Here is a 57,671-nt window from a genome sequence, read left to right on the forward strand (position 1 = left end):
GGATGCCTTCCCTTGACATTTCATTGGGATAAGTAACACTTTCACCGGTTGGCGCCTGGCAGCCATGAAAGACCACCATCATTTTGCGCTCCGCTGCGGCTTTCAACAATCCAATTTCAAAATCGATAAATGATCTGGCTTCACTGTTCATAAAATCGGTCTTGAGGCCAACTGCTCCCGCCCTACGAATACTATCGAGGAAGCGGTCGCGCTGTTGAACATCAAGCAGCTCTTTGGAATGTTTCCAAACCCATACGCCTACCTGCTTTTCTTTGGCATAATGACACAGGGCCTGCAATTCCTGCCATTTATTCTTCCATTTATGCTCCCATCCATCATCTATTAATGTATATTCAAAGTGCAGCGCACTGGCAGCGTCAATGAACTTTCGTTCTTCGGCGGGCTCCAGGTAATGTTCATTCCGGCTTATCCAGCTCCATACGGCTTTGCCGGGTTTAATATAACGTTGATCGGCAAATAGCTTTTTATCGGGCCTGGGGTTTAGGTTCTCTATCACCGTATTGTTGACCAATTCCTGCAAATTAGCGGCATACAGGATCACCCGCCAGGGTGTACGGCCATTTGATGAAATTGGAAAACCTGCAGTGTCTTCGGTGAAATTCACCTGTACTGTATTATTGCCAACCGCTTTCAACCGCATGCCGCTGTATTCATTCAACGCCGCTTCCGACAACACCATGTATTTCTTTGAAGGCAATTCAACAACAAGCGGTTTTCCCTGAATGGGTCCCTGGCTGGAAACAGTTGGCAACTGGCTCACATGCGTTCGCATCCACCATCCGGCATAGGATTTCAGTTTCCAATCGCTGTTCCTTTCGAAATACCACACGGAAGAATTTGCAGGCAGCGTAAAACTGGTAAGTTCCTTTTTAACGATTCTCGCACCATGTGTTTCCGGCAAATACCGGAAACCACAACCCTGGTCAAATAACCGGAACTCGAGCGTATCGGTAAAGTCATTTTGTTGTACAGTGATCAAATAGCCGTTGCAGTGATTCAGGGCCCTGTTATTGTTGATGCGGGAACTGCGGGTTTCCTGAACGGTATACCTGCGCACAATGCGGAGCTGCTTGCTGTTTATGCCGATTGTCCTGTTATCGAACGTTATTCCCAATTGCGCAGGGGTCAACAGGATCTGCCCGGCGGCTTTTACCGCATACATCAGCTTTCCATCGTTCAGGAATACCGTAGCTACCAGTTTTCTGTTAGGACTTTGCAGCAATAAAGTATCCGTCGCCAGAAGTACGGAACAATAGTTCAAAAAGCATATGGTAAGCAATAAACGCATGTATCAATCGTCAAATTTACCTTTGCAGGCAGCTTACCTGCAAAGGTTTTGTTACAAATAATTAGCGGGAATGTTCCCAATTGATGGGAATGTTCCCAACACAGCGCCTCTTTACTGACTCACTACATTCGTACTGTTGGTAACATGAATGTTCGAAGTCAGGGGTCTGATCTCTCCCGAGAACTGGTTGTTCAAAATGGTGCAGGCATTGGTCCGGTCGAGGTAAATGCCGTAATGCGCCCCAGTCAATGGGAACGTTGTTATATCGCTGACAAAATTGTTGTTCAATACCTTGCTCGATGATGCATTGAACAAGGTAATACCATGCTGCGAAAGGTTCCTGATCGTATTGCCGGTAATAAACAGGTTGGCGTGCTGCCGGTTCAACGCTATTGAATCCTGGTAACTGCTGCCCAGTTTTACGATCTTATGAAACACTACCTGTATGGATCCGGCTTTCATTCCAAGATTATCAAAACCGCAGTTCTGAATATCGTTGTTCTGGATCCACGCATCGCGGCTGTACAATCCATTCGTCCAGGAAGCCGCTTCATTATAAAAAGCCACGGCTGGTGATGAACAGCGGTAATAACGGTTATTGCTCACCATGCCTTTTGCAGAACGGATAATAGATCCCCTGCCCCGGATGGTGAACAGATTGTTATGGATCATAAATTTTTCATTGCGCAGCGACACATTGAACAATTGCACATTCTGTTGCAGATCAGCCAGGCCAAGATCGGTCATGGCGGCATAGTCGTCGGCCGGTATAGCCGGAGAGAAATTGATGCGGTAATTACCGCCGCTGACAATCACGGTATCTACTACAAAGGCCGGCTCGGCTACAAAACCGGTTTTTGGAATATACAGCTTGAACGTATGTCCTTTGGCCAGGTTCATGAAATCAGGCTTTACGGTCACACTGGTGGTGCTGTTCTTTGCCATCACAAACATGCCTTTGTTATACAGCGCCACCCCATCATCGGCATTGCCTACAAATGAGCAATTCTCTATCCAGGGCCCCACCAGGTTAGCGCGGCAATGCACGCCATCGGCATTGGCCGATACATAACGCGTGGTATCTTTCAGGGCCGCATGGCAGTTCAGTACTTTCATTTCACTGCCTTCATAGGAATAATAGCAACCGATCGGACTGGCGTAATTGATAATACTGTCGCAGGTGATATCAACACAATTGTAGGTACTGATAAAGGAACCTACGTTATCACGGGCTACAATGGCCAGGATATCACCCTTTGAAAAATATTGTCCGGAACTTGATCCCGGATGCACAATATGATACTGGTAGGGATCAATGTCGAATAAAGGGGTTACATCATCCGCGCTCAACCCAAACACATTACGCGGCACTTTTTTCAGACTGCCCCGGTTTGCCGGATCGAGTAAAAAAGCCCATGACCAGTGATTGGTAAAAGATGGATTGTTAAAGATAGCTGGATAATATGCATCGCTTTGTCCTGCTACCTGCCGCAAGCGCACCCGCACATCCAATGTATTGGGGTTTGTTTTATTTACGTCAATAACGTCGAGCAAAGCATGAGGCAAGGGATCCCAGTCGACTGTCAACTGCCGTATGGCTACCCGGTTCGAGTTCCGCAGTTTCATAAAACCCGTTTGCGGGTGATTGCGAATGATGATATTGGCATTATTCCCTTCAATGATCAGGTCATTCACGTTGGCCGTATCGATGGCAAACAGGCCGGTAATACCGGCATCGAAGGTATAGGTAGCGCTGGCCAGCTTCAATACAGCCGGTGTATTGCTGATGGCCTTGCGAAGGGTATCCTTAAATGCTTTCAACGAAGCCCCCGCCGGGATGGTATATACCCGGGCCGGAGCAGCCACGATATACGTAAAACGGGATGACCAGGCGCTGCTGTCAGTTGCAGTGGTATCGCGGGCGCGCACACGCCAGTATACTTTGCCTGCCGGCAAGGCGTTCACCGGTACAAAGCGGGTAATGTAGAGATTTTGCCTGCTGGTGAGCATTTGGGTGAATCCGGTATCCGTGGCTACCTCGATATCATAACTGTAAGCGCCGGTAACGGTTGACCAGGAAAAACCGGGGTTGCGTACATAACCGGTGCTGCCATTACCGGGGGCTAACAATACCGGTTTATTCAATGCCTGTGTTTGCCAGACGGCACCCAGCTGCAGCAGGCAGAGGATGATCAGGAATGGTTTGTTCTTTTTCATATGAAGCAATAGTTGATGGCTAATGGCAGGTAGCGGGAATTGGCTGGCCTTACTCAAAACTGACAGTTACAGTTTTCGTTTGTTCGCCCGCTTTTGCCTGAATGATACATGGCAGCGGCTTACCGGTATCGAGCTTGTAAAACGACCACTCATACGGATATTCTTTTTGGGTAACCGTTTTATCGCCACAGGAAACGGTGACAGCAGCATCCGGCAAAGGGGATGTTTCCAGGTAACCATAAATGGAATCCCAGCCGAAGGGCGAACGAATTCTAAACACATAACATTTACCCCAGGGTTCACCCAGGTCAATCACTTTCATCCCATTCTCTACGGGCGGAATAGTCGTTTCAACCGGTCTTTTAATCAGAGGAAATGAAATTGCCGCAAAACCTTTCCCCCCGAGCGCAACAGCGATGTTGCGGTTATTCAGGGTAGCGGATCTTTTCCTGCCGTTGCTGCTATAGAATCCGGCCGGTACCTTGTCATTGACCGGCACTTCCTTACCCAGGTCTATATTCGCCTGAAGGGCCGTAGCAGATTCGTTCATTAACATGATCCAAAAGCGGTTGCCGGAAATGGCGGTTACATAGTTCACCTGCGGCGTGTTAATGGTTACCAGGCCTTTTCTCATCCATAAGCATACGGCGGTATCGTCGTACACTCTCCCCTCGCCACCGCCGAAAATGCGATTATTGAACCATACAAAACCATCCTGTTTGCCATAGGGAAAATCTACGTTTCCATTGGATCGTTGTATGGCTTCGCTCACCACATAATCCAGGGTAAATGCCAAATGGGGTGGAATATGATGATAGTAGATCGAGCTTACATCGGGTCCTTTATAAGGGAAATCCGGTTGCATGGTGATATCGGTAAAACCCGACGCATAATACCCGGGGTAATTGGTAAAACGGCCGATAACAGCATTGCGCGCATAGGTATGGAAAATAGTACGCTTTGTGTGATTGAACAATCGCAGTAAATGCGGCGCCCAGCTGCTCATGAATACGGGCCGTACTGTTTTACCGGCATCAAAATAAGTAAAGGGTTGTTCGAATCCCAAACCAACCGGCGACACGAGACTTTGCGGCACCTGCTTTTCAGGTGCATCGCCAGGGGTTCGCGGAAAACCCAGGCGGTATTTCTTATTGCCTTTCCACCACAAGGTGGTATTGCCTTCAAACTCTCCGCCGGGATGGATCGCTTGCAAAGAATCTTTTACCAATGGAAAAGACCGGATGCCCGCCAGGGTGTGAAAAGCAGAGATCTCGGCCGCTTTCAGCCAGAACGGTTCTTTAGTTTCTTCGTACAGATCGAGCAGGTCCCACCAATACGCATAAAACGCCGCATTATAAAACGGCATCCGCGACAGGGGTTTGGTAAGTTTACCGTAGACCTGTGTTTTGATATACGTTTCGGCGCTTGTCCTGGCGGTATTCAACCATTTTTCTTCTTTTGTCAATCGCCAGGCAGCCAGTTGCTGGGTATACTCAGGCACTTCTACCGAATAACCTTTTGCATTCCGGATGCCGCCATTGGGCAGGGCAATCTCTTCCAGCCAGGGATTCGCTTCGCCCAACAACCGGTACAATCCTTCAAAATAATTGGTAGTGAACTGCGAATTAAACGGACTTAACCGCAAGGATTTACTATCACTGTTAAATGTAGTGCCTGATACTGCTTTCGCCCAGCGGAAACCACTGCGCGATAAAGTGTATTCAATGGTTGGTAAAGCCCGTTTGATATAGAAGTCTTCGTCGCGGCTCAGCACGGCAGCCGATACCAATGTTAACGGGGATGATTGCACTACCGTTGGCACAACGGCCGGATTGGCTTCGATGTCGTAGAAACCTTTTAACGATGCATTCCAGCCGGCGGCAGAATCATTCTTGATGAGATCGATCATATTGAATGCCGCCTCGGTCAATGAAGCCGTATGTTGGGAGCGGTAATCCTTTACCACATAAATACTGTCTGAAATATATTGAAGCGCATCGTTCCAGTTACCGGTCATAGCGCCAATAACAAAGTCGCGTTGAAGCGTAGCGCCTGCTTTTAGCTGCGAACCAGCCAGCCCCAGCACCGGTGCAAAAGCAATGGGTTGCACCTGGTTCAATTCATTCTTAACGGCAAAACCCATCGGACTGCTGTAAGCACTTCCCCATTCCAGCGGAAATGTATGAGCTGTTCCGGTGGCAAAACTAGTCCATAAGCCCTGCGGGGTCTTTGTTTCCACAATAGCGACCGGTTGCGGCATCATAGCGGAAGGCAGCAGCACCGGCTGCGGCGATAAACGCTGGTACTGGAACATGGGAGGGAGCTGTATATTGCTAACGCTATCCCGTACACTGCTTTGAAAAGCGGCGACACCCAGGCTGTAATACCCGTTGTGCGCGGGTGTGAGTTCAAGCGTTATTCCCAGATGCCTGTTGTTTGGTGCCAACCGCCAAAATCCTTTTACGATCCGTTCTCCATCAACGGCGTATTCCACTTCAATGGTACTGTTGTTTACCTGTTTGGCAGCTACCGGCATCGCTTGCTTCAAAACACCTGCCATAAAGGGGTTCATGGCATTATCCGCTTCCAGTAACCGGTATTCTTTGCCCTGGTGGGTGAAATGGGTAAACCCATTGGATCCGTTCCAGGAAAGAAAGAAATTACCAAAACCGGGTTGGGGATTGCTCGATTGTAACACATACACTTTATGATCTTCCTGCAAGGGATCCATACTGAGCCAACGGCCCTTTTGTTTGATCTCCGTTTTCACGGCCAGTCGCTTTTCAGCGCTTTTTACGGGCAGGAACCGCAGCCGGATGTAGTTATTTGATAAGGCGGCAACTGCCGCTGCTGCGGGGTCGATCGTTGCCGGCGGAGCCAGTACCGGGTACTGTAGCTCCGCTGCTTTTTGCGGAACGGGTTTTATTCTGTTTGTTACCAGGGCATTTAATGCCTGCGTATTTGGATCAGTATCGGTGGCCGTTAGCAAGATGGCATCACAACGGGCAAAATTGCCCCTGCTATCCACCAGCCTGATCACTGCTTCACCTGCCGGTAAGTGAAGCTGCCCTACTTTTTCCCAATAATAACCATCCTTACCATGTTTGCCGGACTCCTCCATTATATGTTCATTCACCTGCAAACGGCATAAACGGGTAGCCGGCCGGTCACCGGGATAATCAGCCGACCGCGTGTACACAAAATAGTTACCCGCCTGCTTAATTTGAATAACCGTAAGCGCATCCGCCGCTTTGCTTTTGCCACCTGCCATTACACGCATTATTCTTTCACCAGAAACGGCTTTGCCAACATGCTCTGTTACCCAACCGCCCTTGAATTGAAAATCTTCCGCCTCCAGCAGGTAGGATGGCTGGGCATAACCAGGAATACTGATCATCAGCATGATTACGATGTATAGTCTGTGCATAAACAACGTACCAGGATTTTATTTGTGTAGGGCTGTCTGAAATTGAGTTATTCAGTTCTTGAGTTATTCAGTTATCCAGTAATGCAGTTCGTAAGTGTATTAACTATAAACCACAAACGACAACGATAAACCACAAACCACAAACTATAAACTATAAACTATTTATAATGGATCGCTATCACATATACCCCATACGCCGGGATATTAACCGAATAGCTATTACCAGATTTTAACGGCTGTTTTTTACCGCTGGCACCGATGCCGGTTACGCGCTGCGCAGCGATCGTTCTATTGTTAAACACTTTATTGAGATCTACAGCAACGGAACTTTGCAATGTTTCATCATCATTATTCAACAAGAGCAGCCAGATCTTTTTTCCGGTGGTATCGATGGCGGCAAAATGATCGAGGTAAGGGCTTGCTGCGGTCAAGAGCCCCTGTTTCAGCAATAAGCTGGCCGGGGCGCCAAATACGGTACCAGGCGAAAATGCATAGGTTTGATGAGGCCCCACTTTGGGCGTGATAAATCCACGCGGGAAGCTGATCTTTCCTTCGCTCCGCAGCGCCAGTTCTGATAAGAGGTAATCGGTGATCCAGCCGATCTGCCACCAGGCATGATGTGGGTACGGACCAGCACCGCTGTCCATTGCATCCCAGTAATAGGAGGCCACACTGGTTTTCTTATCGACGAATGCATCGCGGCCCAATGCAGCCGCTCTTGCCATCGTTAAAAAAAGCGAATCGCGGGTGAGCGCATACATTCTGATGAACATCCCCGCATGACTGGCCAGCAGGATCGGCCCCCGATGATTGGCAGAACCAATGCTGCCGCCATGTTCAAAGCTCAATCCCACTTCACTGATCTCCCAATCCTGTTTTGTTTGCCCCTTCACTATTTTTTCTTTCCGGTCAGGAATGGGATGTGTATAAACAGAGGTGGTATATAAGCGCGCTGTCTGAATAGCCGCCTGCAAATATTTTTTCTCTTTTGTAAGATCATACAGATCGAGCAAAGCCTGGGCGCTTTGGCCTGTAGCAAAATCAGGCGCAAAACGGGTATCGCCGCAGACGCCGGTAAAATGGCCTTTGTTAACGGCATTGGTAATGTACCAGTCGGCGCCCTTACGGGCTGCGTCCAGATATTTTTTATCGCCCAGGATCTTATAAGCGATCACCAAACCATAAAAGGTAGGCCGCAGATCATCGATGTCTGTAAATAAAGGCTGCCGGGTGTTGGGGTCATAGGCCACTGCCCACTGGCCATTAAGCTTCATCCAGGATAAGAGTTTGTCAGCCGCCGCCTGCAATTCTTTTTTCAATGCAAGGTCACCCGGTTCAAACAACAATACATTGCCGATATCCATCAGCATGTAATAGGTGGTGCCAATGGGTTCCACGTAAGGGCCCCACTCCTCGGTAAACCGCTTGCTTTGTGTAAGATAATATTGTCCCGCTGCGGCGCCGTGAAAGAAACCTGCAGCCGTATCCTGTTGCGCCAATTTAAAATTGCGCACATAGGGCAGGCGGGTTTGCATCAATACACTGTCCTGCGTTATATTGGCGAGCATCCACATGGCGCCATAGTCGGCATTTTTGACGGCATCTTTTTGCGAGCCATATACACCACCCAGGTATTGTTGAGCGCCAATGGGCATACCACGATATTGTTCCACTTTCCATTTGGAAGTACTATCGTCAACCACATATCGCTGCATCGATAAAATGCGATCGGTAAGCGACTGCCTGGTTTCTTTCAAGGCCATAAAACCGGGCAGCCGGTAAATATCATTGGCTGCATGTTTGTATACGGTGTACCAGTCGGCCGCCTGTACTGAATACCTGAATTCGAACTGAACACTATCACCGCTTTTCAGCAATGACTTTTTCTGGCCCAGCACCGGATACCAGGCAACCGGTGTCAATTGCGCCCGGCGGTTCATGAGCGAGAGCCCTAAATGCCAGTCCGCATGCGTTTTTCTATCTTTTTCCCAGGGATCGCGGCTTGTTCCGGGGGCTGGTATAACAGCCATGGTTATTCCCTGGCGGTTAGAAATAAGGGGCGATAAAGTGGAAGCCGTTCGGTCATGGGTTATAACCGGTTTACCGGGAATACCCTGTCCGTATGCATAGGCTTTGATAAAGTCCTTTTGAATACTATTACCCTGGAAATGCCCAGGCACCATTCCCCAGGCCAGTTCCTTATTCGATACGATCGCCAATGATGGCGAGGCTATGGAAAAATAACCATCCTGTTTAGCTGTCAGCGTAATTTTTACCAGCACATCCGTTGCGTAGCGGGCATCCAGCTGCCATACGGCTTTTATGCTTGCCTGCTTTTCCTCTTGTGTAAACACTAATACTTTATTCCCGGCCCTCATTTGCGCAGGATAAAAATGAATGGCTTCGCCCGCTGTGTTCATGGCTACGGGTTGAACCGCTTCCTTCCATACAGGAATGATGTAGCGGTATTGCGGCTCCGGGAAAACACGCGGCAGCTGGTTCTCATCGAAAATGGTCACCGGTGTTGTATCGGGCTTTTGTGCGGAATACAGTACGGTGTATTCGCCGCTTGTTCCGGCCACCGGCATCCATTGATCGTTCTTGCGTACGGATAATTGTTTCAACTGCCAGCCACCGGCGCCTTTCTGCCACGACAATTGTAAGCGGTCCGATGACAGGTTTATCGTATTGGGCACAGGTTGTTCAGCCTGCATTCCACAAGACAATAACAGGGCGCTGCACAGAAAAAGCACCCATTGACTAATTGTATGTTTATTATGAGTTCGCATGCGTTTACATTGTTCAGCTTTCTTCCACTATTGCTGGCGTTTTTGCCGCTTTTGTTTCCGGCATCAGCTTCAGTTTATTGGATGCCCGCAAGGGTATCAGGGCAGCAAGCAAAATAACAGCCGCGATCCCTGTTACGATCTTGCCGCCCGCCATTGTAAGAGCACTTAGGATAAATAGCAAAAGGGCAATAAAGGCCAGTGAGAAAGCGATCACCCGCAGCCCGAAGCGATTCTGCCGTTTGATCTCCCGGGCTTCTTCAGCGCTTGCCTGCTGCGCTTCCTGTTTACGCTGCGCGCGTTGTTGTTTGAACCGGAGGTATTGATCAGATGTGATGCCCCGGTTATGTGCATACCATTCGTATAGCGCCAGCATTAAAAAAGGCAGTCCCACCCCTACCAGCATTTCTGTCCCGCGGCTCAATTTAAAACCTGCGGTAAGCGGCAGCAGCATCTTACATACCAGGTTCACCCCTAATGACAGCAGCGTCACAAACATGGTGGCTTTGCCTGAGAGCCTTTTTGAGAACAGGGCCCAGATCGGTGGCGCCAAAAGCGGACCGCCGGTGATGGCGCCAATGCTCAGGGTAAATTCCACGATGCCGCCGATATAGGGAACGATCAATGCAATAGCGATCATGCCCAGCCCAAAAAACCAGGATGAGATCCGCGCTACCCGGATCAGTTTTCGATCCGATGCATTGGGATTGATATTGGACTTATAAATATCGTTGGTAAATACTGCCGACACTACGTTCAACGCGGTATTGGCAGAGGCAGAGGTAGAGAAATACATACCGGTAAGGATCAGCCCCATTAATCCCGCCGGTAATACATGCCGGCAGATCATGAGATAAGCATTTTCTGTATCTAAGCCGGTTAAGGATGGATTGATGGTCTTATAAACCATCGGTGGCAGCATCCATAAGATCGGACTGATAATATATAACCCGGCAAAAAGATAAGCCACTTTGGAAGCCGATTTGGGGGTATCAACGCTTGTATAGCGTTGCACGAAGGTCCAGTTGCCCCCAATATAAAAAATATGATAGAGTGCGAAGGCGAGCATGAATCCCCAGGTAAAATCTCCATTTACCACATTGAAAAAATCAGCAGGCGCCTGTTGCAGGAAATTCTCTACTCCATTGGTCGCCTGAAATGCCAGGGGAATAATGATAAGAATGGCAGCAGTGAGAATAACGAATTGCAGGATATCTGTAACCATCACGGCCCAGAGCCCCCCAACTGCCGTATATGCTATCATAAATAAACCAAGTACAATGGTTGCCGGTATCAGGGGAAATCCCAATGATGATGCTACCAGCTTGGATACGGAATACAATACCGAACCTTTGATGAACAGGGAAACCAGCATGAAGATGTAGATATAGGTCTTTTGCACCTTCTCCCCTAACCTTTCGCGAATAAATTCCGCCGCTGTGAGATTCCCGGTAGCTTTCCATTTGGGCGCCAGGTACAGGCCGGTGATCAAACCACCGATACACATGGTCCATTGAATGGTGATGGCCACCCAGCCATGCTGATAGGCAATGGAGCCCCAGGCCACAAAAGTGCCGGCAGAGAAAAAGCTCATGAAAAGCGAAAGCCCGCCAATGAACCAGGGCACGGCCTCCCCTCCCGCAAAAAAGGATCGCAGGTTCCTGCCTGTTCGGGCAAACAGGAAGCCGATCAGCATGATGAAGACCGAGAACACAATAATGACAGCGGTATCGATGGTTGGATTCATTAATCGCTAATTTGCTGATGTGCTAATGTGCTAATTTGCTAATGAAATACAGTTCCAATGATCAATGAGACTGTGACCTGTAAGGTGTCTTCTTTTATGCTTGCACTGATAGGAAGTTTAAAGGCACCTGACAGGTCAGCACCATTGTCTAAGGAACTATTGTAAGTGTAATCTCTTTCACTACCCGTTCCACATTCTCATAAGAGGCATTGGTGGCTTCAAATACTGCCTTGTATGTGCCCGGTTTGGTATACACGCCGGTAGCTGCATATTTATCCAGGTTCACCGTAATATTTTTTATGGCTATTCCTCTATCGGGTGTAACGGCGGTCGGGTTGAAACTCTTGGTCAGGATCCAATCATCGTCCAGGGCATTGTTGCTGCCCTGCATCAACAGCTGGGCGCTGGTAATTGACCATACAGCGGCCGGATTCTTAAAATCCACCGCTTTCCAACCGGCAGTAGCCATAGTGGCCATGGAAGTAATGCTTCCATCTTCTGCCTGGTTATCGGCATTGAAGGTGCGCACCACCCAGCGGTTCTGGCTCATAATGCTGGTGGTCACATAGCGGAACGCAAGGGTTACCGCTTTGTTACCGGCCGTAAATTCCGACATATCCAAAGTACCCGATTGGGTCTGGTCTGCCCCCGACGACAAAACCGCCCGGCTTGTTATGTCGGTCCAGCTAGCTTGTTTCACGTTCGTTGTATCGTAGATGCCATTGAAATCATTTGATACCAGTACCGTTAAATTGTTCCGGATCCCAAACTGCTGATAGGTATTGAATTTCATCAGCAATTTATTACCCACCGTGAACAGGCGGTCTTTATATTCATACTGCCGCCCGGGTGTACCGGGCCAAAAGACGATATTCTGCGGATTACCGGTAAATTCGAACACGATCGTATCCCCTACTTTAAAGGTGGTTGAAGCCAGATGCACGTCAAAATCGGGTGCATCTACGCGGTCTCTTTTTGTGCAGGCGAAGATCACGAGGCTTAACGTAAGCGGCATAATATATTTGGTGCTGCGCATGGTGTCCATTTAAAAGTGATTACCAACCGGGGTTTTGTGAGATGTATGGGTTCACAGAGATTTCGCTGTTCGGGATGGGGAACAATACACTTCGGGAAGTGACCCGGCTTGCCTGGGCAATGGCCGGAGCCGATAAGGCAGATGGCATGGTGGCCCTGTAATCGGCCACTAGTTGCTCCATCGTGGTAACGTACATCCCCCATCGAACAAGATCGTGTTTCCTTATGCCTTCAAAAGCCAGCTCACAAAATCTTTCTTTTTTTATCGCTTCCAGAAAATCAATGGTTGACAAACCCGCCGGCAGATCGGCCGTTGCATCGGGTGCACCAGGAGGTTTCTGATAAGCCCGCCGGCGTACCATATTCACTGCATCATAAGCAGCGCTTGTGGGGCCGTTCAAATGATTTTCCGCTTCTGCAAACATCAGCAGTACATCTGAATACCGGATCATGGGAAAATTTATCGGGGTAAAATCCTGGCTTTTCGGTTTGAACAGTTCGTATTCCCTTCTCCATTTACCGGCGCTTCTCTCATAGATCTGGGTCGCGGTCCAGTTTGTTCGGGTAACCGGTGCCGAGGTGCCCGAGCCATTGGGCACAAAGCGGTAAGGAGCAATGGTCCAGTCTCGGCGTTGATCGCCCGCGCCATAAGCATTGTATAATTTAGCAGTTGTATGCACATAATCGTATGCATAGCCGGTATCAATATTCGGGCAATACACACCCATCCAGGACCCCAGGTAACTGCTTTCGCGGATCTGCTCCTGGTTATTGCCATAATACTCTACTTCCCACAAGCATTCCTTGATATCATATTTATCCTGGGCATGATTGATGAAGATCTGCTGAAAACTGTTGTTCAATGCATGTTCATTCGATTGCATCACTTTCACTGCATAACTGCGGGCATCTGCATAGCGGGCTTCATCATACAACGGATAACCGGCCATGGTAAGATAAACCCGGGCCAGCATGGCCTGTACCGCGGTTTTACTGATCCGGCCATTGTAGCCATAATCAGAGATCTTCCGCACCAGGCCTTCCGCTTCCTGCATATCCTGCACGATCCGGGCATATACTTCGGTGATGGATGATCGCGGCAATGGGGGTTCGGTAGGTGACTCCATAGGCACCGTGCGCAAGGGAACGGCCCCGAAATTGTCTACCAATACAAAGTAGTAAAAGCCGCGCAGGAACAGGGCCTGCCCTTTTACTTCATTCTTTGCAGAATCACTTACCTGCGCTTTATCAAGATTGGCCAGCAGCATATTGGCGCGCTCGATCCCGGTGTACAGGGCTTCCCAGCAACGGTTCAGCTCCAGCATGGAGGCGTCGATGGTATTTGACATATACCCTGTCGTTTGTCCTTTCAGAAAGAATTCATCGCTGAACGAGAGGTAGCCATATAACGCCGAACCGTAGGTGCGGCGATCGCCCAGGCGGTCGTATACGGCGCTCAGGGCCCTGTCGAGATCGGTTTGGGTGCGGTAATAGTTGTCGGGGGTAACCGAATCTGTAGGCTTTGTATCCAGGAATTTTTTACAACTGATCAGGCATACCATTACCAAAACCGGTACAACAAGCAGGCTATATTTAATATTCACTTTACCGTTTTTCATTTCCAGGCAATTTATCGTTAGAAGGTTACATTTAAGCCCAGGGTGAGCGTTCTGGCCTTTGGATAGGCCGACCAATCGAAGCCGGGTGTAAGCGCGCTGTTCCTTACAGACACTTCCGGGTCAACACCGGAGTAGTTGGTCCAGGTAACCAGGTTTTGGGCAGCGGCATAGAGCCGGATATTTTTGATCTTTATTTTTTTCAGGGTGGCGGCAGGCAGGTTATAACCCAGGGCCACTGTTTTTAATCTAAGGAACGAGCCGTCCTCAATGATCCGCGTAGAATACACGTTCGGGCTCGACACGCCGGCTGCTGGCATATTGGTATTGGTATTCTCCGGCGTCCAGCGGTTCTCGAAAGATTTGAACATGTTCAGGAAAGGCCTGGCTTCTGCGCCTTCGAATACAATGCGGTTGGCGTTTAAAATATCATTTCCATAAGACCACTGGAAGAAAACGTTCAGGTCGAAATTGTTATAACGGAAATTGTTCGAAAAGCCGCCGATATGAATAGGGATGGGATTTCCAATATAGGTCTGGTCATTGGCATCCACTACGCCATCATTATTGATGTCTCGGTACTTTATATACCCTGGTTTTATCAGCGAACGGTCGAGCCCGTTATTCGGCACATCTTCCCGCAGTACATAGGTACCGTTCGGCATCAGGTTGAAATCTTCATACTGGTAAAGCCCGTCGAACAGGTAACCCATGAACAAGGCTACCGGCATACCAGGCCGGGCCAGGTAGGGCAATGAGTTATTGAAGTTGTCGTTCCATACTACGCGTGTGGTAAGGCTGGGCTGATCATAATTCAGCTCCATTATTTTATTCCGGTTGAAGGCGATGTTAAAGTTCGTGCTCCAGGTGAATTTCCTGTTATCGATATTTACGGTATTCAACGTGAATTCGAGCCCCTGGTTACTTACTTTACCAATGTTCTTATACCCGGTCAAATAACCGGTTGAAGAAGGTAGGGACGCATTCAGCAGCAGGTCTTTGGTCACTTTGTAGTAATAATCGGCGGTAAAACTGATGCGGTTATTCAACAAACCCACATCCAGCCCCAGGTTTGTTTGCGCGGTGGGTTCCCATTTCAATTCCTTATTACCTACTTCTACCGGCGCCGAACCGGGGATGTGGGTGTTATTGAAATAATAACCCGGCGTTGTATTGGCGCTTCCATTGGTAAAACCGGTTTGCCGCAATACACTCAGGTAAGCAAAATCAGCTACCCGGTTATTGCCGGTCACTCCATAGCCTACCCGTAGTTTGGCTTCGGAGATCTGGGGAATGCCTTTCATAAATCGCTCTTCATGAATGCGCCAGGCAAAACTCCCGGAAGGGAAATAAGCCCATTTGTTACCGGCTGCAAATTTCGAGGATCCATCGGCCCGGAAGGAAGCAGTGAAGAGGTATTTCGAAAACAAGGTATACATGGCGCGGCCGAGGAAAGAAGCCACGGCTGCTTCAGATTCCGACGATACATTCAAAATGGGGATACCTTCATCGAGGCCGCTGATGCCTAGGAACTCATTGGGTACCTTGTTGGCTGTAAAGCCATCTGTTATGGTAGTTATCTTCTGCAGGGTGAAACCACCTACCAGGTTCAGGTAATGGTTCTTATTAAAACGGCGGTTCCAGGTAAGCGTATTTTCATTCAGCCAGCTGTTGACGGTATTGTTGTTCACAGAGCCGTTTATGCCATTGGTTTGGCCATATACCGTAAGCGGATTACCGGCCGAGGTCTTTGAATTGTTGAAGATCTCCCGGCGCACGGCGTTCCGGGTGATACCGCCGGTTACCCGCAGGGTGAAATTTTTCAGGAACTTGTATTCCAGGTAAGCATTTGAAAACAGCGCGCTGGTAAAGGCGACATTATAGGCATTTTGCGCCTGTACCACGGGATTTACCCGCAGGTCGACCGTACTGGTAATATTCGGATCAAAAGGATCATCGGCAAATGACAGATCAGCTATGGAGTCACCGGTAAGCGGGCGGTAACCCCAGGCGCTGTAAAAAGCATAGGAAGATGCATTGATGCCATTGTCGCCGCCATTGGTTGCTATCTGACCGTTTGTGCGAAGCGATGAATAATTTACCGTAACACCTACTTTCAGCTTTGTGCTCACCGTTTGATCAAGCGCTACACGGCCCTGTGCCCGGCGGAAACCACTGTTCAGCAAAAGACCCTCCTGGTCGAGCAGAGAACCGGAGATAACATATTTCGTTTTATCGGTACCGCCGCTGATCGATAGCGTATGATTGGTCATTGGGGCGGTGCGCAACATTTTATCCTGCCAGTTAACCCCGGCAGCATCTTTGTAGAAGTCGAGCGTTTTTCCATTTTTCAGGTAAGTGGTCGTGGCCGAGGTGGGATTCAACTCGAACTGGTATTTTACAAATTCATAAGGACTCATCACCTCCTGCCGTTTTATCTCCTGTTGCCAGCCATACCAGCCATTGTAGGTAACCACTGGCGCTCCCACTTTTCCTTTTTTCGTGGTAATGATGACAACGCCATTGGCGCCACGCGCACCATAAATGGCGGTGGCCGATGCGTCTTTCAAAACTTCGATAGATTCAATCTCATCGGGGTTGAAAACATTATTGGCCGGATTCTCTATGGGAAAGCCATCGATCACATATAATGGGGAATTGCTTTGCGTGATAGAATTGCCGCCGCGGATAACGATCAGGTTGGCATTGCCAGGCTGCCCGTCTACAGCCGATACCTGAACGCCGGCCACCCGGCCGCCCAGGGCGTCTTCAATGGAAGCCACCGGCGCTTTCTTCACATCCGGCATCCGCACCTGGCCAACAGAACCGGTCAGGTCTTTTTTCCGCACACTGCCATAGCCGATAACGATCACATCGTCGAGGTCTTTCAGGCTGGTTTCCAGTTTCACATTATAAATTGTACTGGTGGCATTTAATCGCAGCTGTTTCGGCGTAAACCCTACAGATGAAAAATTAAGTACAAGCCCTGTAGTGCTGTTAAGTGGAATACTGTAGTAACCCTCTTCATTGGTGGTAGCAGTGATGGATTTCCCTTTCACGGAGACCGTGACGCCTTCCAGCGGTTCATTGTTCAGATCGGTCACTTTACCGGTAATTATTTTGGATGGCGCAACGCTATTGGTATCAGATGGCGCTTTTTGCGCCTTTGCGGCAGTGGTCAAGAGCAGAAAAGCAGTTAGAATCGCTGGTACAATCGCAGGCAATGTTTTTTTCATACGGCAATGTTCTATAACAAAAATGCCAAATACATTCAGCAGAACAAAATAAGTAACAATTAATTTATCGTGGGAACATTCCCATTTTACGGGAACATTCCCAATGTAACTTTAATTTGTTTTCTTTGCCTGTACCAATTTTCGTAATCAACCATATGAAGCGTCACCAGGTAACGATTGTAGACATTGCGCAGCAATTGAATCTATCCAAATCAACGGTTTCCCGCGTACTCACCGGACATCCCAGCGTAAGCGAAAAAACGCGCAAGGCCGTGATGGAACTGGCCGAGAAGATGGACTACCAGCGCAATATGCTTTCCATCAGTCTGCTCAATAAAAAAAGCAATACCATCGGCATTATTGTGCCCGAATTCATGAGCTCCTATTTCCCGCAGGTGATCATTGGCGCACAGGAAATCGCCGCCCAGGAAGGTTATAACACGATCATTTGCCATAGTAACGAGCATTATGAAACCGAAGTGGCCAATACCAAACTCATGCTGGCCAACCAGGTTGATGGCGTGCTGGTTTCCCTTACCAAGGAAACCAGAAATTTCGATCACCTGAAAGTATTTGAACGTAAAGGCATTCCCATCGTGTTCTTCAACCGGGTTTGTGAAGACATGAGCGTGCCGAAAGTAGTGGTAGATGATTATGAAGGCGCTTTCCGCGCCGTGGAGCACCTGATCAAAAGAAACAAAAAGCGGATCGCGCATCTTGCCGGCCCCGACTCGCTGCCCATCAGTGTGAAACGATTGCGGGGATATCGCGACGCCCTCAAAAAATACGAGATCCCCGTCGATGAGGAGCTCATCATTCCCTATGATCTTACGCTCACCAAAGTAAAAATCTATGTGAACCATTTGCTGCAGCTCGACAATCCGCCCGATGCCATTTTCGCCATCAATGATCCCACCGCCATTGAAGCGCTGCGCATCATTCGCAAAAAAGGATTGCGCGTACCGGAGGATATCGCGGTGGTGGGTTTCAGCAATGATTATGTGTCTGAACTGATCGATCCGCCGTTGACCACCGTATCGCAACCGGTGAAGGAGATCGGCAGTACCGCCGCCCGCCTGCTGATCGATCAGATCAACCGGGATATCTCGGAATGGAAATCGATCATCCGCGTGCTGAAAACGGAACTGATCATTCGCAAATCGAGCTAGTATGCGCTGCATGGCGCTCAAAAAAAAGAGCCTGCAAATTTTCATCTACAGACTCTGGAGTTGGGAATTTTAAGGGTTGAACTATTTTCCCCAGATAATTTTAGTTGTGATATTTTCGCTTTTCACAGTACTGATTCTCATTATGGCGCAACATTGTGGGTGTGGCCGGATAATTTTTCCACTTTAACCCCGCCCTTGGCATCGGGTGTTATTTTAACCCAGCCTTTCTCACTATAGCGCTTAGGCGTAGTACCATCGCCCAGGCCGTGAAAACTGGTTCTTCCCCTGGCGGCGGTAACTTCCTTACCCGTTGCCTTAGCCACCTCGGCCGCGAAGGTTTCCGTTTCTTTCAGTTTTTCATCGTCGGCAGATCTGCACCCGCCTAAAATGATGGTAGCATCCTTTGAAAATTTGATCTGCCCCTTGTCTACTTTCTCTTTTAACTCGGCCACGGTGGTGCCGCCCTTGCCAACCGGCGCATTTCCATCCTTACCGGCCCTGTTCTCACCTACATAGATACCCGAGTTGGGATCTTCACCGCCTAACCCGGTAGGCACGCCATGGTGAAGGATAGTGAGTTTTTTGATCTCCCCTACTTTGGTTAGTTTATCCAGCAACTCTTTACCGTTTTTTACCTTAATGATCGTGTAACCGGCTTTTTTCGCCGCCTCTATATTCTGGTTGTATTCATTCTGCGATACCGGTTTTTTTTCGTTGTGAATAACAATGGCTATTTTTCCGTTACCAGCAGGTTTTTGAGCGGTTTTTTTCGGTTTAGTATCCGCCTTCTTTTTGGCCGACCCGGTTTTCTTCTCTGCCCTAGGAGGGGCCTTTTTTTTCTTTGGTTCCGTTTGGGTGCCTTCAGGATCCCGGTAGCCGATGGGGTTGATGCCCAGATATGCATACATATTTATTCCATCACCAATGCCTATGGGGTCTGCTGAGAGCCAGCAGGCCAGCCACGGCACATAATATCTTGCCTGGTGATAATTAAAGCCGCTTTCTTCATCCCTTTCCATGCCGGTATAGCGGTATCGTTTGGCCGGCACCTGGCGCGATGCATCGGTAGCCTGGTAAGCCGTGGTGCCAAAGGGATGGTATTCTTCATAGGAAATAATATTTCCCAGCTCATCCAGTTCCAGGCAGGCCGACTGAAGGTGATCGTTATATTGAAATCTTATTAACTGCTGCGGCGAACCATCATTGCCGGCGGTACGGGTATCAACCATTGCAATGCGCCGTTTGTCATCGGTAATGTGCAGGGTTTCCCGCTCCAGCTCTTTGTTATTGGTGTTGATATCATACACGCGGAAGATCTCCAGGCCATTCAGGTAGATCCGATCTTCGCGGCGCTGCCCTTTCTCAACCGTTTTGCGGATGCGCTGACCCGTACCATCGTATTGTACCAGGCCTGCCCGCCCCCACCCAGTTCAATATGCTGCATCTCTTCTCTCGCATTCCAGCCGATTTCGGTTCCCGGTTGCAAATGCGGCATGGTGCGTATGCTGCCATGTTCATTATAAACATAGTTATAATCCTGGCCCCCGGTGGCTGTTCTTATTAACTGGTTGTTGAAAACATTGTAGTAATAGTTACGGGTATAACTGGCCACACCGGCGATATGCCGCATCTCGAGGATATTGCCTGCTTCGTCATAGGCATATTTCTGCGTGTAGTTGCGCAACTGCACAGGCGATGCCGGCTGCAGGGAAATGCGGCACCAGCTGTCATTCCAGTTATCCTGGCTACCAAGCCCTTGCTGGCCGATATGTTCGCGTCCATTCGCTTCTACCAGCTGGTACAAAGCATCGTAGATATAATTGTTTTCGGCAGCTATTTTCTGGCCGCCGTAAAAGACCGTTTTTTGCGCATTATTAAACTGGCTGGTGATATTGCCCCCGGGGTCATAGGTATAGTTCAGGTCCTGCAATACCGTATTGTCGCTGTTCTTTGTAGTAAGCAGCTGTATCAACCGGTCAGTTTCCGCTTCATACTTATAGAGGGTAGTGGTTACTGTATTTCCGCTATTGTTCCCGTATTCAATTTTCTCACGCTGGCCTTTTGCATTGTAATCCATATTTGTGATAAAGTGGGTGGCGGTACCGGCGCCTTTGATCTTCACCTGGAGCTTGTTCAGCAATCCTGCTTCATTATACAAGGGGGTAAGAATGCTGGCATCGGGGTATTTGAATAATACAGGCCGGTTCAAGGCATCAAAAGCGGTTTCATAGGCAAAGGCTTCCGGCTCCACCGGGTCGCTTTGCCAATCGGGCATGCCCTTGCAATTCACCGGCAATTGCCTGGTCCTGCGCAGTTCATTCCCTTTAAAATCGAATTGTTCATATACGAGCAAGCCACCGGTATCAAAATGGCGGAAAAGTTTGCCCCGCAGGTTCTTCGTTTTCGCATCGGCAGGTTTTTCGCCATATCTGTAGCGCCGGGCCGGTCATTCAGCGATGACTCCATCGTTGCCGGTTCCATCCAGTCGCCCTGGAATTCATTTTCCTTAGCCATGGAAAATGTACCCGTCACCAAACCCAGTTCGTCGTAGCGCACCCCGCTCCTATTATCATTCTCATCACGCAGGCGGTAAGGAAGGCAGGTGCGGTAATGAAAAGCATCTACACGAATGTCATTGTCCACGGCATCGATCCTGCGCAGAACGGCATAGCGGTACGGGTCATAAAACAGTTTGGTAAGATGGCCGGAATTGTCTTCATATACTACCGGCTGATAGAAATTGTTTTTGGCAAATAAAAGATCGGCCGCGGCGGCCGGGTGGATCGTTTTTACAAAAGGGGTAGCGCTCAGGTCAGGATGGAAGTGAATTTTTCCCGAGCCGATCCAGTAATTGCCATCGCCGCCGAATTCAACATAGCTGGCCTTATTGCGCAGCTCGTTCACCGTTACCCAGTTACCATATATAGCGTTTACCAAACCCGGGGTGAAGGCCAATACATAGTTTTCGTATACCAATCCCAAAGCACCTGTTTCTCCCGCATCTTCCGGCCCCGAAAGATCATCCCGCAGGAATAAGGTGGCGGTATGTTCTATCTTTCTTTTTTCATTCAGCGCTATATCTTCCTCATATTGTTTTACGCCGGCACTGGCGAATTTTTCCAGGATCGTTGCCTTCGTAAAGAAAGTGCCGGCTGGGGCAGCGATATTCAGTTCCCAGGTGACCGAATGCCAGTTTACCGGCAGGCGATAGGCCTCCGGCGTATCAATTTTTTGGGTGAAAAGATGGGTGCTATAGGTTACGTGCTGTTTTAACTGCACATCTTTGTCGGCCTGGGTGGGCAAAGCAATATCGGCCTGCTTCCTTCCATAAACGATCGAAGCCGCCTGTTTAACATTCCCGTATTCATCGATCTCGGTATTGATCGTATGTATGATACGCGGGTTCAACGGATCGCGCTCGTACTGAAAAGTCAGGTTCTCCGATTCCCGGCTGAGGAAGACCGCATATTTTTCATTAAACCTTCGCTGGATACATTGCACATCGTAATTGTATTGGGTAACACTGTACGGATGCAGTTGTTCTTCATCACTTCCTTCATCACTATATACTTCCACGCGCATGGGCGATCCCTTTAACACGCGGCAGGCTTCTATGAGTTCATCCGTATCCAGTTCCGCTTCAAACGCCTCTCCGGCAAGTATATATTGCTGTAAGGTGGCTATTACAGCGGATCGCTGATAATGCCTGCTTTTACCAGCGCATTAGGATAGTATTCGTCTGCAAGCGCATGAAAGAATTTTTTCCGCCCGGCAAAAGCGCCGGTATGGAACCATGAACGCGTAGTAACTGCCGGCTGGAATAATTGTTTTTCGACGGTATTGAGCATACCACCGGCCTGAACCTCCTGTACAAAATGATCATAGGCTTCACTGTCGCGTTCTTCCACCATGGCAAATCCCCGGTATTCCCTTTCAATGGCATCGTAATAGCCATGATGATAGCTGTATTCTTTTGTGAAGCGGGTTTGTGACACTTTATCAACGGTGATCACTTTACTCACACAGTGCACGGGGAAAGGCAGGCGGGTGATCCATTGTTTACCTTTCTTTTTATCTTCCAGGTAATAATGGGTAGATGACCGGTATTCAAGCGTTATTTCCTTACCCAGGTTATTTTTAAAGCCAATGAGCAGATGGGGTTTTCGGCCGCCCGTAATATCTATATACCGCAAAGGCGCATGGCTGTGGCCGGGCAGCGGTGAGGACCATACCAGGCAACTGGTGCCATTTCCCAAGAGGTCAATAAATGAGATCTTCGATTCATTATCTATTGGCGGAAAGGAATTAAAGATCTCCAATGGATCGCTGAACCGGTTACCACTCTGGTTGAACCATACCTGTATCCGGCCTGCTCCCATATAAACAAGATCCGTCGTTCCCGAGCCATCGATATCGGCCAATTGCAGAAAGGCCGGGTTAAAATCAGTGATCGCGTCAAAACAACCGTTCAGCGACATAGTCACTTTCGCGCCAAAACGCCCGTAACCCAGGTTAGGATAATAGCAAACACTATTACAGGTGATCACAACAATATCTGCCAGTCCATCCCCGTTCATATCGGCAATGGCTATAGCATTTGCTGGTCTTTTTCCGCAAAGACAATGGCAGGTCCTTTTTCTTCATCATACGTTTTTGCCGCCAGCCGGTAATCGTCATGACCGCCCCGGCCGCTTGCCCTGTACCAGAGGAACTGGTGTTCCTGGGAGATCAGGATATCGGCAATACCATCGCCATCGAGATCGAGCTGCTTCAGATTGGGATCTTTCAGATCTATGTTCAGCTTATTCGTAAATGGCATAAATGGCGCCCATTCTTCCGGCGACAGTTCAAAATAACCGTAGAGCTCCGGGGCCCTGCTCACCAGGTATTTTTTGCCATTGGCTTCCAGGTCTTCAATGGACAGGCTGCCACTGCCCAGGCCGGTTATCGCAGGTTTCTGGCTCACGGGTTTTGCCGGACTGAACTGGCCATTGCCATTATTTTCTTTATAGAACCAACCCGCAGCCTGTTCGGTCAGGATGCCGGAAATGCCTTCATTGTACAGATCAGTGAACTGGTATTTCAGGTTGTCGATTCCGATAGGAGCATGCTCCAGTTGCTCCGGTGCAATCTCATGCACTTCCCGGGAGAACACCGGTTTATGGTAAGTGAACTGTAAAGGCGGCAATGATCTTTTGGATCGCAGACTACCGTCGCTATTCCAGATATACCCCGTTTGAACAATACTATCCAGGTAAGTGAGATGATCCTGCTCATCATAGTTACAATCCCAGGAACGCACCAGGTAATCTTTCAGGCCCAGTTCCGCTTCGAAATCGTGGAACATCAGGAGCCGTCGGCAAAGCCGGTAGGTCCTGATCTCGAAGCCGGCGCGGTAATCGGAAAAAGCATCTTTGCGTACAGGCCATTTCACTTCTTCTCCACCGATCACGGCAGCAGCTGGCAAAGGCCTTTCTTTGTCATGCTCGCCATAATCGAATACCAGCTGAAATAAATATCCGGCAGGTATCGGATCGCCTTCATAAAAAGGCGTGGTATTGCCATACTTAATATTTTTCAGATAAATATTCGTGAATGGCGCTATCGACTGCAACCTGTTCTTCTCAAATGATGAGACGGCTACATTCTCCGCATTTTCTTTTTTATAAGTGTATGGGTAAAATTCCCTTTGTTATCATAGCTGCACTCCAGGCACCATTTAAATATTTTGTTTTCTTCCCCAGGGGCCGGACTGAACAATTTTGCATTATCTGACTTACCAAATATCGACACCACATTTTCTTTCGTCGTCACCTTCCAGTAGATATTGCCGCCTTCATTTATTTTTTCGATGCGGCTGAAATGGCTTTCTATCCTTGGCCGGTAGCGGGTAATGGTTTTGCCGTTTACCGTTACAATATGCCGGGTGGCTGTATTGCCGGTCAATTCCGGTACAAGGTCTTCGGCGCCTTCCATTATGAAAGTATCTGACTCTTCACTGTCTTTGTATTCGGGCAGTTTCTTTTCTGTCTTGCGCTGTATGCATGGTGGTTCAACCGACCAGCCTGTGCCAAAAACGCCGTTACCGTTACATGAATTATAGTTTAAAAAGAGAGACGGTGTAAACTCGTTCCGCCCGGGTGAGAAGGGAAGCGGAAAAGACCAGGAAGCCGTACCGGTAGCCATATTCACGGAAAACTTTTCGTCGATACTTTTAATGGCCCCACCTCCTTTCGGCAGGGTGATCGTGGGCGTCTCGATCAGGTTCGATCTGCTTTTACCGGTCTGTCTTTTTGCGCTATTGATAAAGGCGCTATTATCCCTGCCCGCCAGCGGGGAATGATCATTATTTTCACGTTCATCAGTAGAAGCAGCACGCATAAGTCAGTTAGTTTAAACACAAAGAGTAACCCACCCCGACATTCAGGGCCTGTTAGTATTCAATAAGAAGCATTAAAAATTACCCGCTTTACTATTTCTCAGGGTACAGGGTCAGGTGATTGTAAGAAGTGCAGCAACTGCAATGTTGATCATTGAAAGAAGAAAGGTAGTATTAAAAACAGGACCAGGCAATACCACAAACAGGTGATCTTTTGGCACCTTGATACCGTATATGCAACACGTTTCGTTTACTTGAATTAGAACTGCGGTAGCATCTTTTTAAATCCACAAAAAACAAAATGCTGCCGGGTGTTAAAAGGTGTTAGATGCTCCTGCTCGATACAACGGATTTTATTAAACCCACCCGACATTACATGTTGTAATTCCTCCTTACTATATTGTTTTATGTTAAGCCCGCTGCAACTCCTGGGTCCTTTTTCAGAAAATGTACCTACGATCAAATATTCGTTCACCCACTGCTTCGCAATGGAGACATATTGTTGAACCTGGGCAGCGGTGGTCAAAAAGTGAAAGGTGGCCCGATCGTGCCAAACATCGTATTTCTCAGCCGGTGCAAATTCCGTTATATCTGCAACGATAAACTTCACCCGCTCTGCCCTGTCGCCAAGCCGCTTTCTCACTTTTTCAAGCGCCTGTGCAGAAATATCCAATAGCGTAATATTTTCAAAGCCATCATCGAGTAAGAAGTCGACCAGTTTACTATCACCTGCGCCAACATCGATGATCGAAGCGGACTTAGGCAGCTGGAAGCTGTGAATGAAGTCAAGTGAGGGCTGCGGTACATGCTGCGTCCAGCTAACTTCGTTCGGTTGCTTATGCAGGTAAACATTTTCCCAATGATCTTTTGTTTCGCCACTCATAGTTTCATAGTTATATAAGGTAATTAAAAAACATTCGGGAATGCCTTGGTGCTTATGGAATAGCTCCTTACTGTTGCGTTAGCCGGTATTGAAGCCTAGATCCCTTTTCGCAAACTTTCAGCGTAAGCGTTCGGCAAGCGGCTATCTTCTACTGCTTTCGCTGCTTTTTCAACGTCATAATTAAAGCGGATGAACGCTACCTGTATGCTTTCTTTATCCAAAACACTTGCATTTTCGTTGATGGTTATCATCACATATCCTCCCTGCGGATTGGCATCTTTAGGTTTACCAACAGATCCAATATTAATGGCATGCCGGTAGCGCGGTTCATGGGCGGCGCCTGCATTTAAGATACGATGATATGGCTTATGCGTATGGCCAAAACACAATATGTCGGCATCTGCGTCTTCCATAATGCGCAGCATGCTTTTTTCATCACGGTCTTCAAATAAGTATTCATTGATCTTTCGCGGACTACCATGCACGAGCAAGAGATTTAAGGTATCATTGTTTAACTGAAATTCCAGTCTGATATGTGCCGGCAGTGACCTTAAGTATTTTCTTTCCTCAGCGTTCACCAATTCATTGGTCAGGGAAATGGAGATTGCGCCATTAGCTTTTTCCTGATCGGTTTTGTAGGCACAGCCGCAGTCATCAATTGATCTGCCTATGCCAAAATCATAGTTACCGGCAATAGTTGGAATCTTCCTTCTACGAATTTCGTTGATCACTTCATTGGGCCAGATATTATAACCCACCAAATCGCCCAGGCAATACAGGGCGTCGGGCTGGCGCTTATCAACATCAGCAAAAAAAGCTTCTAAGGCCGGTAAGTTTGCGTGAATATCGGAAAACAGGGCAATTCTCATTTTTGATACTTTATTTTATTAATCCGAGGATGATTGTCTGCATCTTTATTGTAAGGCTGATCTAATTCCTGATCATTTGATATGAGTAATATTTATCCCGTAACCAGAAGGCAACATTCACCAATGCGATCAGCGCCGGCACTTCTACCAATGGGCCAATGACACCGGCAAATGCTTGTCCGCTATTTATCCCAAATACACCGATGGCAACCGCAATGGCCAGCTCGAAATTGTTACCGGCTGCCGTAAAAGCAAAAGATGCGTTGGTAGCATAATCTGCGCCCATTTTCCTGCCAATTAAAAAGCTAACAAGGAACATGATGGCAAAGTAGATCAGAAGCGGGATGGCAATCCTTATTACATCAAAGGGTATTTGTACAATTAACTTGCCCTTTAAGCTGAACATTACAACAATTGTGAATAGTAATGCGATTAAGGTTATGGGCGAGATTACAGGTATAAATCTGTTTTGATACCATTCTTCGCCCATTGTTTTAACCAGCAATAACCGGGTTAAGAAGCCAGCAGCGAATGGTATACCTAAATAAATGGCAACACTTTCGGCAATTTCACCAATAGTTATCTTTACTTCCGAACCGGAAATGCCAAATAAAGGCGGAAGTACGGTGACAAAAACATAGGCGTAAACGCTGTAGAGAAGTACCTGAAATATACTATTGAGCGCAACCAATCCGGCCGCATATTCCCTGCTTCCTTGTGCCAGTTCGTTCCATACAATCACCATCGCAATACAACGGGCAAGACCGATGAGGATCAAGCCCACCATATATTCCGGATAGCCATGCAGAAATAAAATCGCCAGCAAAAACATCAGAATCGGACCAATTACCCAGTTTAATAACAGGGAAGCTCCAAGGACCCTGGTATTTTTAAATACATCTTTAAGTTTTTCATACCTCACTTTGGCGAATGGCGGATACATCATGAGAATTAACCCAATTGCCAGGGGAATATTTGTAGTACCCGACGAAAAGGAATTAATTAATTTTGATGAGGAAGGAAAAAAATATCCTATACCTACTCCCGCACCCATTGCTAAAAAGATCCATACCGTTAAGTACCGGTCTAAAAAATCTAACCGTTTTCTTTCAAAAGCCGGCGCACAATTATTTGCAGACATAAATAGCTTTCTAATTTTGAATGAGATTATGGGTTTACATTCTTTTTCATAACTATGGCGCTGACCGGGCATACATGGCCGAATTCCGAAGAAAGCTGCACAGCAGCAGGTACTTCATCGCGGTTTATTTTTTGATATCCTTTTTTCTCAAAGTATCCGGGCGCAGTTTCTGTAAGCAGGTAGATACTGGTAATACCTAATGACCTGCCATAGGCTTCCACCTGTTCCACCAGCCGGGAGGCGATATTATTATTCCGGTATGCAGTACTTACTACCATGGACCGTAACAAAGCATAATCTCCATACAATTCCAAGCCTATTGCTCCTACAACCTTGTTATTATGCCGGGCAACAAAGAAATTATCCAGCGAGGTGGGCAGATTTTCCACAGGCAGCTTTTCTGCCTGAAGCAAAGCGATAACCAATGGCCGGTGGTTATCGCTTGCTTTTACAATATTCGTTTGATTATCTGTTTGCATATTGCAATTGATTAATTACAGCAATCAGGGCCGCAACAGGATCTCTTTTCCAAAGGTTTTTCAGCATATACCGTAATACTTCTGATCCCGATGCCCGATTGTTTAAATGCGGCCAACTGTTCCGGCGCCAGGTATTGCGATAGTATATCATCAGGTATAGTGATGGGCTTGTCTTTCTGTATGGTGATGTTCTCAAACCCGTTCGATGCTATCAGTTCCAGGTAGACCTGCTTTTGAATAGCTCCCGAAACACAACCGGCATACATTTCGGCGGCCTCCTTTATTTCCCTTGGCAACTCTCCCTCCAATACGATATCAGAAATGGAGAAATGGCCGCCCGGTTTCAATACCCGGAAGATCTCTTTCATAACACCGTCTTTATTAGGCACCAGGTTAAGCACGCAGTTACTTACAATTACATCGGCTACGTTAGCAGTGACCGGCATTCGTTCTATATCACCCTGCCGGAACTCAACATTATTAAATCCTCTTACCTCAGCGTTCTTTCTGGCCCGCTCGATCATGGCAGGGGTAAAATCAATCCCGATCACTTTTCCGGTTTCGCCGGTCTCATGCCGGGCAATGAAGGCATCGTTACCGGCGCCGCTTCCCAGGTCAATGACAAGATCCCCTTTTTTGATCTTCGCAAATTGGGTGGGCAGGCCGCAACCCAGCCCAAGATCAGCATCAGGATTATAACCTTCCAGTTGGCTGTAATCGTCAGACATAATATTATAAACCTCCGTGCTGCAACAGCCGGAACCGCAGCAGGAACTTTGATTGGTTTCTTTATTTTGTAAAGCAATTTCTGAATATTTCTGCTTTACCACTTCTTTTATTTGTTCCTGGGTATCCATTTGACAAGTTTTATTGTTTTATTGCAATATTGCGATTAATGGGGTCAAAAAAATTTAGCAGCAGCCGTCCTTATTTTTGTAAGCAATAAAGAAGCTATCAAATGCTTCTTTGTATTGCTTCCATACTTTTGGATCAATGCAATAGCAAACGCTGGTACCTTCGATCGTTCCCTGGATCAATCCGGCAGTCTTTAATTCTTTTAAATGTTGTGATATGGTTGCCTGGGCAAGCCCCAATTCGTCAACCAGGTCACCGCAAACACAGGCCTGTGTTTTTATTAAATGCTGAATGATCGCTATACGCGCCGGATGTGCCAGGGCCTTCATCATTTGCGCCAGCTTGTTCTGCTTATCGGTAAATATCGCCGTTTTCGTGAGTCCCATATCTATCGCAATATTACGATTAAATTCGAGTCCGCAAAATTTTATTTTGAAAGACTTTTTTAAGGAAAGGGTGAGCCCCTTTATACGAGACCCACCCTTTGTTATACGCTCAAATGCCTGATCTAACTTTTTTGACATTTGCTTTTATCGCAACAGGGCGCACAAGGCTCAGGACATGGTTTCGGACATTTTTTTTCTGTCCGGCTTTTGTCTTTTTTGGCTTTATCCTTTCCACCGTCGTTGGCAAAAGCTACTGAGCTGCCCATTAACATGGCAATAGTAGCCAATAGAAATAACTTTTTCATATTGTGTTTTTAAAATGAAATAATAATAATTGGAATGCTGGCAGATATGTATCAGCAACCATTTGGTGGCTTCCAGGTAGAAGGATAATACGTGAAAATATAAGAAGACTGATGATCGGGAAATGTTCTTTTTATAAAATGAGCAGAGCTAGAAATTATTGTAACCGCACTTAAGGTGGTTACATAACAAAGCGGACAGTTACTGATACAACAATTGGCAGTATTGCCTTCGTTCGTTTTTGAGCTGTCAGCGCAGGGGCTTTCCGCTTTTTTCCGGCAGCATGAAGTTTTCGTTTCGCGTGTGCAGGTAATTTCAGCTTTAACGGAAGGCTTACAGTACACCGGGAGCGCCGCCAGCTCTACAAGGTATACCAATAAGCAAAGGGTTAATATATACGTTTTAAACTTCAGAAAGAAAATTCTTAACACTAATATACCCAAAATAATACGGGTTGCATAACCGCTTATGTAAATACGCGGTTTCCCGGCGACCCTGAATTTATTCCTGCGTTGAACTTACAACCTATTGCTACGCCTCTCTCTTATTTGCTTAAGCGTTTGATCAGTAAGCTGATCGTTATTCCCTTTGGCATGACCAAACCTTTGGGAAAGATAAATGCCGGAATGACCGCTAAAATAATAGGCGGTAAAACAGGCGATCGCATAATACAGTACGTAATGACCGCCAAACAATTCAACTCCCATGATGGTACAGGCAACAGGCGTGTTGGTTGCTCCGGCAAAAACGGCTATAAAACCCAATGCGGCCATCAGTTCAACCGGTGCCCCGGTAAATACTGCGATGGTGTTGCCCAATGCAGCGCCAATAAAAAACAGCGGGGTTACTTCTCCTCCTTTAAAACCCATACCTAAGGTGATGGCAGTAAAAATGATTTTCCAAAACCAACTCAGGTACCCTGCGCCGCCTTCTTTAAATGAGGAAAGAATAGAAACGCCATATGCATTGGGATTAACCACTCCTAACCCCAGGTAATCTCTTGTCTGCAAAAGAAGGGTCAATAAGATAATGACTATCCCTCCCACTACAGGGATCATCCATTTGATCCTGATGAGCCGGTTAATGTACTGCCGGATTGAATGCGACAATTCCGCAAACAGGTAAGCCACGAGGCCAAAACAAATGCCGGCAATGATCACTTTTGCTAACAAGAGGACATCGAGATGCAGGAATGAAAAAACAGGATTGAACGTTCTGACAACTGAAATATGATACACTGTATGATGAATGCCATAAGCAGTACAGGTAAGGTCGGCCAGCACGCTCGCTATAAAACAGGGCAGCAGCGCAGTGTAGTGAATACGGCCCGCGGCCAGCACTTCCAGGGCAAAAACAGCACCGGTAACCGGTGTTCCGAAGACAGCCCCAAAACCTGCAGCAATACCGCAGGTAAGTAAAATGCGTGTATCCTCCCTGTTTAGTTTTAACCAGCGGCCCACCAGGCTTGCGATACTGCCGCCCATTTGCACAGCAGTACCTTCGCGCCCCGCAGAGCCGCCAAACAGGTGCGTGATGATTGTGGTGCATAAAACCAGTGGCGTCATTCGTGCAGGCACACCGCCGCCCGGTTCATGAATTTCATCCATGATCAGGTTATTACCTGCTTCCGCTTTTTTGCCCAGGTATGTATAGGCCCAATAGATCAACACGCCGGCCAGCGGCAGGCCATACAAAAGCCATCCGTGATGCCATCTCAATTCGGTTACCTTGTCGAGCAGCCATAAAAAAAGTGCTACCAATGAGCCAACAATAAAAGCAACGGGAGCTGTCAAAAAAGTCCACCTGAGCAGGTATTTGGCGATGGAAATCTGTTCAAAGCTGGTTTTGATCTTTTTAATCATCCTACAAATAGTTTATAGGCCTTTGCAGGGGCCATTGTCAAATTTGTAGGCGCCATCAGTTCTATGAAGAACGGTTAAGTAGGAAGACACCATTTCCTTGAACCCAAAGATAGCTTTTTTACTGAAAAGAATTCAGGTATCTATCGTAGCTGCAACCATACAACTTACAATACCTGCTGATCGGGCCTGGGGATAACGGAGAATTTCCGGGCTTATGGTAATGCATAATAATGTACTTCTACGACCGCCCGGGGCTGATGATGGCTTAATACATTCACCTGATACCAGTTCTCCGTACGGGAGATGACCCAGGCACCTAAAGGCGCATTGAACATGGCTGATTCACAAGACTGTGGCGGCCCCTGTTGACCGGGCGGAAGACCAGGGATCCAGATCTTACATGCCCCCGGTGGCGGCAGATGGCCATAGGGTATTCCGAGATCAGCGAAAGGATAAATTACAACGCCTTCGAAATCATCATCGTCATCTTTATCGCAACCGGCAAACAAAAAGGAAGATGCACAAACAGCAACCATCAAAAGCAAACGTCTCATATTCGCTGTATTTATAAAATATCAGCAATAATTATTCCCCAGGTTTGCCTGTAAATGCTATTCTACTGCAATGCGTAATAGCGCACTTCCGCTATGACACCCGGTTTTGTTTTGCTGCAAACATTCACCTTGTACCGGTTGCCGGACAGCCTGTTTTATGTAAGCCCATCCATGATAGCTTTACTATACTGTTTATTATTCGTTTTCTTAACGATCACCTGCTGGCAATGATTAAATGCGGCATAGGCTTTAATGGCATCGCTGATCCTGCCAAGCATGGGTTTGGTTAGCTTCACTGATTCGAAATGTAGATTGTGAATGGTCAGGCTCCTTTGTTTTCGATCGGCCTTGGCATCCATGCGGGCGACAAATGTATCACCCACCAGCACCGGCAGAGAAAAATAACCGTATTTCCGCTTCGGCTCCGGTACAAAACACTCTATCTGGTAATCGAAATTGAAAAAATCCTTTAACCGGTGCCTGAATACATTGAGAATGTCAAAGGGCGATAGAACATATGCCTCCCCGCTCAATTCAATCTTTTTGCTCTTATACCTGGGCGACATATAGAGCGGACTTTTAAGTCCCTCAACCGTTACCTGGCAAATTTCACCTTCCTTTACCAGCTCTGCCAGCTCCTGTTTAATTACATGATCTTTTACATAACGCGCGCGCCATACGATCTCTTTGGCATATGCAATGCCGAGCGATTGTAATGAGCGCCGGATAACATGCCTGGCAAACTCCTCAGGCGTTGGCATGGTGGTATCAATATCATCTGGTATCAGATTAAGAGGCAGGTCATATACTTTCTGAAAATCTTTCCGGGTGATCATCAGGCTTCCGTCGAGATACAGGCGCTCGAGCGCCATCTTCGACGGGCGCCAGTCCCACCAACCCGAACTTGCCACCTCGCGATCATTATCAAAATCCCTTACCATCAGCGGTCCCTCCCGCTCCACCCTGTCGAGCACCTTACGCATCAGATTGATCTCAGCTTGTGTCAACGTTTTTCTTCTTGCCAAAAAACCTTTCTTCACCGGCAGGGAAAAACGATAATCGTACATAGGCATGTATCCGGCCACAAAGGTGAAGAATTCGAAGATCCTGCCATCGGCTTCCAGTTCTTCCAGCCATTCCGGCTTATAGTCGGGCACCCTGCTGAAGATGGCATGATGATGCGCCCGCTCTACCACATAATTGGCATCTAACTGAATAAAACCAAGATGGTCGATGAGTTTATACACTGCTTCGCGGCCTTTACCAAAAGGCGACCGTTTTGATAATCCGGCAGCATGAAGAATGATCTTTCTGGCTTCTTGCGGGGTGAGGATAAGTGGCTTCATACGTATGGCGTAAAGATAATCCATTTCCGGTCAAATGCCCGATTTCTACGCTTTTGCTTATATTCGTTACAGCACCAACTAAAACCATACTAACGATTATGAAACCGAAAACCATCAACATTCTTTACTGGGTGTTCACCATCCTATTTGCCGCGCTCATGATCTTCTCTGCCTATGGCAGCATACTGGTAAACCAGGACGCAAAAAACCTGATCCATCATTATCTTGGGTTCCCCGTATATTTTATTCCCTTCACCGGTTATGCCAAACTGATCGGCTCCATTGTTATTTTAATTCCCGGACTAAAGACAATTAAAGAATGGGCTTATGCCGGTTTGTTCTTCGATCTCCTGGGCGCTGTATATGCCAGTATTGCGGTGGCCAAAGGCTTTGATCCCATGATGTCTTTTATGCTGGTATGGTTTGTACCGGGCATCCTGTCATATTACTTCTGGAAGAGAAAAATGAAAGCGGGCTTCAAGCCTTAGGAAAAGCCATAATATCACCCCATTCCCTACTCCATGCACCCTGTAGCAAACCCTGTTGACAATACTCATTATGATGTAATTATCATTGGCGCCGGCCCCGCCGGCTGCGCCTGCGCGATGGCGCTTGCCCATTCGGGGCTACGCATTGCGCTTATAGATAAACATCAGTTCCCGCGCGATAAAGTCTGCGGCGATGCTATTCCCGGCCGGGCCATTAAAATCCTGCATGAAATAGATCCCGCATTTGCCGCCAGGCTTTCTGCTTTTACCGAAAAGCTGCCTACCAAAAGAACAGTCTGTTATTACAAGAATAAAAAAATCGATTTCAGCTGGAACCTCGAAGCGTATACTGCTACCCGCGCATCTTTCGATAATTTCCTGTTTGCGGCCATCAAAAATGATCCAGCCATACAAACCCTGGAAGGTACTACAGTAATTGATGTGATACGATCAAAGAGCGGATATACTGTGTTTACAAAAGACAAGAACATCCGCTATGAATGCACCCTGCTGGTTGGGGCCGACGGCATCAATGGGATCACTGCTAAAAAACTCGCCGCCCGCCAGCTGGATAGAAAACATCATGTGGCTGGCGTTCGCGCGTATTACAGTGGTGTAACAGGCATGAGCGATACCTGCACGGAGGTGTATTTCGACAGCAAATATTTGCCCGGTTATTTCTGGGTATTCCCCATTAAAGGGGGTCTGGTAAATGCCGGTATGGGCATTTTGTCTGAAACGGTCGTACGAAAAAAGATCAACGTCAAAAACGCCTTCTATGACTTTATTGAGCGCTCACCGCGCTTACAGGAAAAATTCAAAGGCGCCCGGTTGATGGGAAGTTTACAAGGCTGCGGCCTTCCCATGGGCTCGCATTGGGTAAAGATGGTCGGCGATCATTTTCTATTGGCGGGCGATGCGGCTTCACTCATTGATCCGGTAAGCGGCGATGGCATTGGCAATGCCGTTCTCAGCGGCAAACTGGCGGCGCACCAGGTGATACAATGTTTTACGGCCGACAACTTCAGTGCGGCCTTTCTGATGAATTACGCCACGCTCCTTTATGAAAAGGTGGGCGCAGACATGCGCCGGAAAACAAGTGTACTGAAAACAATGGCCCGTTTGCCCTTCCTCTTCGAGATGGCATTTATTGCCGGCCAGTACAGGATCATTAAAAAGTTTATGAAGTGAACGCGCCCAGGGCTGCCCGTGCACCATTCCATTGATCCGGAAAGGCGAAGAAATACAGCGCTTCCCTTACTGCACTTCTATCGTACGTTCAATGGCTTCCAGCGCGGCATCTTCACCGATATCCAATATGGCCAACGCAGAATATTTGCCTTTCGGCACCGTGGCAGGAATTGTCAGCCGGACGGTCCTTTTGCCTTCCGGAAAAACGGGGAATTCCACTTTATCCAGCTTATACTCCTTACCGGTTTCAATATGGGTCAGCGCCAGATGCGCTTTACATTGCAGCATGGTTTCCCCGGTATTCACCATATAAAAATCATAGGCATGGGCATCGCCCACCACCGGTTTAAGGCTCACAGCCTTTGCACTGGTGTGCGTAACCGTTGGAGGCGTTTGATAAATATGAACCCCTACCCTTAACAGCTCCTTTATTTTGGTATTGAACTGTTTATTTGTACGGCTGGTGCTGTCCTGCTCTTCGGCGCTTTGCAGGAACAACATGGCCCATCGCATTTTATTGAATAGTTCTGCATTGGCCGGCGCCTGTAAGCGAACCAGCAGGTCTTCACTTTTACCGGGCGCTACTTCTATAAAATTCTTATCGGTAGAGATCCAGGAGGCGCAGGAGCGGTTGAGGGTATCCGGTCTGTAATATATATGCCCGCCGCTTGAATCGCGTAACCAATCGGCCAGGTAAGCCTGAAAACCAACTTTGGTATCTGACATATTGGTGATCCTGATCACCTGCGACTCCGTAATCCCGGGGGTACTATGAAATTCAAGAATGGATGGCTGGATCCCTATCTTTTGCGCAGATCCATGCAATGATACAAAAATCAATGCTAACAAAGTACACATTTGACTTCTCATGGTTTTTGTTTTTGATTGATCCAAAAAATAAAATAAATTGCTATTCATTAAAATCTTGTATCGTATGTGCTATACAGGAATAAGAACGAACCGCCTGCTTGCCCGTAACATCCTCATGTTGCTATTTTGTACAAGCGCTGTCCATGCGCAGAACAGCCAGAACAACATCACCCTTACTGCCCTCAATACCGGCTTTATTTTAAACTCAGTGGCTTCGATCGAAACGCAGCAAACGAGAGCGAACGCCTTTCAAATTGCAGTCAATTCGAGGAACAGTGCCAACTTCAGCATCCGCGCAAGGGTATCGTCGTCCACCAGCAGTACAGGCACTCCTTTCCCGGCTTCCATGCTGGCGCTGCGTTTAAATACCACCAATCCGCCGGTGACCGCCAATCTAAACACCATCACCTTAAGCACTACCGACCAGTTACTACAACAGATCACATCCACTAAGAACAATATTACCTTCAATTATGACCTGCTATTGGCCCCTGTTGGGTATAGTTACGCACCGGGCAATTACAACTTCACCATTTTATTTACCATGACACAACCATAGATATGAAAAACACAGGTGCTTATATAACACTCTTGCTATGCCTTGTTTCAATAAAGGGTATGGGGCAGTTTTCTTTCAATGGAACCATCACGAGTGCAGTAGGTATTCAATCTGTGATGGCTTTATCGGTTACGAACAATGCTTCGCCAACCATAAATTTTACGAATGCTCAGTATTCCGGCGGCTACGCCATCAGCAACTTCAATAGTTTTGATGTAAAAAGCAACCAGCCCTGGACCCTGTCGGTGTCAGCCGCCACACCTGATTTTGCGGCCAGCGGCACACATGCTTCCCCCAATATGCCAGCATCCGTCATCGCTGTGGTAAAAAGCGGCCAGTCGCCTTTCAAACCCTTATCGGCCAACGCCCAGGTACTGGCAACGGGCAACCGGGGCAATACCAGCACACCCGGTAACTCCTTTAATATGGATCTTATGGCCAGTCCCGGTTATAATTACGGCCCCGGCATTTATACACTTTCTATTGTTTACACCCTTAGTGTGCAATAAGCATTTGTATTTACCGGTCTCCTTTTGGCAGCAGCCAGGCTTGCAATTGCTGTTCTTAATACCGAACTTAATAACTGTAAATATTTTTTTCGGTGAAAAAGCTTATTTTATTACCATTTCTTGTTTTTGGTCAATTTTTGACCAACGCGCAACAACCCACGAAAAAGGCGCAACAAACAATTACTTTACACCTGATGCCAGCGGGTCCGGTGCATTTGCCTAAAATAAAAAAGGATAAGGGCAAGGGCAATGATAAGCTCAGCCAGCAACAGCTTAAGGAAGAGCTTGATCTTGCTGCCAATAAGAACGTATTTATAGATAAGCAGGTCATTGAAACGGTTGTTGCCGATAACAAACCGGATGCCGCCAATAATTCCGCCAGGAAGCCAGCTGAGCCTGTTAAAAATCGCACAGTACTGTATACGATCTCATCTTTGTAATTCACATAAATACTACCTCTGCCAGACCCGGGTTTAGTTAACTACTCCCGGGTTTTTATTTGCACCTACTACAGTACATAATTGCTTACTGATACCAATAGCTGCTTTAAAACATATGCACCCTGTTTTGTTTTTCGGAAATAATTTCCAGCTTATGGAATCTTTTTCGAGCATGCCAAACAGGTAGTAACTGGTTTTCAAGCGCTTGCCGAAATGGCACGGCGATTGGCATTATCTACCCGTAAACAATTTAAAAAACCTCTTTAACTAACAAAAAAACGAACGACATGAAAAAGATGACATTGATCACCGCTGCCCTTTTTGCAACTATCATTGCTGCCAACGCTCAATCTTCGGCCCAAGCCAGCCAGACTGTTACGCTGAACCTTCAGAACTCCATTGACATCGCTTTTACTGCTGCGACCGGCACCGACTTTACTTTTACCAATACGGGTGACTACCAAAACGGACTTACCAATTTAAATGCATCCAGCCTGCAGGTGAAATCAAATCGCCCCTGGGCTGTTACCGTCGGTTCTGCCAGTGCTAATTTTAATGGGCCCGCCGCCCCCTCTCCTGCCATGCCTTCATCTGTTTTAGGCGTTCGCCTGAATGGCGGCTCTTCCTTCGGCGCTTTGTCAACCAGTGCACAATCGCTGACCAGCGGCGACAGAGGTGTTAGCAGCTTCAGTGTTGATTATAATGCGAACCCGGGTTTTAGCTACGATGCTGGTACCTACACCCTCTCAGTTATATATACCGCTACACAGCAATAATGCTTCAAGCGCTAAACCGTGCCACGGTTCATACCGTGACACGGTTTTTCTTCCTTTGCCCGATATAAAATCCACCACAGTGAAAACAGTTTCCAGATACTGGTTTACCCGCACCCTGTTGCTCCTGGCTTTTTTGTCCACAGGCAAACATGTGGTAGTGGCCCAGCCAGGCAATGGTCTGCCGGAAATACTTCGTTTTCATTTCCTCAACGATTCGGTAGGGGTAGAAGAAAATAATTATGCATTCAATAATCTAAGCATCCAGAACAGTGGCAACCGGTCACTGCATGTTCAACTGATCCTGAGATCGCCTGAAATAGCAAGCCTCATCACAAGTGATATTATAGAAACTGAATTGCGGCAGCATGAAAATCAGCTGATCCCCATCCGTTTTACCCTCGCCAGTAAATCAGCTGCTTTGATCTGGGTTCCTTTCCAGGTTGAAATGCGCATCCGCGAATTGAACCAGGTCATACATACCCGGTTTTACATCAGGCCTAAAGCACAGGTCAAATGGAAAGCCCTGCTGAAGCAACCGGTCCTTGCATTCATGGAAACGGACAAACAGCTTGCTTTTAATATTTACCTGGAAAATACAGGAAACAGTCCCGACACCTATAGCTTCGATTTCCGCACCGACCTTTCACTGAACCTTGCCAAAAAAAATTATACCGTCTCGTTACAACCCGGCGAAGCCCGTACTATAACAGCGCAGGTTTTATTATCGCCGCGGGATCTGCAACAATTGAAAAAAGAAGAAATAACCATATTCATAAAGAACAGCCAGGGCGAAACGAAAATGCTTAATCAGCAGATCAACCGGCTGGGCTTTATGTATAGCGGGGAAAATGACAGCTATAAAAAAATGCCGCTGACACTGGAATTGAATATGCAGAACCTCGCCAGTGATCAGCCATTTGCCTTTTTGAATCTTCGCGGTAACCTGAAGCTTAAAAATGATCAACAGCTGAACCTCTTGCTGCAAACCAACAATTACTCGCCACATTCCGTAGCCAATACGCAAAGAGCCACGGTGGAATATGTACATGGCCCCTGGCGTATTACCGGCGGCAGCATCATCGACTTTAATAATTTCCTGGTCGATGGTACCGGCCTTCGCCTGCAATATACCGGCATGCACAATAAATCGATCGAAGTAATGGGTGTACAAAGCCGTACAGGCAATACGCAGCAATATAATGTAAAGGGCAGCCATCCCGTAATGAAGGGAGTCAGCTGGTTTGCCAATGCATTTGTACAGCGCGACGCGGAAAAAGAGCAGACGAGCTCCCTGCTGCTGAATAAACTGCAATGGACGATCGACAAGGACACCCGGCTTTCTATCGAAGGCGGAAGCGGGTTCGAAAAGCTATCCCGGTCAAAGCTCGACACCTCCCTGGCTGCATGGCAGGCAGGATACCATTTTGAAAGGCAGAAAAAACATTACCAGATCAGTTCTACCATCAGCCGCTACTCGGAAAATTTCCCCGGCTTCAATAAAGGAGCGCACTACCAGTTACATGAAGCGCGGGTATTGATAGATCATTTTTTCACAGGCCCTTACTTCGAGATCAACAAAAGAGCTTATAACAATACCGGCGATTCCCTGATAAACTACCTCTTCAATGTCAATAATCGCGAGTACGGCCTCCGGTTCGGCTGGCAACACAAACAGTTTACCCTGGTTTTATCGCCCGGTATCTTAAAGCAGGTACAGGACAGCATAACCGGTCTGGCATCGACCACGTATAAAATAGCGGCTAATCTTAACTGGCAGTTAGGCGACCGCTGGTGGTTTTCGGCCTTTTCGAATGCAGGCCGGGTAAACATACCTGCTTCATCGCTGCCAGGTTTTAACAGCTTTACCAATTTTATGAATTTGCAGAATGGCCGTTACGGGATCCAGTTACGCTATGATAAAGGCCCCTATTACTATTATGAAATAAAAGAATACCTGCAATCACCGGTAGCTTATAAGCGGCTGCAGGTTTCGCCATTCCTGGAACTGCCTTGGACGAAAAAAAATCTCTTTTGCCGCCTGCAGGCGAATTACCTCAACGAAGAACAAAGCGGCGTCTCTTTCTTTTTGCTGTACAACAATATTCAATACACAGCGCCCAAAACAGGCATCGATGTAGCAGTCACCACCCAGCTGAATCTATCGCGAAAAGAAGCGCCGCTCCTGAACCTCACCATCCGCAAAAGACTGCAACTGCCGGTGATCAAAAATGAAACGGCCCGTTCCTTCCGGATCGTTCTATACCTCGATAAAAACAATAACCACTGGCCAGATGAGAACGAGGTTTGGGTAAAAAATGCGCGGGTGCTTGTAAATAACGAGCTCTTGCAAACGAATAGCAAAGGAGAAATATACTTTACCAATGCCGACGATAAAGAATTCATTATTGATTTCAGCCAGATCGCCGGTTTCGATGGCTGGATGCCCAGGCAGGGTTTCAGACAGGTATTCAGACCGGCTAAAGATCAAAAACTGTATTTCTTCCCTTTTACCCCCAGCCATGTAATAACCGGTAAGCTGGCGCTGCTGCGCGATGAACAAAGTTCCCTTACCATGCTGCTGGATGGCATCCGCATCATTGCCACCGCTGCCGATGGCACAGTGTACAATACCCTTACCAACAGCAATGGTGAATATGCATTCAACCTGCCGGCCGGTCAATATATCATCAGTATTAACCAGGCGGTCTTTGATGACAATTTCCGGGTGGCAGGCGCCAGTAAAACGGCCGACCTGGTGAATAACCAGCGCCTGCACCTGCAATTTGAGATCAGGCAGAAAAAAAGAGTAATGAATGTGCGGCGGGAATGATCTTTACCTTTTCTTTGAAACGGTCTGATCCGGAACGGGATCAGCCATCTTCTTTCCATTCACCTTTACATTCTTAAAATGCAGGTCCTGCACATGGCCTACTTTAAAATCAGTGCTTTTCAACTGCACATCTACGTCAGTGACCACAATATTTTGGATGTTTGCCTGCTCATGACCGGTGATCTCGCCAAAAGAAGCTGCTGTTCCGCGTACATTCGAGATCTTAATATTCCGCACCAACGCTTTTGGCGGCGCCTGCCCTTTCAGATCGAAATACTGGGTCCAGGGCGAGACCTTGAAAATCACCCCGCCATTGGTCAGCGTGATATCGCTTATGTTCACATCTTCATACTGCTGCGGGGTATCCGGACGGAGCTTCAATCTCAATACCGTTGGGCCCAGGGTAATGCAACGTTTAACAGTTACATGGCGAACAATGGTTGCTTCACTGCCGAATGTCACGATGCCGCCGCCTGCCTCAAAGATACAATCACTGATAGTAACGTTCTCTACGGGTGGACTATCCTTATCCTCACCCGCAAATGGTCCTTTGGAGCCTTTCAATGCAATACAATCATCACCTACCGAAAAAAAGCAATGGCGGATGGCTATCTCGTGCGAACTGTCTACATCGATACCGTCGGAGCTCGGCGCATGATGATAGGGTTTGGGACCGGATGGGGCCTGAAAACGGCAATATTCAATAATCACCTGCTCACAGCGGTAAATATGCAGGTTCCAGAAACCTGAATTCAAAAAGTGGATGCCGCTGATCTGCACATCTTTTGAGTTTTGAATAAAAGCGAGCCTGGGGCGTTCTACATTTAAATTGGTTGTTTTGGGATCAGCATTGCGGCGCTTATAAAATTCTTTCCAGAAGGGCTCGCCGCTGCCGTCAATGGTACCGGCGCCGCTGATCCGCAGATGATCTGCCCCGTCTGCATTGATCAGGGCTGCACGCCATGGTTCAAAGTGGCCTTCGATGCGGGTATTTATTTTTGGATAATCATTGATATCTGTGGAGCCTTTGAGCACAGCGCCCGCCTCGAACTCCAGGTTAACACCGGCTTTCAGAAATATGGCGCCGCTGAGAAAAATGCCTTTCGGCACCACGAGGGTACCGCCACCATTTTTTGCGCATTCCTCTATGACCGCCTGAATAACTTTTGTATTCAGGGTTTTGCCGTCGCCCACAGCGCCCCTTTCGGCAATATTATAACGCTGGTCCCTGCTGAGTAATATTGTTTTTTCAAATGGCTGCCGGGAAGGCGTGGTATGCGCATTCCCTTCCGCCAGGGCAAACATGCCAATTATGGAAAGCAAGAGTAATTTGTTCATAGCCAAATTTAACAGCAAGCCCCCCAAAGAACCGTCCCGGTTCATCCGGCTCACCTTGCATAAGGTTCAGCTATTAATGCTATTTTAATATGCGGTAGATCTTATCGCGGAACGTTTCGCTGACCGGGATCTCTGTAGCGCCGATACAAACGAAATCGCGTTTAATGGTAGTGATCTTTGCAATGGCCACCAGGAAGGATCGATGCGTGCGAATAAAGGCCCCGGCCGGCAATTTTGCTTCAATGGACCTTAACGACAAACGGGTGACAACCGGTTTGGACGTGGAAACAAGGTAGATCCTCACATAATCTTTATCACTTTCAATATAGTTAATATCCTCAACCACGATCTTTACCAGTGAATAATCAACACTTACAAAAAAGTCATGGCTCTTTGCTATGGCTGACGGTGAAGCGGCTTGTTTTAGCCGGAATAATTCCGCGGCCCGGTTAGTGGCTTTCAGGAAACGGTCGAACGTAAAGGGCTTTAACAAATAATCTGCCACCTGCAGGTTAAAGCCTTCCACGGCATATTTTTCATAAGCCGATACAATGATGACCAGCGGTGGATGATCGAGCGATTGCAACAATTGCAAACCACTTAAGCGGGGCATCTGGATATCGAGGAAGAGCAGGTCGATCTGTTCCTGCCGCAAAATAGTCAATGCTTCCATAGCACTCCTGCATGAGTTTACCAGCTTCAGGAACGGTACCTGGTTCAGGTTGTCTTCCAGCAACTCGCGCACCAGCGGTTCGTCATCAACAATAAGACAGCGCATCATAATATTTTCAATGTTAAATGGATGCGGAAAAGGTTTTGATCTTCGCTTATTCCCAGGTCAAAACGGCCGGGATACAGGAGTGTTAAGCGGGAACGAACATTACCTAGTCCTATACCCGATGTTTCGTCCTTACCGGCAGTTGCCAGACGCTCAAATCTATTTTCTACCCTAAAATCCAATACACCGTCCCTGGCCGTTAAATGAATATCAATATAAGGTTGATCCGCATAATCGGTCCCATGCTTAAATGCATTCTCCACAAAAGGGATCAGGAGCATCGGTTCAATGCAATAATCTCTTGCCGCCGGTGACAGCTCACTATTGAAAATGATCTTCACATCCCGCCCAAACCTTAATTGTTGCAGGGCTACATAACTATGCAGGTAATCCACTTCCTGCTGCAGGGATATTTTTTTATCGGCATTATATAACATATAACGCATTAAACCCGACAACATCAGGAGGGATGGTTCCAGTTGGTCAGATCGTTTCCTGGCAAGCGAAACCAGGTTGGTGAGAACGTTGAACAGGAAATGCGGACTGATCTGGGAACGCAGAAATTTCAGTTCCATGCCCAATTGCAAGGCCTCCTTTTCTTTCTGTTCTTTTTCTGTACGGATCTTTTCAACCGTTATACTGTAAAAGACACTAACAATAAATGCGAGCACCGAAGGAAATAACACATGCGTACGGGCTCCCGCCAAATCATTGGGGAACCAGGCTTCCAGGATATAGAATTTTATCCGGACGGAAAGAAGGATCAGCAAAACGGCGGCGAAAAGATATAACCACCAGTAATTTCGGTTGAGCAATTTCGGATACAGGAAAAAGCTATTCCCATAAAAAATGATCATATGAAGGAGCTGTGACCATGTAAAATAGGCTCCGGGAAGCGGACCAATCCTGTATTGATCGCCGGCACTGCTGATGAAATAAGGAAATAACAGCACAATACTCCAGGCCAAAGCATGGAGTATCCAACTAAAATGCGGGTATTTACCGGTTTGCATCATGTATTGACAAAGGAATCCGGATCAAACTTATTGAATTTACCAGTAGCCGCGCACAATCGCCGGATCTTTTGGCTTTGTCGCAAGATTTGGCGCTCTTGTCGCATTTATACCAACGCAATGATCGCTGCCGCTAGTTTTGCCTGCAAATGCAATGGTTATGAATATACAAGATTGGCTTACCATGAACATTCTCCTGCAGGTAAGAGGTATTACCCCCGGAAGGGCCGAAGCCCTTGTGCCGGCGGTGATGGGACTGATCAGTATGATCCTTGGTGTTATGGCGCTGGTGCGCGCTAAACGCAGGATCCCTTCGGGACGTTTGATGGCGATCGCGGGCATTGCGCTGGCATTGACCGGCATCGTTTTCAGCGGACTGCACCTGGCCCGGGTAACCGGTGCTATCGGCACCGGTTCGGGACGTTTGGGCGCCATGGTAGCGCTGGCATTCAGCCTGACCGGTGTAATAATCGCCTGGCTGGCGCTGGCCCGCTTTCGCCGGGCAGCGGATCATTAGCAGCCCGCTTTTTAATATATTTGAGCCCTTGAGTGTACACCATGACTGAAATCAAAAAGGCAGGCACAGAAGAACCGGATCTGATGCAAGTGGCAAAATTATTCCTTACACTGGGTGTACTGGGCTTTGGCGGACCAGCAGCGCATATTGCTTTAATGCAAAAAGAAGTAGTCGTAAAACGGCGATGGCTGAGTGAACAGGATTTCCTGGACCTTCTTGGCGCTACGAACCTGATACCCGGTCCCAACAGCACAGAACTGGCCATGCACATCGGCCGGGAAAAGGCTGGCGCCAAAGGACTGGTGCTTGCCGGCACCTGCTTTATTTTACCGGCCGTGCTTTTTACCGGCTTCTTTGCCTGGCTATATAGTAAATACGGCCAACTGCCCGGCCTGCAGCCATTTCTTTATGGCATTAAACCCGCTATCATTGCAGTGATCCTGTCCGCTGTTTTTCCGCTGGCCAAACAGTCGTTAAAAACAGTACAATTAGGTATTATAGGGCTCATTGCGCTCAGCTTATCTTTTCTACACATTCATGAAATATACATCATCTTCGGGGCAGGATTGTTGGCCTTGTTATTGACTTCATTTAACAAACCCTTCAGGAGCAGCGCAAAAAGCATCGCCCCCTTGTTTTTGCTGCAGGTGCCAGGCAGCTCCCTGTTATCTGTGCTTGTTTCAAACTGGAACTTATTCCTTGTCTTTTTGAAAATAGGCGCTATTCTGTATGGCAGCGGGTATGTACTCTTTGCCTATATCGAAACGGAGCTGGTTACAAAAGGGATACTTACGCATCAGCAGCTGACAGATGCTATTGCGGTGGGGCAGTTCACACCGGGGCCTGTTTTTTCATCGGTTACTTTTGTAGGTTATGTGATCAACGGTTTTAGCGGCGCTGTTTTTTCCACCCTGGCCGTTTTCCTGCCTTCCTTCCTGTTTGTAGCCCTGTTAAATCCACTGGTGCGAAAGATGCGGCAGTCCCTCCGGTTCTCTGCATTCCTCGATGCAGTAAATATCGCCTCTGTGGCGGCGATCATAGCCGTATGTTATGAACTGGCCAGGGATGCTGTTACAGACTGGCGCACCTTACTGATCGGACTGATCAGCCTGCTGCTGCTTCTTTTCAAAAAAACGAATTCAGCTTACATCATCCTGGGTGGTGCTGTGGCCGGTTATTTATTGACGCTGTTCTAAAAACAGCATGGGTACATACACCTGCCTGTATTTATACCGGCGCCAGCCACCGCGATCGCAGGTAAACCACTGTTTTGTTGAGATAGGGAAAAAGAACGATCAGCAACAGGATGCCAACGATCAGCCATGCCAGCAGCTCATAATAATCCATCGCAAACCGGAGCTGCGCCTGCCGCTGCATGCGGTCTGCCAGTAATTTGTTAGAAGCCCTGGCAGCCGCTCGCGGCGCCATTCCTCTATTGACCAGGTATTCCGACTGCACCTGAACGGTTTTCCGCAGCAACAGATCAATTTTACTGAAGTGCTCGCAGAAAGCATGGTAATGTTTGCTTCTTCCAAACAGTTCAAAGTAATTAATGAGGCCAATGCTTACCGAAAAACCCAGGTAGCGAATGGCCAGACAAATAGCCGCTGCTGAAGGGCCCATTACAACCGGAACGGAAGCAATCGTAAACACAATGGTGGGCACCATGATCATGCCAACACCGAGCCCCTGCATAAATAAGGGGATGAAAAAATAGTGCTCATTCGCCTGCCCGCTAAATAGAAAGAACATGCTGACCTGGAAGGCAAGCAGCAGCAGAAATCCCGGCAGCCAGATATACCGGATCGGTTTTTTTTGCAGGATCATACAACAGGCGATGATCACCCCCGTGACCAGTCCACCCAAATTGAACAAATTGATATAAGAAACATGCCTTGGGTCAAAGCGCAGTACACCCGCAAAGAAGCCGCTGGCAATACCTGCAGCAAAGCGGCAGATATACATTACGAACAATACAAAAAGCCCGACCAGGAAATTCCGGAACCTGAATATTTGCACATTCACATATGGCCGCTTCAGGCTTTTTTGACGTAACAGGAAGAGTATGGAGAGCGCCGCAATGGCGATCAGGCTGCATTGTATGCGCCGGTCTTCAAGCCAGTTATAGTGCTGGCCATAGACCATAATGTAACCAATAAGGCAAAGCATGATCGTATACATGGAAAAGCTTTGCCAATCGAGCTTATGCAGGGGAAAGCGGGCTTTGAGCCGCACATTGTTCATAGTAAGCAGCAGCAGGATCAGGCAGGGAACAAAGGAGAATAAAGCGGCTTTGTAAACGATATTGTAATTGAAGGCGTCTATGAGGTCGGCTGTCACGAAATTATTGAAAGGAATAGCACATAACAGTAAACCGAAGAAAACGGAAAAACTCACCTCGCGGGCGCGTTCCGTGCGCAGGCGGGTGAACATCAGCGAAAGGGAAAGGCTTACTGTGCTGCAAAACAATAATCCCTGGATAAACCGTACGGGCAGCAGGATATACAGTTCATGCGTGTGATAACATATAAGGCTGCTCATCATTTGCAGCGACGTGAAGAGGATAAAATACTGTTTACTGGCCAGGTAGGCAAAAAAGCGGTGCTCGAGGCTGTAAAAACCAGCGTATGCAGCATAGAATACGATCACGGCAAACTGAATGTCTGCCGGTTCACAACCATAATGACCGGCCGCTGCATTGATATTGGCGAGCGGCAGGAAGAAAAGCACAATACTTGGCAGTAAGAGCAGGAAGAGGCTGATCCTGATCAGCCATTCGGGCGCCCATTTGCGAAATACAGGAATGGTATTAACCATGGCGCTGCCCTTTAGGTACAAATACATTCACGTTCATTCCCGCTTTCAGGACGTCCAGTTCCTTTTTGTTACCGTGAATACGTATGCGCACCGGGATCCGCTGCACGATCTTTACAAAGTTGCCGCTGGCATTATCGGGTGGCAATAAAGAAAAGCGGGAGCCGGTAGCGGGCGAAAAGGAAATGATGGTGCCTTTGAAAGCCTGCCTGGGAAAAGCGTCTGCGATCAGTTTTACCGAATCACCGATATGAAGGTTGGCGATTTGCGTTTCCTTGAAATTGGCCACAACCCATTTGCCGGTTTCATCGTTCACAATAAATGCAAGCGTTTCACCTGCATTGATCACCTGCCCCGCTTCCACGGTTCTTCTGCCCATGCGGCCATTGTACGGCGCAGTGATCACGGTATAACCAAGATCCAGTTGCTGCCTCTTCAGCAAAACCTCGAGGCGGGACAGTTCGGCAAGCGCCACCGCTTTTTCCGCTTTGTTCCCCGCCAACTGCAACTGTGCTTTTACTTTCTGCATCGCGGCTTCGGTTTCCTGCTGTTGCAGTAAGTACCCGCGGTTATCGATGATCAAAAGGGTATCCCCTTTTGATACGAGCTGGTTCTCTTCAAATTTCACCGCTGTAATAAACCCACCGGCTTTTGCGATCACCGGGTTTACATACTCATCGATCTGGGCATTATTGGTTTGCTCATACTTATAATAACCCCGGAGGGTAAAGATGCCCCAGATAGCCAATGCTGCAATAATGATGGCTGAAATCCATCCTGTGATCCTGGTAATGAGCCGGTCGGTAAGGGTATATTTCTTTTTCATTGCTTGTAGAGAACGCCAGTACTACGGATGCGCAAAAATATCAGGCCGACAGCTGTTTTATTTCCCTAAAAAAGTCAACATTTTCGTCATTCCCGCCAATTTGATTTTATCTTTATGGCTTTGAGTAAACCTCCATTTGCCGATTGAAGAATATGGGATTAATCGCCTCCCTGCCAGAGATAGAAAAGCAGAAAGAAAGTGTGTTCGTGATGCACGAAAAAAGCGAAAAGCTGATCCCCCTGCATAAACATTCCAAAGGACAACTGAGTTATGTGGAAGGCGGTATAGCATATATCACCTGTGATACCCGAACTTATGTGGTGCCGGCCAAACATTATTTCTGGATCCCCAGGGGAATGGACCATATTTTACGGATCGGTTACTCGGCAACGGTGCTTCGTTCGCTGTACTTTTATGCCCATGATGATGCATCGGATCCTTTTTACAGCAAGCTGGGCATCTATCCTGCCAGCGAACTGCTTATCCAGATGATCAATTATACCGAACGGTGGGATGGCAGACATGTAAGCCGCAAAGACGAAAACTTTGAATTTCTCGTAGCATTGAAGAAGATCCTGCCGCAATTGAATAACAAAGCCCTGCCCATTATGCTGCCCACGACGGATAATGAGCAGCTGCAACGCATCATCAAATACCTGGAAAAAAATATGGCGGAAAAGCTTACCATTAAAACGGTGAGCAGTCATTTTAACATCAGCGAGCGAACCCTGTCGCGTTTGTTCCAGGCAAACATGCAGATGAGTTTTCTGCAGTATCTTAAGACCATCCGGATGGTGAAGGCTATCGAACTGATCGTAAAAACACAACGATCCATCAGTGAAATCGCCTATGAGGTGGGATATGTGACCATCAGTTCCTTCAGCGATGCATTCCAGGAATTCACCCATACCCGGCCCTCCGACTTCCGGAAAAAATAAATGATTTTTCCCCATAATGAGGAAGCTGGTCATGCCTTAAGGCAGGCAACAATTTTGCAAAATTAAGCCATGACTATACAGGAACAAGGAAATAAAGAAGCGATCGATTTTTATAAGGAAGCCCTTCAATTGCTCGAAGAATGCGGAGCCAGATATATGCTCGGAGGGGCATTTGCCATTTTTCATCATACCGGTATTTACAGGGACACCAAAGACCTCGATGTATTTTGTCCGGCCAATGAGTATCCCAAGATCCTGAAGTTCTTCGGTTCAAAGGGATATCGTACAGAGCTTACGGATGTTCGCTGGCTTGCCAAGGTTTTTAAAGGAGACTATTTCCTCGATATCATTTTCGATACGGCGAATAATATCTGCCGCGTCGATGATGAATGGCTGCAGCATGCGCACCAGGCCGATTTCCTCGGCTATCATATCAGGATATTGTCACCCGAAGACCTGGTGTGGTGCAAACTGTATGTGCAAAACCGCGAAAGGTACGATGGCGCCGATATCAACCATCTGCTTGTGAAGCAGGGAAAAAATTTCGACTGGAAAAGACTCGCGCGCAAAATGGATCAGCACTGGCATCTTTTACTCATGCAGATCCTCTCCTTCCAGTTTGTATATCCCTCCGAATTCCATGAGATCATTCCGAAATGGCTTTTTGATGACCTGCTTGCAAGAGCATCAGAACAATACGACCTGCCCGCCCCGTTGGAAAGAGTTTGCAGAGGCCCCGTGATCGATCAAACCCAATACGAGATCGATATTAAAGACTGGGGCTATAAAACGTGCACCATTAAAACTGTTTAATTATGACCGGTGAAAACAAAACACGCGTTGCCGCTATTGCCGATCTTCATATCAGGGATACGGACAAAGGCAAATGGGTCGATATTTTTGCTGATGTTTCAAAGAATGCTGATGTGCTTGCCATCTGCGGCGACCTTACCGATACAGGCGATGAATCGGAAGCACATATCCTGGTGGAAGAGTTGAAGGCATGCACCATCCCTGTGGTAGGCGTACTGGGCAATCATGACCATGAAAAGAGCCGGCATAAGCTGATCAGGCAGATCGTACAAAACCATCCCAACGTACATATCCTGGATGGTGAGGCGGTGGTCGTTGCCGGTATCGGCTTCGCCGGAGTAAAAGGTTTTGGCGGCGGCTTCGATAATTTCATGCTGTCGATGTTTGGCGAAGGCGCCATGAAATCCTTTGTACAGGAAGCGGTCGAAGAAGCCTTACACCTTGAACGCGCCCTGGCCCGTCTCGACCAGGAACATAATGTCACCAAAAAGATCGCGCTGTTGCATTATTCACCCATAAAGGAAACGGTCATTGGTGAACCGGAGCAGATCTTTCCGTTCCTGGGCTCCTCGAGACTGGCAGAACCTTTATCACGCCGCAATGTAGAAGTTGTATTTCACGGGCATGCGCATATAGGTGTGCTGGAGGGCAGCATAGCCGGGAAGGTAAAAGTGTTCAATGTGGCCCGGCATGTGCTAAAAAAATCCGGTTATGGCCGTCCGTACTTCTTATATGAAATTTGAAAAAAGCCGGAACTTGTTATATTTGGCCATGACCAGGATGTTGAAGTTTGCCCTGTTGATTGTACCCGCTTTATGCGCCATACCAATGAAAGGCTCATCGCAGTTCAGTGATACGGTGAATTACTACATTAATTTCTCGGGCACCGGTAATTTGAACAGAACCAATACCGGCACCACTTACCTGCTGAACAATACCTTGCGCTTCCAGGCCGATAAAAAGAAATTTTCACTCAACAGTATGATGAGCCATATTTATGGCCGCAACCCTACATTAAAAACAAACGATGATGTGCTGGGCATGCTTAATCTCGACATCCTGAAAGGCGTACAAAAATTGTATTACTGGGCACTTGCCGGGTATGAAAAAAGCTTTTCATTAAAGGTCGACAGCCGGTTCCAGGCCGGCGCAGGTGTAGGATATACGTTCATAAACACCGGGAAGACCAACCTGGAAATGAGCGATGGATTTCTTTTTGAAACGGTCGATCTGAGTATACCCGACAAGACTGGCAGAACCAGTTACCAAACCGTTCGCAATTCCCTGCGGCTGAAATACCGCTTCATCATTAAAGAGATCGTGAGCATCGATGGCGTGAACTTTTTCCAGCCCTCCCTGACCGAACGCGGGGATTATATTCTGAAACTAAGTACCAATCTTTCGGTGAAGCTGTATAAATGGCTGCACTTCACCACCTCGTTCAACTATAACAGGCAGAATATTACAGCTACCGAGAATTTACTGCTGACCTATGGACTGATGGCTGAAAAGTATTTTTAAGATGTCCCGTTAAAATACCTTTTCGAACTGCCGCGCCAGATCCCCATCAATAGGTGCCAGCCGGGTAAAAGCCCTGGGGTGCTTATCAACAATATCCTTCTGACTGGTACAATAGGTATTTACATGAGAATCGTAAAAATAAAGTAACGCCCAGTACTCCCTGCAGAAGTTATTGAATTGCTCCTGTGACAGCTGACTGATCAAATGAATGAATTCGTCTTTTTTATAGCTTCCTTTTAATTCACAGGATTGAAAAATTCTCCAGCCTTCCATACAGCCTCCTTTATTTTTTATTATAAATAAAAATATTATGCCATCCGGCGCTTAATTTCCAATGTTTTATCAATGATCTGCCCGGGCTTGATTATTGCATTTTTTAAGCGAGAGACCATGAAAATTTGTGCATATGGACACCACAAAAGACAAACCCGAAAAAATGCCTGCAAAGGCAGATCCGGAGCCACAAAAAAAGACCGGTAATAACGACAATGCTGACCTGGAACAAACACCCCTGAAAGCCGCCGATTCGGATATGGAACCAGATGAATTTATCGGCAGCAATGCTGATACCGATCTGCCATTGGATCGCCAGGTGATCAACGATGCCGTTTTGCGGGGCGAGCCCAAAGCAGACGATAAAGCGCTAAAGGGGCCACCCGAAGATAAAAAATAGCAGTACATTATATTTTAAACAGTAGCACTGGACTAAAGTAAGACCTATGGTCAGGATAATATATCATGCGTCCCATGAACAGTTTGCACCCTCCCATTTACTGCAATTAGCCCGGGCCGCTGCAGCGGCTGGTTTTGATGCCATACATTCTTCGGATCACTTTCACCCCTGGAGCCGGCGCCAGGGACATAGCGGTTTTTCCTTCGCCTGGCTGGGCGCCGCCATGCAGGCCGTCGAACTACCGTTCAGCGTTGTATGTGCACCCGGGCAGCGTTACCATCCTGCGATCCTTGCCCAGGCAATCGCCACCCTGGCAGAAATGTTCCCGAACCGTTTATCGGTCGAATTAGGCAGTGGCGAGGCCCTGAATGAAAAGATCACAGGCCTTCCCTGGCCACCCAAAGAACAACGCAATGAAAGGCTTCTCGAATGCGCTACCATCATTCGCAGGCTGCTGGCAGGCGAAGAAGTTAGCCACCAGGGTTATGTAACGGTGAACGAAGCAAAGCTCTACAGCCGGCCCCAAACAGCGCCCCTGTTGTTCTGTGCTGCGATCTCTTCAGAAACCGCCTGCTGGTGCGGTTCATGGGCCGATGGCCTGTTGACAACCGCCAACAGCAGCGAAGAAGCATTCGAAAAACAGACGGCATTCGCAAAAGGCGGCGGCGCCGGAAAACCCTGGCTGATCCAATTTTCTTTTTCTTATCACCCGTTGGCCCAGGTAGCAGCAGATGAAGCCTATGACCAGTGGCGAACCAATATACTGGGCACAGATGAAAGGGCTGATCTATGCAAGCCGGAACATTTTGAAAAAGCAGCCGCCGGCATCACTAAAGAACAGGTGATAGAAAAGATCCCCGTCTTTACCTCCATGAAAGATCTCTTCGAGCGTATAGAAACACTGCAGGCTACCGGGGCCACAGGCATCATCCTGCACAATGTGAACAGGCAGCATGAATTATTTATAAAAGACTTTGGCCAGTTCAACAGCGACAGAATGATAAAGAGCGGGCTGGAATCAAATCATACGACCACCTGATAAAGATCAGGATATCCGAAACAGCGAAACTGTATTTTGCCGCCTGATATAAGATTTGGTTGTATGAATAAAGGACGGAAAATAACGGAACGGTTGGATAACTCGTGTACCTCGGTACCGGTTGATTGTATTTTTTGATTAATGCAGCATTGACGATTTCCATGTAACGAAACTAGCACTTGCGGCTGCTTTAATGGATGATTTATGTCATAGGCAGCATTGAGTGGTATCAAGCGTACAACTGAGCATTGAACCGGACAATAACTGTTCATTTTCGAACAGATGGTATGCGCCCCGAATGTGTAAGATACTGTTCTTTAATCGCTTAATCATATGGCAGTCTTATTGTATCTATGCGGTATCAATAGCTCCCAAACTATCAAACATGATCAAGAATTATCTGGTTGTCGCTTTCAGAAACCTGTTTCGCCATAAAGTGTATTCACTCATCAATATTTTCGGACTGGCATTCGGTATGGCCGCCGGGTTCTTTATTTTTCTGTATACTTATTTTGAGACCAGCTACGACAAGTTCCATGTAAATGCCAACCGGTTGTACCGTATCGACATGTCCTATACAGGCAGTTTTGCCCACCTGGGTGCAACGGCTGCCACCCACCCTGCCGTGGCGCCTTCCATGAAGGCCGAATTTCCCGAAGTGATAGACTATGTTCGTTTGGTGCCGCCGAATGTTTGGTTAAAGACTACGACCGTATCCTATACCGATGAAAAAGGACAATCCAAACGGTTCAACGAACAGGATTTTTATTTTGCGGAAGCCTCTTTCTTCAGGGTCTTCAGTTTTCCGATGGTAAGCGGCGATGCAAGAACGGCGCTGGATAAGCCGGGGTCGGTTGTTTTGACGGAATCGATGGCTAAAAAATACTTTGGTAATGTAGATCCGGTAGGCAAAACAGTGGAGGTGAACAAAGAGCCGCTTACCGTAACAGCGGTATGTAAGGATGTGCCGGAGCATTCGCATATCAAATTCAATATGCTCATTGCACTGGATAAAAACTTCGGCCTGGAGAACTGGTGGTGGCCTGAGTACTACAACTATGTATTGCTGGCCCCAGGCGCGGATGCGAAGAAACTCGAAGCCAAATTGCCAGCGCTTGTGAATAAACACCTGGCAGGCACCATGAAGGAGCTTGGTTTCAGATCTTACTTTCATCTTCAGCCATTGACCGACATTCATCTCAATGATAATTTCCGCATGGAACCCGAACCGCCCGGCAACAAGAGAACGGTTTATTTCCTTTCCATACTGGGCGTCTTTATTCTTATCATTGCCTGGATCAATTATATCAACCTTACGACCGCCAAATCGATGGAAAGAGCGCGCGAAGTGGGTCTACGCAAAGTAGCAGGTGCGAGCCGTTTGCAGGTATCGCGGCAATTCTTGCTGGAAGCATTTATCATTAATGGCATTGCACTGCTGGTAGCCGCTGCCCTGGTGATCGCCTGTACACCGTTCTTCAATGCGTTTGTTGGCAAAGATATCAGCAGCACCTTTTTGTCATCGGGGATCTGGCAAAGCTGGCAGTTTGTTCTGATCTTTTTTGCGGTATTTGTAACAGGCGCGCTGCAAACGGGGGTTTACCCGGCTTTTATCTTGTCTGCCTTTAAACCAGCCCTGGTGTTGAAAGGGAAATTCGCCCGTTCCGGTAAAGGCATACTGTTACGTAAAAGCCTGGTCGCTTTTCAGTTTACTTTGTCGATATTATTGATCGCCGGCACCATTATCGTATACCGGCAGCTGCAATTTATGCGGAACCAGCACCTGGGTTATAACAAAGATCAAATACTGATCGTAAAGGCGCCTGCAGTGATCGATTCTGGTTTTACGCATAAAACAGCTACATTCAGGAATGAGTTGTTGAAAATTCCGGCGGTCCAAAATATGGCGCCATCGTCAGACATTCCAGGCCGCAGGATCTTCGACAGGAACAGCGCCAGGAAAGCAGGCCAGCAGAAGAACCTGCGTTTTGTGCCTTTCCTGGTAGAAATAGATCAGCATTTTTTGCCCACCTATCAAATGCAACTGGCCTGTGGCAGGAACCTTCCCGAAAAAACGGCCATGAATATGTTTGATTCAAAAAAGACCCAGGTGCTTATCAACGAAGAGACCGTCAAAAAGCTGGGATTTGCGAATAATGAAGCGGCCCTGCATCAAACCATTTATTTTACCAGCTGGGCAGGCGAAATTGAAAGTGAAGTGGTTGGGGTGGTGAAGAATTACCACCAGCGATCGTTGAAAGAGGCATACGACCCTATCATCTATTATCTGAATGGCTTTGGCAACTGGGGCTACTTTTCCATTAACCTGCAAACGACCGATCTGGCGGGGAACCTGGCGCACATAGAAAAATTGTATCATGAGCTTTTCCCCGGCAATGCGTTCGAGCGCTTTTTCCTGAATGAATATTTTAACCGCCAATACAAGGCCGACCAGCAGTTTGGCAAGATCTTCGGCTTATTCACCATCCTGGCCATCTTCATTGCCTGCTTGGGTTTAACTGGCCTTGCTACTTATGCTATTAAACTGCGCACAAAGGAAATAGGAATTCGCAAAGTACTGGGCGCCTCGGCACAGGGCATTGTGTACCTGTTCTACCGTGATTTTATCAAACTGGTTTGCCTGGCCGCAGTGATCGCCATACCGGTAGTATATTACCTGGCGGGTAAATGGCTCAGCAATTTTGCCTTTCATATTCAATTGGGCTGGTTCGTGTTTATAGCAGCGCCTTTGCTGCTGATGCTCATAGCGTTTATTTCCATTGGGCTGCAAAGTCTGAAAGCGGCGATGGACAACCCGGTGAAGAGTTTGAGGAATGATTGAGTACCACTGATAATGTAAGCGACTTTGTGTAAATGCGACCCATTGCCTTAAAACCACAAAAACCCGCATTGGGCTTGAGGCAGTTCTATAAAACTATCAGTGAATATGAATGACTTGCACCTAAATTCATTGAACGATCAATATCAGTTTATTGAACGATCAATACCGGTTTATTGAACGATCTGTACCAGTTTGTTGAACAACCAGGGATGGTTTATTGAATACCCGGACCCAATTCATTGAACAAACAGCTATCGATCATTGAAAAATCCGAAGCGTTTATTGAACAAACTGTTCTTGTTTATTGAACAACCAGACCTTGTTTGTTGAACAAACTGGTATTGTTTGTTGCATAAACCGAACTATTTTTTAAACGAATTGCCCCGGTTTTTAAACGATCAACGCCTGTTTATTGAACGATCCAGGCCGCATAATTCAAAACCTGGCGCTGATTGTTGCATTCCCGGAACAGATCCTTTAACGATCTCTGCCGTTTTTTGCCGGAATCCGGTATACCAACTGCGCTAAAAAACAAAAAGGCTCACATTGCTGTGAACCTTTTTCTGTGGGAGTTGACGGGGTCGAACCGCCGACCCTCTGCTTGTAAGGCAGATGCTCTAAACCAACTGAGCTAAACTCCCCTGACATACATTTGGGGCAGCAAAATTAAGGTTCGGTTAGTTAATTATGAAGTTTTCCAGCAAGATTTTTTTCAAACCCACCCGTAAAAAGAGATCGATCCGAACGTGTAGTGCGCCGTCCAGATAATTTTCCGGCTCGCCCGGCGCCTGTCACCGCTGAAAATGGTATATTGAAAAAGGAAAGCTTATCTTTATGAAGATGATACGGACAATTGTTTTTGCTGCGATACTATGCTCCGCGCTGACTGCTAAGGCACAGTCGCCGCTGCGTTTTGGCGCCATGCATGGTGCACAACCTGCCTTCGGGCATTTTCAACAGACCGGCGATAGCAATAAGCTTCAAAAAAAATGGTTTATTACCAAATATGCCGGCATTTCCTCGGGCTTTCTTGCTTTTAATGGTGGAAGCGGCAGCTTCTTGGCAGCCCCCATGGGTCTGCAAATTAACAGGCCGCTGACCAATAACGTATATGCCTTCGCTGGCGTTTCTGTAACACCTACTTTATTCCATTTCAACGGTGCCTTTGCCCAACCCCTCGCCAATAAGACTGGTTTTTTGAACGCCAACAACTTCGATATTAATCCGGCCGCTTATGTGGGGCTGATGTACATCAATAACGAAAAGACCTTTTCCATTTCCGGAAGCATTGGCGTAA

General features: G+C 47.4%; 47 protein-coding genes, 1 tRNA gene, 1 pseudogene and 1 riboswitch (2 of these 50 cut by a window edge). Of the genes and pseudogenes, 18 read left to right on the top strand and 31 right to left on the bottom strand.

Features of this window, described 5'->3' with window-relative positions; all coding sequences use genetic code 11:
• The 8 genes from JT717_RS09070 to JT717_RS09105 all read right to left on the bottom strand — a co-directional run.
• Positions 1-1,309, bottom strand: partial view of a glycoside hydrolase family 97 protein gene (locus JT717_RS09070; protein WP_205509906.1) — the 5' portion only. The gene continues 560 nt to the left of window position 1, outside the view; only the first 1,309 of its 1,869 coding nucleotides appear in the window; its start codon is at positions 1,307-1,309; the stop codon falls past the left edge of the window.
• Between the two features lie 111 nt (positions 1,310-1,420).
• Complete coding sequence (locus tag JT717_RS09075) at positions 1,421-3,526, bottom strand: right-handed parallel beta-helix repeat-containing protein (RefSeq protein WP_205509907.1); 2,106 nt, start codon at positions 3,524-3,526, stop codon at positions 1,421-1,423.
• 49 nt (positions 3,527-3,575) lie between these two features.
• Positions 3,576-6,953: a hypothetical protein gene (locus JT717_RS09080; protein ID WP_205509908.1), complete on the bottom strand. Its 3,378-nt coding sequence runs from the start codon at positions 6,951-6,953 to the stop codon at positions 3,576-3,578.
• A 158-nt stretch (positions 6,954-7,111) separates the two neighbouring features.
• The gene (locus tag JT717_RS09085; protein ID WP_205509909.1) at positions 7,112-9,742 is read right to left on the bottom strand and encodes a glycerophosphoryl diester phosphodiesterase; all 2,631 of its coding nucleotides are present in this window, start codon (positions 9,740-9,742) and stop codon (positions 7,112-7,114) included.
• Positions 9,743-9,755: 13 nt separating this feature from the next.
• Entirely contained in the window at positions 9,756-11,486 is a 1,731-nt protein-coding gene (locus JT717_RS09090) for a sodium:solute symporter family protein (protein WP_205509910.1), read from the bottom strand.
• Positions 11,487-11,634: 148 nt separating this feature from the next.
• Positions 11,635-12,522, bottom strand: a complete 888-nt coding sequence (locus tag JT717_RS09095) for a DUF5017 domain-containing protein (protein WP_205509911.1) — start codon at positions 12,520-12,522, stop codon at positions 11,635-11,637.
• A 19-nt stretch (positions 12,523-12,541) separates the two neighbouring features.
• Positions 12,542-14,140 carry a RagB/SusD family nutrient uptake outer membrane protein gene (locus JT717_RS09100; RefSeq protein ID WP_240347918.1) on the bottom strand — a complete coding sequence of 533 codons (1,599 nt, stop codon included), beginning with the start codon at positions 14,138-14,140 and terminating at the stop codon, positions 12,542-12,544.
• 17 nt (positions 14,141-14,157) lie between these two features.
• On the bottom strand, positions 14,158-17,373 hold the full coding sequence (locus tag JT717_RS09105; RefSeq protein WP_205509912.1) for a SusC/RagA family TonB-linked outer membrane protein: 3,216 nt from the start codon (positions 17,371-17,373) through the stop codon (positions 14,158-14,160).
• A 155-nt stretch (positions 17,374-17,528) separates the two neighbouring features.
• Between JT717_RS09105 and JT717_RS09110 the strand changes: the two genes are divergently transcribed.
• On the top strand, positions 17,529-18,542 hold the full coding sequence (locus JT717_RS09110) for a LacI family DNA-binding transcriptional regulator (protein WP_205509913.1): 1,014 nt from the start codon (positions 17,529-17,531) through the stop codon (positions 18,540-18,542).
• 140 nt (positions 18,543-18,682) lie between these two features.
• Here JT717_RS09110 and JT717_RS09115 read toward each other — a convergent pair whose 3' ends face one another.
• The 15 genes and pseudogenes from JT717_RS09115 to JT717_RS09190 all read right to left on the bottom strand — a co-directional run bounded on the left by JT717_RS09115 (position 18,683) and on the right by JT717_RS09190 (position 33,599).
• A complete protein-coding gene (locus JT717_RS09115; protein ID WP_205509914.1) occupies positions 18,683-19,849 on the bottom strand; it encodes an RHS repeat-associated core domain-containing protein in 1,167 nt (388 codons plus the stop codon).
• A gap of 20 nt (positions 19,850-19,869) precedes the next feature.
• Positions 19,870-20,895, bottom strand: coding sequence for an RHS repeat domain-containing protein (locus JT717_RS09120; protein ID WP_205510337.1), 1,026 nt, complete (start codon positions 20,893-20,895; stop codon positions 19,870-19,872).
• Positions 20,829-22,142 carry a toxin TcdB middle/C-terminal domain-containing protein gene (locus JT717_RS09125; protein WP_369411696.1) on the bottom strand — a complete coding sequence of 438 codons (1,314 nt, stop codon included), beginning with the start codon at positions 22,140-22,142 and terminating at the stop codon, positions 20,829-20,831. The genes JT717_RS09120 and JT717_RS09125 overlap by 67 nt, the downstream gene beginning before the upstream one ends.
• Before the next feature lie 83 nt (positions 22,143-22,225).
• Entirely contained in the window at positions 22,226-23,119 is an 894-nt protein-coding gene (locus tag JT717_RS09130; RefSeq protein WP_205509916.1) for a toxin TcdB middle/N-terminal domain-containing protein, read from the bottom strand.
• A gap of 11 nt (positions 23,120-23,130) precedes the next feature.
• Positions 23,131-24,923, bottom strand: a pseudogene (locus JT717_RS28965) (SpvB/TcaC N-terminal domain-containing protein).
• Positions 24,924-25,180: 257 nt separating this feature from the next.
• The gene (locus JT717_RS09145; protein WP_205509918.1) at positions 25,181-25,804 is read right to left on the bottom strand and encodes a class I SAM-dependent methyltransferase; all 624 of its coding nucleotides are present in this window, start codon (positions 25,802-25,804) and stop codon (positions 25,181-25,183) included.
• 95 nt (positions 25,805-25,899) lie between these two features.
• Positions 25,900-26,673: a metallophosphoesterase family protein gene (locus tag JT717_RS09150; protein ID WP_205509919.1), complete on the bottom strand. Its 774-nt coding sequence runs from the start codon at positions 26,671-26,673 to the stop codon at positions 25,900-25,902.
• Positions 26,674-26,734: 61 nt separating this feature from the next.
• Positions 26,735-27,814 (bottom strand): ACR3 family arsenite efflux transporter, encoded by a 1,080-nt coding sequence (gene arsB / locus JT717_RS09155; protein ID WP_205509920.1) that lies wholly within the window; start codon positions 27,812-27,814, stop codon positions 26,735-26,737.
• A 26-nt stretch (positions 27,815-27,840) separates the two neighbouring features.
• Positions 27,841-28,293 (bottom strand): arsenic resistance N-acetyltransferase ArsN2, encoded by a 453-nt coding sequence (gene arsN2, locus JT717_RS09160; RefSeq protein ID WP_205509921.1) that lies wholly within the window; start codon positions 28,291-28,293, stop codon positions 27,841-27,843.
• Between the two features lie 11 nt (positions 28,294-28,304).
• The gene (locus JT717_RS09165) at positions 28,305-29,150 is read right to left on the bottom strand and encodes an arsenite methyltransferase (protein ID WP_205509922.1); all 846 of its coding nucleotides are present in this window, start codon (positions 29,148-29,150) and stop codon (positions 28,305-28,307) included.
• Between the two features lie 54 nt (positions 29,151-29,204).
• On the bottom strand, positions 29,205-29,534 hold the full coding sequence (locus JT717_RS09170) for an ArsR/SmtB family transcription factor (protein WP_205509923.1): 330 nt from the start codon (positions 29,532-29,534) through the stop codon (positions 29,205-29,207).
• A gap of 122 nt (positions 29,535-29,656) precedes the next feature.
• Positions 29,657-29,839, bottom strand: coding sequence for a hypothetical protein (locus JT717_RS09175; RefSeq protein ID WP_205509924.1), 183 nt, complete (start codon positions 29,837-29,839; stop codon positions 29,657-29,659).
• A 516-nt stretch (positions 29,840-30,355) separates the two neighbouring features.
• The gene (locus JT717_RS09180) at positions 30,356-31,699 is read right to left on the bottom strand and encodes a voltage-gated chloride channel family protein (protein ID WP_205509925.1); all 1,344 of its coding nucleotides are present in this window, start codon (positions 31,697-31,699) and stop codon (positions 30,356-30,358) included.
• 39 nt (positions 31,700-31,738) lie between these two features.
• Positions 31,739-31,805: riboswitch (Fluoride riboswitch) on the bottom strand.
• A 106-nt stretch (positions 31,806-31,911) separates the two neighbouring features.
• The gene (locus tag JT717_RS09185; protein WP_205509926.1) at positions 31,912-32,253 is read right to left on the bottom strand and encodes a hypothetical protein; all 342 of its coding nucleotides are present in this window, start codon (positions 32,251-32,253) and stop codon (positions 31,912-31,914) included.
• A gap of 155 nt (positions 32,254-32,408) precedes the next feature.
• Entirely contained in the window at positions 32,409-33,599 is a 1,191-nt protein-coding gene (locus JT717_RS09190; protein WP_205509927.1) for a winged helix-turn-helix domain-containing protein, read from the bottom strand.
• 98 nt (positions 33,600-33,697) lie between these two features.
• Here JT717_RS09190 and JT717_RS09195 point away from each other — a divergent pair, with 98 nt between their 5' ends.
• Together JT717_RS09195 and JT717_RS09200 are read left to right on the top strand one after the other, a co-directional pair.
• Positions 33,698-34,087, top strand: coding sequence for a DoxX family protein (locus JT717_RS09195; RefSeq protein WP_205509928.1), 390 nt, complete (start codon positions 33,698-33,700; stop codon positions 34,085-34,087).
• A gap of 33 nt (positions 34,088-34,120) precedes the next feature.
• Positions 34,121-35,278 (top strand): geranylgeranyl reductase family protein, encoded by a 1,158-nt coding sequence (locus JT717_RS09200; RefSeq protein ID WP_205509929.1) that lies wholly within the window; start codon positions 34,121-34,123, stop codon positions 35,276-35,278.
• A gap of 66 nt (positions 35,279-35,344) precedes the next feature.
• Here the strand turns inward: JT717_RS09200 and JT717_RS09205 are convergent, their stop codons facing one another.
• Positions 35,345-36,148 (bottom strand): hypothetical protein, encoded by an 804-nt coding sequence (locus tag JT717_RS09205; RefSeq protein ID WP_205509930.1) that lies wholly within the window; start codon positions 36,146-36,148, stop codon positions 35,345-35,347.
• A 64-nt stretch (positions 36,149-36,212) separates the two neighbouring features.
• Between JT717_RS09205 and JT717_RS09210 the strand changes: the two genes are divergently transcribed.
• The 5 genes from JT717_RS09210 (at position 36,213) to JT717_RS09230 (ending at position 41,262) form a co-directional block, all read left to right on the top strand.
• On the top strand, positions 36,213-36,707 hold the full coding sequence (locus JT717_RS09210; protein WP_205509931.1) for a hypothetical protein: 495 nt from the start codon (positions 36,213-36,215) through the stop codon (positions 36,705-36,707).
• A gap of 2 nt (positions 36,708-36,709) precedes the next feature.
• On the top strand, positions 36,710-37,216 hold the full coding sequence (locus JT717_RS09215) for a hypothetical protein (protein ID WP_205509932.1): 507 nt from the start codon (positions 36,710-36,712) through the stop codon (positions 37,214-37,216).
• Between the two features lie 92 nt (positions 37,217-37,308).
• Positions 37,309-37,656: a hypothetical protein gene (locus JT717_RS09220; RefSeq protein ID WP_205509933.1), complete on the top strand. Its 348-nt coding sequence runs from the start codon at positions 37,309-37,311 to the stop codon at positions 37,654-37,656.
• A 287-nt stretch (positions 37,657-37,943) separates the two neighbouring features.
• The gene (locus JT717_RS09225) at positions 37,944-38,432 is read left to right on the top strand and encodes a hypothetical protein (RefSeq protein ID WP_205509934.1); all 489 of its coding nucleotides are present in this window, start codon (positions 37,944-37,946) and stop codon (positions 38,430-38,432) included.
• 79 nt (positions 38,433-38,511) lie between these two features.
• Positions 38,512-41,262: a carboxypeptidase-like regulatory domain-containing protein gene (locus JT717_RS09230; RefSeq protein ID WP_205509935.1), complete on the top strand. Its 2,751-nt coding sequence runs from the start codon at positions 38,512-38,514 to the stop codon at positions 41,260-41,262.
• 3 nt (positions 41,263-41,265) lie between these two features.
• On the opposite strand, the gene JT717_RS09235 is transcribed toward JT717_RS09230, so the two are convergent.
• The 3 genes from JT717_RS09235 to JT717_RS09245 form a co-directional block, all read right to left on the bottom strand.
• Positions 41,266-42,600, bottom strand: coding sequence for a glycoside hydrolase family 28 protein (locus JT717_RS09235; RefSeq protein ID WP_205509936.1), 1,335 nt, complete (start codon positions 42,598-42,600; stop codon positions 41,266-41,268).
• Positions 42,601-42,679: 79 nt separating this feature from the next.
• Complete coding sequence (locus JT717_RS09240; protein ID WP_205509937.1) at positions 42,680-43,381, bottom strand: LytR/AlgR family response regulator transcription factor; 702 nt, start codon at positions 43,379-43,381, stop codon at positions 42,680-42,682.
• Positions 43,378-44,394, bottom strand: a complete 1,017-nt coding sequence (locus JT717_RS09245) for a sensor histidine kinase (protein ID WP_240347919.1) — start codon at positions 44,392-44,394, stop codon at positions 43,378-43,380. The genes JT717_RS09240 and JT717_RS09245 overlap by 4 nt, the downstream gene beginning before the upstream one ends.
• Positions 44,395-44,551: 157 nt before the next feature.
• Between JT717_RS09245 and JT717_RS09250 the strand changes: the two genes are divergently transcribed.
• Both JT717_RS09250 and chrA read left to right on the top strand, forming a co-directional pair.
• The gene (locus JT717_RS09250) at positions 44,552-44,908 is read left to right on the top strand and encodes a DUF6223 family protein (RefSeq protein ID WP_205509938.1); all 357 of its coding nucleotides are present in this window, start codon (positions 44,552-44,554) and stop codon (positions 44,906-44,908) included.
• Between the two features lie 41 nt (positions 44,909-44,949).
• Positions 44,950-46,104: a chromate efflux transporter gene (gene chrA / locus JT717_RS09255; protein ID WP_240347920.1), complete on the top strand. Its 1,155-nt coding sequence runs from the start codon at positions 44,950-44,952 to the stop codon at positions 46,102-46,104.
• Positions 46,105-46,135: 31 nt separating this feature from the next.
• Here the strand turns inward: chrA and JT717_RS09260 are convergent, their stop codons facing one another.
• Both JT717_RS09260 and JT717_RS09265 read right to left on the bottom strand, forming a co-directional pair.
• A complete protein-coding gene (locus tag JT717_RS09260) occupies positions 46,136-47,752 on the bottom strand; it encodes an MFS transporter (RefSeq protein WP_240347921.1) in 1,617 nt (538 codons plus the stop codon).
• A complete protein-coding gene (locus JT717_RS09265; RefSeq protein WP_205509939.1) occupies positions 47,718-48,548 on the bottom strand; it encodes an HlyD family secretion protein in 831 nt (276 codons plus the stop codon). The genes JT717_RS09260 and JT717_RS09265 overlap by 35 nt, the downstream gene beginning before the upstream one ends.
• A gap of 152 nt (positions 48,549-48,700) precedes the next feature.
• Between JT717_RS09265 and JT717_RS09270 the strand changes: the two genes are divergently transcribed.
• The 4 genes from JT717_RS09270 (at position 48,701) to JT717_RS09285 (ending at position 51,820) form a co-directional block, all read left to right on the top strand.
• On the top strand, positions 48,701-49,486 hold the full coding sequence (locus tag JT717_RS09270) for a helix-turn-helix domain-containing protein (RefSeq protein ID WP_205509940.1): 786 nt from the start codon (positions 48,701-48,703) through the stop codon (positions 49,484-49,486).
• Positions 49,487-49,555: 69 nt separating this feature from the next.
• Positions 49,556-50,299, top strand: a complete 744-nt coding sequence (locus tag JT717_RS09275; RefSeq protein WP_205509941.1) for a nucleotidyltransferase — start codon at positions 49,556-49,558, stop codon at positions 50,297-50,299.
• 2 nt (positions 50,300-50,301) lie between these two features.
• Positions 50,302-51,042: a metallophosphoesterase family protein gene (locus JT717_RS09280; RefSeq protein WP_205509942.1), complete on the top strand. Its 741-nt coding sequence runs from the start codon at positions 50,302-50,304 to the stop codon at positions 51,040-51,042.
• Positions 51,011-51,820: a DUF481 domain-containing protein gene (locus tag JT717_RS09285; RefSeq protein ID WP_205509943.1), complete on the top strand. Its 810-nt coding sequence runs from the start codon at positions 51,011-51,013 to the stop codon at positions 51,818-51,820. Before JT717_RS09280 ends, JT717_RS09285 begins: the two co-directional genes overlap by 32 nt.
• 9 nt (positions 51,821-51,829) lie before the next feature.
• Here the strand turns inward: JT717_RS09285 and JT717_RS09290 are convergent, their stop codons facing one another.
• Positions 51,830-52,093, bottom strand: coding sequence for a hypothetical protein (locus JT717_RS09290; protein ID WP_205509944.1), 264 nt, complete (start codon positions 52,091-52,093; stop codon positions 51,830-51,832).
• Between the two features lie 133 nt (positions 52,094-52,226).
• Here JT717_RS09290 and JT717_RS09295 point away from each other — a divergent pair, with 133 nt between their 5' ends.
• The 3 genes from JT717_RS09295 (at position 52,227) to JT717_RS09305 (ending at position 56,374) form a co-directional block, all read left to right on the top strand.
• A complete protein-coding gene (locus tag JT717_RS09295) occupies positions 52,227-52,493 on the top strand; it encodes a hypothetical protein (protein WP_205509945.1) in 267 nt (88 codons plus the stop codon).
• A 46-nt stretch (positions 52,494-52,539) separates the two neighbouring features.
• Positions 52,540-53,532: a TIGR03885 family FMN-dependent LLM class oxidoreductase gene (locus JT717_RS09300; protein ID WP_205509946.1), complete on the top strand. Its 993-nt coding sequence runs from the start codon at positions 52,540-52,542 to the stop codon at positions 53,530-53,532.
• Between the two features lie 385 nt (positions 53,533-53,917).
• On the top strand, positions 53,918-56,374 hold the full coding sequence (locus tag JT717_RS09305) for an ABC transporter permease (protein ID WP_205509947.1): 2,457 nt from the start codon (positions 53,918-53,920) through the stop codon (positions 56,372-56,374).
• Positions 56,375-56,940: 566 nt separating this feature from the next.
• Here JT717_RS09305 and JT717_RS09310 read toward each other — a convergent pair.
• Positions 56,941-57,015 (bottom strand) — tRNA-Val (locus JT717_RS09310).
• A 193-nt stretch (positions 57,016-57,208) separates the two neighbouring features.
• Here JT717_RS09310 and JT717_RS09315 point away from each other — a divergent pair.
• Positions 57,209-57,671, top strand: the 5' portion of a protein-coding gene (locus JT717_RS09315; RefSeq protein ID WP_205509948.1) for a hypothetical protein. It continues 86 nt past the right edge of the window; 463 of the gene's 549 nt are visible here — the first part of the coding sequence; it begins with the start codon at positions 57,209-57,211; its stop codon lies beyond the right edge, outside the window.

The sequence above is a fragment of the Longitalea arenae genome (genome assembly GCF_016924755.1).
In the GTDB taxonomy this organism is placed as follows: domain Bacteria; phylum Bacteroidota; class Bacteroidia; order Chitinophagales; family Chitinophagaceae; genus Niastella; species Niastella arenae.

Coding starts and splice junctions, on each gene's coding strand:
- JT717_RS09075 (WP_205509907.1), bottom strand. CDS start 3,526: ATGAAAAAGAACAAACCATTCCTGATCATCCTCTGCCTGCTGCAGCTG.
- JT717_RS09080 (WP_205509908.1), bottom strand. CDS start 6,953: ATGCACAGACTATACATCGTAATCATGCTGATGATCAGTATTCCTGGT.
- JT717_RS09085 (WP_205509909.1), bottom strand. CDS start 9,742: ATGCGAACTCATAATAAACATACAATTAGTCAATGGGTGCTTTTTCTG.
- JT717_RS09090 (WP_205509910.1), bottom strand. CDS start 11,486: ATGAATCCAACCATCGATACCGCTGTCATTATTGTGTTCTCGGTCTTC.
- JT717_RS09095 (WP_205509911.1), bottom strand. CDS start 12,522: ATGCGCAGCACCAAATATATTATGCCGCTTACGTTAAGCCTCGTGATC.
- JT717_RS09100 (WP_240347918.1), bottom strand. CDS start 14,140: ATGAAAAACGGTAAAGTGAATATTAAATATAGCCTGCTTGTTGTACCG.
- JT717_RS09105 (WP_205509912.1), bottom strand. CDS start 17,373: ATGAAAAAAACATTGCCTGCGATTGTACCAGCGATTCTAACTGCTTTT.
- JT717_RS09110 (WP_205509913.1), top strand. CDS start 17,529: ATGAAGCGTCACCAGGTAACGATTGTAGACATTGCGCAGCAATTGAAT.
- JT717_RS09130 (WP_205509916.1), bottom strand. CDS start 23,119: ATGAACGGGGATGGACTGGCAGATATTGTTGTGATCACCTGTAATAGT.
- JT717_RS09145 (WP_205509918.1), bottom strand. CDS start 25,804: ATGAGTGGCGAAACAAAAGATCATTGGGAAAATGTTTACCTGCATAAG.
- JT717_RS09150 (WP_205509919.1), bottom strand. CDS start 26,673: ATGAGAATTGCCCTGTTTTCCGATATTCACGCAAACTTACCGGCCTTA.
- arsB (WP_205509920.1), bottom strand. CDS start 27,814: ATGTCTGCAAATAATTGTGCGCCGGCTTTTGAAAGAAAACGGTTAGAT.
- arsN2 (WP_205509921.1), bottom strand. CDS start 28,293: ATGCAAACAGATAATCAAACGAATATTGTAAAAGCAAGCGATAACCAC.
- JT717_RS09165 (WP_205509922.1), bottom strand. CDS start 29,150: ATGGATACCCAGGAACAAATAAAAGAAGTGGTAAAGCAGAAATATTCA.
- JT717_RS09170 (WP_205509923.1), bottom strand. CDS start 29,534: ATGGGACTCACGAAAACGGCGATATTTACCGATAAGCAGAACAAGCTG.
- JT717_RS09175 (WP_205509924.1), bottom strand. CDS start 29,839: ATGAAAAAGTTATTTCTATTGGCTACTATTGCCATGTTAATGGGCAGC.
- JT717_RS09180 (WP_205509925.1), bottom strand. CDS start 31,699: ATGATTAAAAAGATCAAAACCAGCTTTGAACAGATTTCCATCGCCAAA.
- JT717_RS09185 (WP_205509926.1), bottom strand. CDS start 32,253: ATGAGACGTTTGCTTTTGATGGTTGCTGTTTGTGCATCTTCCTTTTTG.
- JT717_RS09190 (WP_205509927.1), bottom strand. CDS start 33,599: ATGAAGCCACTTATCCTCACCCCGCAAGAAGCCAGAAAGATCATTCTT.
- JT717_RS09195 (WP_205509928.1), top strand. CDS start 33,698: ATGAAACCGAAAACCATCAACATTCTTTACTGGGTGTTCACCATCCTA.
- JT717_RS09200 (WP_205509929.1), top strand. CDS start 34,121: ATGCACCCTGTAGCAAACCCTGTTGACAATACTCATTATGATGTAATT.
- JT717_RS09205 (WP_205509930.1), bottom strand. CDS start 36,148: ATGAGAAGTCAAATGTGTACTTTGTTAGCATTGATTTTTGTATCATTG.
- JT717_RS09210 (WP_205509931.1), top strand. CDS start 36,213: ATGTGCTATACAGGAATAAGAACGAACCGCCTGCTTGCCCGTAACATC.
- JT717_RS09215 (WP_205509932.1), top strand. CDS start 36,710: ATGAAAAACACAGGTGCTTATATAACACTCTTGCTATGCCTTGTTTCA.
- JT717_RS09225 (WP_205509934.1), top strand. CDS start 37,944: ATGAAAAAGATGACATTGATCACCGCTGCCCTTTTTGCAACTATCATT.
- JT717_RS09235 (WP_205509936.1), bottom strand. CDS start 42,600: ATGAACAAATTACTCTTGCTTTCCATAATTGGCATGTTTGCCCTGGCG.
- JT717_RS09240 (WP_205509937.1), bottom strand. CDS start 43,381: ATGATGCGCTGTCTTATTGTTGATGACGAACCGCTGGTGCGCGAGTTG.
- JT717_RS09245 (WP_240347919.1), bottom strand. CDS start 44,394: ATGATGCAAACCGGTAAATACCCGCATTTTAGTTGGATACTCCATGCT.
- JT717_RS09250 (WP_205509938.1), top strand. CDS start 44,552: ATGAATATACAAGATTGGCTTACCATGAACATTCTCCTGCAGGTAAGA.
- chrA (WP_240347920.1), top strand. CDS start 44,950: ATGACTGAAATCAAAAAGGCAGGCACAGAAGAACCGGATCTGATGCAA.
- JT717_RS09260 (WP_240347921.1), bottom strand. CDS start 47,752: ATGTATTTGTACCTAAAGGGCAGCGCCATGGTTAATACCATTCCTGTA.
- JT717_RS09265 (WP_205509939.1), bottom strand. CDS start 48,548: ATGAAAAAGAAATATACCCTTACCGACCGGCTCATTACCAGGATCACA.
- JT717_RS09270 (WP_205509940.1), top strand. CDS start 48,701: ATGGGATTAATCGCCTCCCTGCCAGAGATAGAAAAGCAGAAAGAAAGT.
- JT717_RS09275 (WP_205509941.1), top strand. CDS start 49,556: ATGACTATACAGGAACAAGGAAATAAAGAAGCGATCGATTTTTATAAG.
- JT717_RS09280 (WP_205509942.1), top strand. CDS start 50,302: ATGACCGGTGAAAACAAAACACGCGTTGCCGCTATTGCCGATCTTCAT.
- JT717_RS09285 (WP_205509943.1), top strand. CDS start 51,011: ATGGCCGTCCGTACTTCTTATATGAAATTTGAAAAAAGCCGGAACTTG.
- JT717_RS09290 (WP_205509944.1), bottom strand. CDS start 52,093: ATGGAAGGCTGGAGAATTTTTCAATCCTGTGAATTAAAAGGAAGCTAT.
- JT717_RS09295 (WP_205509945.1), top strand. CDS start 52,227: ATGGACACCACAAAAGACAAACCCGAAAAAATGCCTGCAAAGGCAGAT.
- JT717_RS09300 (WP_205509946.1), top strand. CDS start 52,540: ATGGTCAGGATAATATATCATGCGTCCCATGAACAGTTTGCACCCTCC.
- JT717_RS09305 (WP_205509947.1), top strand. CDS start 53,918: ATGATCAAGAATTATCTGGTTGTCGCTTTCAGAAACCTGTTTCGCCAT.